Source organism: Planococcus chinensis, assembly GCF_020071995.1.
Lineage (GTDB): Bacteria > Bacillota > Bacilli > Bacillales_A > Planococcaceae > Planococcus > Planococcus chinensis_A.
This window is the reverse complement of record NZ_JABWTK010000014.1, coordinates 1-57,274: the sequence shown is the minus strand read 5'-3', so window position 1 is coordinate 57,274 and position 57,274 is coordinate 1. Positions and strand designations below refer to the sequence as shown.

At 45.7% G+C, this 57,274-nt stretch carries 69 protein-coding genes, 1 rRNA gene, 1 pseudogene and 2 other annotated features (1 of these 73 cut by a window edge); all 71 genes and pseudogenes read left to right on the top strand.

Annotated features, from left to right (window positions below; genetic code table 11):
• Positions 1-351, top strand: the 3' portion of a protein-coding gene (ispD, locus tag HU147_RS17345) for a 2-C-methyl-D-erythritol 4-phosphate cytidylyltransferase (RefSeq protein WP_224077364.1). The gene continues 345 nt to the left of window position 1, outside the view; 351 of the gene's 696 nt are visible here — the last part of the coding sequence; its start codon lies off the left edge, out of view; it ends in the stop codon at positions 349-351.
• Positions 348-848: a 2-C-methyl-D-erythritol 2,4-cyclodiphosphate synthase gene (ispF, locus tag HU147_RS17340; protein ID WP_224077372.1), complete on the top strand. Its 501-nt coding sequence runs from the start codon at positions 348-350 to the stop codon at positions 846-848. The genes ispD and ispF overlap by 4 nt, the downstream gene beginning before the upstream one ends.
• 40 nt (positions 849-888) lie before the next feature.
• The gene (gltX, locus tag HU147_RS17335) at positions 889-2,352 is read left to right on the top strand and encodes a glutamate--tRNA ligase (RefSeq protein WP_224077363.1); all 1,464 of its coding nucleotides are present in this window, start codon (positions 889-891) and stop codon (positions 2,350-2,352) included.
• 63 nt (positions 2,353-2,415) lie between these two features.
• Positions 2,416-2,633: a binding site (T-box leader), on the top strand.
• A gap of 52 nt (positions 2,634-2,685) precedes the next feature.
• Positions 2,686-3,348 carry a serine O-acetyltransferase gene (gene cysE, locus HU147_RS17330; protein WP_224077362.1) on the top strand — a complete coding sequence of 221 codons (663 nt, stop codon included), beginning with the start codon at positions 2,686-2,688 and terminating at the stop codon, positions 3,346-3,348.
• Positions 3,345-4,745 (top strand): cysteine--tRNA ligase, encoded by a 1,401-nt coding sequence (gene cysS, locus HU147_RS17325; protein WP_224077361.1) that lies wholly within the window; start codon positions 3,345-3,347, stop codon positions 4,743-4,745. The genes cysE and cysS overlap by 4 nt, the downstream gene beginning before the upstream one ends.
• Positions 4,746-4,749: 4 nt before the next feature.
• Positions 4,750-5,169, top strand: a complete 420-nt coding sequence (locus tag HU147_RS17320; RefSeq protein ID WP_317985525.1) for a Mini-ribonuclease 3 — start codon at positions 4,750-4,752, stop codon at positions 5,167-5,169.
• Positions 5,166-5,918, top strand: coding sequence for a 23S rRNA (guanosine(2251)-2'-O)-methyltransferase RlmB (gene rlmB / locus HU147_RS17315; RefSeq protein ID WP_036803845.1), 753 nt, complete (start codon positions 5,166-5,168; stop codon positions 5,916-5,918). Before HU147_RS17320 ends, rlmB begins: the two co-directional genes overlap by 4 nt.
• 4 nt (positions 5,919-5,922) lie before the next feature.
• A complete protein-coding gene (locus tag HU147_RS17310) occupies positions 5,923-6,432 on the top strand; it encodes an NYN domain-containing protein (protein ID WP_224077360.1) in 510 nt (169 codons plus the stop codon).
• Positions 6,433-6,436: 4 nt separating this feature from the next.
• Positions 6,437-7,153: an RNA polymerase sporulation sigma factor SigH gene (gene sigH, locus HU147_RS17305; RefSeq protein WP_412178101.1), complete on the top strand. Its 717-nt coding sequence runs from the start codon at positions 6,437-6,439 to the stop codon at positions 7,151-7,153.
• A 70-nt stretch (positions 7,154-7,223) separates the two neighbouring features.
• Positions 7,224-7,370: a 50S ribosomal protein L33 gene (gene rpmG, locus HU147_RS17300; RefSeq protein WP_224077359.1), complete on the top strand. Its 147-nt coding sequence runs from the start codon at positions 7,224-7,226 to the stop codon at positions 7,368-7,370.
• A 59-nt stretch (positions 7,371-7,429) separates the two neighbouring features.
• Positions 7,430-7,615 (top strand): preprotein translocase subunit SecE, encoded by a 186-nt coding sequence (gene secE, locus HU147_RS17295; RefSeq protein WP_036803851.1) that lies wholly within the window; start codon positions 7,430-7,432, stop codon positions 7,613-7,615.
• Positions 7,616-7,718: 103 nt separating this feature from the next.
• Positions 7,719-8,252: a transcription termination/antitermination protein NusG gene (gene nusG / locus HU147_RS17290; RefSeq protein ID WP_036803853.1), complete on the top strand. Its 534-nt coding sequence runs from the start codon at positions 7,719-7,721 to the stop codon at positions 8,250-8,252.
• Between the two features lie 162 nt (positions 8,253-8,414).
• Positions 8,415-8,840, top strand: a complete 426-nt coding sequence (rplK, locus tag HU147_RS17285; protein ID WP_033542812.1) for a 50S ribosomal protein L11 — start codon at positions 8,415-8,417, stop codon at positions 8,838-8,840.
• A 106-nt stretch (positions 8,841-8,946) separates the two neighbouring features.
• Positions 8,947-9,642, top strand: coding sequence for a 50S ribosomal protein L1 (gene rplA, locus HU147_RS17280; RefSeq protein ID WP_224077358.1), 696 nt, complete (start codon positions 8,947-8,949; stop codon positions 9,640-9,642).
• A 42-nt stretch (positions 9,643-9,684) separates the two neighbouring features.
• Positions 9,685-9,835, top strand: a sequence feature (ribosomal protein L10 leader region).
• Between the two features lie 36 nt (positions 9,836-9,871).
• A complete protein-coding gene (gene rplJ / locus HU147_RS17275; RefSeq protein WP_224077357.1) occupies positions 9,872-10,372 on the top strand; it encodes a 50S ribosomal protein L10 in 501 nt (166 codons plus the stop codon).
• A 56-nt stretch (positions 10,373-10,428) separates the two neighbouring features.
• Positions 10,429-10,788 carry a 50S ribosomal protein L7/L12 gene (gene rplL, locus HU147_RS17270; RefSeq protein WP_224077356.1) on the top strand — a complete coding sequence of 120 codons (360 nt, stop codon included), beginning with the start codon at positions 10,429-10,431 and terminating at the stop codon, positions 10,786-10,788.
• 114 nt (positions 10,789-10,902) lie between these two features.
• Positions 10,903-11,505 carry a class I SAM-dependent methyltransferase gene (locus tag HU147_RS17265; protein WP_224077355.1) on the top strand — a complete coding sequence of 201 codons (603 nt, stop codon included), beginning with the start codon at positions 10,903-10,905 and terminating at the stop codon, positions 11,503-11,505.
• Between the two features lie 215 nt (positions 11,506-11,720).
• Positions 11,721-15,275, top strand: a complete 3,555-nt coding sequence (gene rpoB / locus HU147_RS17260) for a DNA-directed RNA polymerase subunit beta (protein ID WP_224077354.1) — start codon at positions 11,721-11,723, stop codon at positions 15,273-15,275.
• Positions 15,276-15,383: 108 nt separating this feature from the next.
• Entirely contained in the window at positions 15,384-18,989 is a 3,606-nt protein-coding gene (gene rpoC, locus HU147_RS17255) for a DNA-directed RNA polymerase subunit beta' (protein ID WP_224077353.1), read from the top strand.
• 132 nt (positions 18,990-19,121) lie between these two features.
• Positions 19,122-19,370 carry a 50S ribosomal protein L7ae-like protein gene (locus HU147_RS17250; protein ID WP_036803868.1) on the top strand — a complete coding sequence of 83 codons (249 nt, stop codon included), beginning with the start codon at positions 19,122-19,124 and terminating at the stop codon, positions 19,368-19,370.
• Positions 19,371-19,470: 100 nt separating this feature from the next.
• Positions 19,471-19,890 (top strand): 30S ribosomal protein S12, encoded by a 420-nt coding sequence (rpsL, locus tag HU147_RS17245; RefSeq protein ID WP_036803870.1) that lies wholly within the window; start codon positions 19,471-19,473, stop codon positions 19,888-19,890.
• 44 nt (positions 19,891-19,934) lie between these two features.
• Entirely contained in the window at positions 19,935-20,405 is a 471-nt protein-coding gene (gene rpsG, locus HU147_RS17240; RefSeq protein ID WP_036803872.1) for a 30S ribosomal protein S7, read from the top strand.
• 51 nt (positions 20,406-20,456) lie between these two features.
• Positions 20,457-22,535 (top strand): elongation factor G, encoded by a 2,079-nt coding sequence (gene fusA / locus HU147_RS17235; protein WP_224077352.1) that lies wholly within the window; start codon positions 20,457-20,459, stop codon positions 22,533-22,535.
• A gap of 115 nt (positions 22,536-22,650) precedes the next feature.
• Positions 22,651-23,838, top strand: a complete 1,188-nt coding sequence (tuf, locus tag HU147_RS17230) for an elongation factor Tu (protein WP_036803876.1) — start codon at positions 22,651-22,653, stop codon at positions 23,836-23,838.
• 335 nt (positions 23,839-24,173) lie between these two features.
• Complete coding sequence (ilvE, locus tag HU147_RS17225; protein WP_224077351.1) at positions 24,174-25,073, top strand: branched-chain-amino-acid transaminase; 900 nt, start codon at positions 24,174-24,176, stop codon at positions 25,071-25,073.
• A gap of 352 nt (positions 25,074-25,425) precedes the next feature.
• Positions 25,426-27,156, top strand: a complete 1,731-nt coding sequence (ilvB, locus tag HU147_RS17220; RefSeq protein WP_224077350.1) for an acetolactate synthase large subunit — start codon at positions 25,426-25,428, stop codon at positions 27,154-27,156.
• Positions 27,153-27,665 (top strand): acetolactate synthase small subunit, encoded by a 513-nt coding sequence (ilvN, locus tag HU147_RS17215; protein WP_036803882.1) that lies wholly within the window; start codon positions 27,153-27,155, stop codon positions 27,663-27,665. Before ilvB ends, ilvN begins: the two co-directional genes overlap by 4 nt.
• Positions 27,666-27,687: 22 nt before the next feature.
• Positions 27,688-28,731 (top strand): annotated as a pseudogene (ilvC, locus tag HU147_RS17210) (ketol-acid reductoisomerase); the annotation flags it as partial.
• Positions 28,718-30,259, top strand: coding sequence for a 2-isopropylmalate synthase (locus HU147_RS17205; RefSeq protein ID WP_224077348.1), 1,542 nt, complete (start codon positions 28,718-28,720; stop codon positions 30,257-30,259). The pseudogene ilvC and the gene HU147_RS17205, both read left to right, overlap by 14 nt.
• Before the next feature lie 32 nt (positions 30,260-30,291).
• Complete coding sequence (gene leuB, locus HU147_RS17200) at positions 30,292-31,392, top strand: 3-isopropylmalate dehydrogenase (protein WP_224077347.1); 1,101 nt, start codon at positions 30,292-30,294, stop codon at positions 31,390-31,392.
• An 18-nt stretch (positions 31,393-31,410) separates the two neighbouring features.
• Positions 31,411-32,829, top strand: a complete 1,419-nt coding sequence (leuC, locus tag HU147_RS17195) for a 3-isopropylmalate dehydratase large subunit (protein ID WP_224077346.1) — start codon at positions 31,411-31,413, stop codon at positions 32,827-32,829.
• Positions 32,830-32,854: 25 nt separating this feature from the next.
• Positions 32,855-33,448: a 3-isopropylmalate dehydratase small subunit gene (gene leuD / locus HU147_RS17190; protein WP_224077345.1), complete on the top strand. Its 594-nt coding sequence runs from the start codon at positions 32,855-32,857 to the stop codon at positions 33,446-33,448.
• Between the two features lie 201 nt (positions 33,449-33,649).
• The gene (locus tag HU147_RS17185; protein WP_224077344.1) at positions 33,650-34,975 is read left to right on the top strand and encodes a Na+/H+ antiporter family protein; all 1,326 of its coding nucleotides are present in this window, start codon (positions 33,650-33,652) and stop codon (positions 34,973-34,975) included.
• 254 nt (positions 34,976-35,229) lie between these two features.
• Complete coding sequence (gene rpsJ / locus HU147_RS17180) at positions 35,230-35,538, top strand: 30S ribosomal protein S10 (protein WP_036803896.1); 309 nt, start codon at positions 35,230-35,232, stop codon at positions 35,536-35,538.
• A gap of 49 nt (positions 35,539-35,587) precedes the next feature.
• Entirely contained in the window at positions 35,588-36,217 is a 630-nt protein-coding gene (gene rplC / locus HU147_RS17175; RefSeq protein WP_036803897.1) for a 50S ribosomal protein L3, read from the top strand.
• Positions 36,218-36,246: 29 nt separating this feature from the next.
• The gene (gene rplD / locus HU147_RS17170; protein ID WP_036803899.1) at positions 36,247-36,870 is read left to right on the top strand and encodes a 50S ribosomal protein L4; all 624 of its coding nucleotides are present in this window, start codon (positions 36,247-36,249) and stop codon (positions 36,868-36,870) included.
• Entirely contained in the window at positions 36,870-37,154 is a 285-nt protein-coding gene (rplW, locus tag HU147_RS17165; RefSeq protein ID WP_036803901.1) for a 50S ribosomal protein L23, read from the top strand. The genes rplD and rplW overlap by 1 nt, the downstream gene beginning before the upstream one ends.
• A gap of 45 nt (positions 37,155-37,199) precedes the next feature.
• Positions 37,200-38,030, top strand: coding sequence for a 50S ribosomal protein L2 (rplB, locus tag HU147_RS17160; RefSeq protein ID WP_036803904.1), 831 nt, complete (start codon positions 37,200-37,202; stop codon positions 38,028-38,030).
• 60 nt (positions 38,031-38,090) lie between these two features.
• The gene (gene rpsS / locus HU147_RS17155) at positions 38,091-38,369 is read left to right on the top strand and encodes a 30S ribosomal protein S19 (protein ID WP_071152059.1); all 279 of its coding nucleotides are present in this window, start codon (positions 38,091-38,093) and stop codon (positions 38,367-38,369) included.
• Between the two features lie 19 nt (positions 38,370-38,388).
• A complete protein-coding gene (gene rplV / locus HU147_RS17150) occupies positions 38,389-38,730 on the top strand; it encodes a 50S ribosomal protein L22 (protein ID WP_036803906.1) in 342 nt (113 codons plus the stop codon).
• Positions 38,731-38,733: 3 nt separating this feature from the next.
• On the top strand, positions 38,734-39,390 hold the full coding sequence (gene rpsC, locus HU147_RS17145) for a 30S ribosomal protein S3 (RefSeq protein WP_036803908.1): 657 nt from the start codon (positions 38,734-38,736) through the stop codon (positions 39,388-39,390).
• A gap of 1 nt (position 39,391) precedes the next feature.
• Positions 39,392-39,826, top strand: coding sequence for a 50S ribosomal protein L16 (gene rplP, locus HU147_RS17140; protein ID WP_036803910.1), 435 nt, complete (start codon positions 39,392-39,394; stop codon positions 39,824-39,826).
• A complete protein-coding gene (rpmC, locus tag HU147_RS17135) occupies positions 39,816-40,016 on the top strand; it encodes a 50S ribosomal protein L29 (protein ID WP_036803912.1) in 201 nt (66 codons plus the stop codon). Before rplP ends, rpmC begins: the two co-directional genes overlap by 11 nt.
• Before the next feature lie 24 nt (positions 40,017-40,040).
• A complete protein-coding gene (gene rpsQ / locus HU147_RS17130; protein ID WP_036803914.1) occupies positions 40,041-40,304 on the top strand; it encodes a 30S ribosomal protein S17 in 264 nt (87 codons plus the stop codon).
• A gap of 47 nt (positions 40,305-40,351) precedes the next feature.
• Positions 40,352-40,720: a 50S ribosomal protein L14 gene (gene rplN / locus HU147_RS17125; RefSeq protein ID WP_036803916.1), complete on the top strand. Its 369-nt coding sequence runs from the start codon at positions 40,352-40,354 to the stop codon at positions 40,718-40,720.
• Between the two features lie 35 nt (positions 40,721-40,755).
• The gene (rplX, locus tag HU147_RS17120; RefSeq protein ID WP_036803921.1) at positions 40,756-41,067 is read left to right on the top strand and encodes a 50S ribosomal protein L24; all 312 of its coding nucleotides are present in this window, start codon (positions 40,756-40,758) and stop codon (positions 41,065-41,067) included.
• 27 nt (positions 41,068-41,094) lie between these two features.
• On the top strand, positions 41,095-41,634 hold the full coding sequence (gene rplE, locus HU147_RS17115) for a 50S ribosomal protein L5 (RefSeq protein ID WP_036803924.1): 540 nt from the start codon (positions 41,095-41,097) through the stop codon (positions 41,632-41,634).
• 19 nt (positions 41,635-41,653) lie between these two features.
• Positions 41,654-41,839, top strand: coding sequence for a 30S ribosomal protein S14 (gene rpsN, locus HU147_RS17110; protein WP_006828941.1), 186 nt, complete (start codon positions 41,654-41,656; stop codon positions 41,837-41,839).
• A gap of 29 nt (positions 41,840-41,868) precedes the next feature.
• Positions 41,869-42,267, top strand: a complete 399-nt coding sequence (gene rpsH / locus HU147_RS17105; RefSeq protein WP_006828942.1) for a 30S ribosomal protein S8 — start codon at positions 41,869-41,871, stop codon at positions 42,265-42,267.
• Positions 42,268-42,297: 30 nt separating this feature from the next.
• Positions 42,298-42,837 (top strand): 50S ribosomal protein L6, encoded by a 540-nt coding sequence (gene rplF / locus HU147_RS17100; RefSeq protein WP_224077343.1) that lies wholly within the window; start codon positions 42,298-42,300, stop codon positions 42,835-42,837.
• Positions 42,838-42,870: 33 nt separating this feature from the next.
• Positions 42,871-43,230: a 50S ribosomal protein L18 gene (gene rplR / locus HU147_RS17095; RefSeq protein ID WP_224077342.1), complete on the top strand. Its 360-nt coding sequence runs from the start codon at positions 42,871-42,873 to the stop codon at positions 43,228-43,230.
• Between the two features lie 20 nt (positions 43,231-43,250).
• Positions 43,251-43,751, top strand: a complete 501-nt coding sequence (gene rpsE, locus HU147_RS17090) for a 30S ribosomal protein S5 (protein ID WP_036803933.1) — start codon at positions 43,251-43,253, stop codon at positions 43,749-43,751.
• Positions 43,752-43,765: 14 nt separating this feature from the next.
• Complete coding sequence (gene rpmD / locus HU147_RS17085) at positions 43,766-43,948, top strand: 50S ribosomal protein L30 (RefSeq protein ID WP_036803937.1); 183 nt, start codon at positions 43,766-43,768, stop codon at positions 43,946-43,948.
• 33 nt (positions 43,949-43,981) lie between these two features.
• Complete coding sequence (gene rplO / locus HU147_RS17080) at positions 43,982-44,422, top strand: 50S ribosomal protein L15 (protein WP_036803939.1); 441 nt, start codon at positions 43,982-43,984, stop codon at positions 44,420-44,422.
• On the top strand, positions 44,422-45,717 hold the full coding sequence (gene secY, locus HU147_RS17075; RefSeq protein WP_224077341.1) for a preprotein translocase subunit SecY: 1,296 nt from the start codon (positions 44,422-44,424) through the stop codon (positions 45,715-45,717). The genes rplO and secY overlap by 1 nt, the downstream gene beginning before the upstream one ends.
• A gap of 59 nt (positions 45,718-45,776) precedes the next feature.
• Positions 45,777-46,430, top strand: a complete 654-nt coding sequence (locus HU147_RS17070) for an adenylate kinase (RefSeq protein ID WP_224077340.1) — start codon at positions 45,777-45,779, stop codon at positions 46,428-46,430.
• Between the two features lie 399 nt (positions 46,431-46,829).
• A complete protein-coding gene (infA, locus tag HU147_RS17065) occupies positions 46,830-47,048 on the top strand; it encodes a translation initiation factor IF-1 (protein ID WP_006828950.1) in 219 nt (72 codons plus the stop codon).
• A gap of 37 nt (positions 47,049-47,085) precedes the next feature.
• The gene (rpmJ, locus tag HU147_RS17060) at positions 47,086-47,199 is read left to right on the top strand and encodes a 50S ribosomal protein L36 (protein WP_006828951.1); all 114 of its coding nucleotides are present in this window, start codon (positions 47,086-47,088) and stop codon (positions 47,197-47,199) included.
• A gap of 23 nt (positions 47,200-47,222) precedes the next feature.
• A complete protein-coding gene (gene rpsM, locus HU147_RS17055) occupies positions 47,223-47,588 on the top strand; it encodes a 30S ribosomal protein S13 (RefSeq protein WP_036803947.1) in 366 nt (121 codons plus the stop codon).
• A gap of 25 nt (positions 47,589-47,613) precedes the next feature.
• The gene (gene rpsK, locus HU147_RS17050) at positions 47,614-48,003 is read left to right on the top strand and encodes a 30S ribosomal protein S11 (RefSeq protein ID WP_006828953.1); all 390 of its coding nucleotides are present in this window, start codon (positions 47,614-47,616) and stop codon (positions 48,001-48,003) included.
• 131 nt (positions 48,004-48,134) lie between these two features.
• Entirely contained in the window at positions 48,135-49,079 is a 945-nt protein-coding gene (locus HU147_RS17045; protein WP_036803951.1) for a DNA-directed RNA polymerase subunit alpha, read from the top strand.
• Between the two features lie 47 nt (positions 49,080-49,126).
• The gene (gene rplQ, locus HU147_RS17040) at positions 49,127-49,501 is read left to right on the top strand and encodes a 50S ribosomal protein L17 (RefSeq protein ID WP_036803955.1); all 375 of its coding nucleotides are present in this window, start codon (positions 49,127-49,129) and stop codon (positions 49,499-49,501) included.
• Positions 49,502-49,833: 332 nt separating this feature from the next.
• Positions 49,834-50,682: an energy-coupling factor ABC transporter ATP-binding protein gene (locus HU147_RS17035; RefSeq protein ID WP_224077339.1), complete on the top strand. Its 849-nt coding sequence runs from the start codon at positions 49,834-49,836 to the stop codon at positions 50,680-50,682.
• A complete protein-coding gene (locus HU147_RS17030) occupies positions 50,658-51,530 on the top strand; it encodes an energy-coupling factor ABC transporter ATP-binding protein (protein ID WP_224077338.1) in 873 nt (290 codons plus the stop codon). Before HU147_RS17035 ends, HU147_RS17030 begins: the two co-directional genes overlap by 25 nt.
• Positions 51,527-52,324, top strand: coding sequence for an energy-coupling factor transporter transmembrane component T family protein (locus HU147_RS17025; protein ID WP_224077337.1), 798 nt, complete (start codon positions 51,527-51,529; stop codon positions 52,322-52,324). Before HU147_RS17030 ends, HU147_RS17025 begins: the two co-directional genes overlap by 4 nt.
• 10 nt (positions 52,325-52,334) lie before the next feature.
• Positions 52,335-53,078 carry a tRNA pseudouridine(38-40) synthase TruA gene (gene truA / locus HU147_RS17020; RefSeq protein ID WP_224077336.1) on the top strand — a complete coding sequence of 248 codons (744 nt, stop codon included), beginning with the start codon at positions 52,335-52,337 and terminating at the stop codon, positions 53,076-53,078.
• A gap of 206 nt (positions 53,079-53,284) precedes the next feature.
• Positions 53,285-53,722, top strand: coding sequence for a 50S ribosomal protein L13 (gene rplM / locus HU147_RS17015; protein WP_224077335.1), 438 nt, complete (start codon positions 53,285-53,287; stop codon positions 53,720-53,722).
• Between the two features lie 29 nt (positions 53,723-53,751).
• On the top strand, positions 53,752-54,144 hold the full coding sequence (gene rpsI, locus HU147_RS17010) for a 30S ribosomal protein S9 (protein WP_036803984.1): 393 nt from the start codon (positions 53,752-53,754) through the stop codon (positions 54,142-54,144).
• Between the two features lie 564 nt (positions 54,145-54,708).
• Complete coding sequence (locus tag HU147_RS17005; RefSeq protein WP_224077334.1) at positions 54,709-55,770, top strand: Mrp/NBP35 family ATP-binding protein; 1,062 nt, start codon at positions 54,709-54,711, stop codon at positions 55,768-55,770.
• A 163-nt stretch (positions 55,771-55,933) separates the two neighbouring features.
• Complete coding sequence (locus HU147_RS17000; protein ID WP_224077333.1) at positions 55,934-56,617, top strand: KinB-signaling pathway activation protein; 684 nt, start codon at positions 55,934-55,936, stop codon at positions 56,615-56,617.
• Between the two features lie 569 nt (positions 56,618-57,186).
• Positions 57,187-57,274: ribosomal RNA gene (locus HU147_RS16995) — 16S ribosomal RNA — on the top strand; the annotation flags it as partial.

Sequence of the window (57,274 nt, the reverse complement as noted above, 5' to 3'; positions counted from 1 at the left end):
ACCCGCTTAGTGGAGACCGCCAATACTTGCGGCGCTGCCATTGCAGCGGTTCCGGTAAAAGACACCATCAAAAAAGCGGATAATGGAATTATTACAGAGACCGTTGACCGCAATGCGTTGTGGATGGTGCAAACCCCTCAGGCGTTTACGTACGAGCTGATTTTAAAAGCGGCCAAAGCGGCTGTAGAAGATGGGTTTCTCGGGACGGATGAAGCGATGCTCGTAGAGCGCTTGAACCATCCGGTGCAAATTGTGGAAAGTACGTATGAAAATGTGAAAATGACGACACCGGAAGATTTGATTTATGGCAAAGCCATTTTGGAAAGTCAGATACAGGAGGGACTAAGATAATGCGGATTGGACAAGGTTATGATGTACATCAATTAGCGGAAGGGCGACCTTTCATTTTAGGGGGCATTGAAATTCCCCACGACCGGGGTTTGCTCGGACATTCGGATGCAGATGTTTTGCTTCACACAATTACAGATGCAGCACTCGGCGCAATTGGCGGAGGGGATATCGGCAAGCATTTCCCGGACACGGATCCGGAATTTAAAGATGCCGATTCCAGAAAACTATTGACGCATATTTGGCAATACGTGAAAGAGCAGGGCTATGAACTTGGCAACGTGGATTGTACGGTTATCGCCCAAAAACCAAAACTGGCACCATACATTGAACAGATGCGCGAATCGATTGCGAGTTTGCTTGAAGCGGACATTTCCCAGGTCAATGTGAAGGCGACGACTTCTGAACACCTTGGATTTACCGGACGCGAAGAAGGGATTGCGGCTCTTGCTGTAATCTTATTGGTGGAACGCCCGCTTTCGCTGGACGCGCCAGAGTGATAGAATAGGAGATACTGTTATTCATTTAGGAGGAAAAAAGATGACACAAGAAGTACGCGTACGCTATGCGCCAAGCCCGACTGGCCACTTACATATCGGCGGTGCCCGCACAGCGCTTTTCAACTATTTATATGCACGCCACCACAACGGCAAATTTATCGTCCGCATTGAAGATACCGATATTGCCCGCAATATCGAAGCAGGCGAGTTGTCGCAGCTGGACAACCTGAAATGGCTCGGCATCGATTATGATGAGTCCGTGGATATTGGCGGAGAGTATGGCCCGTACCGCCAAATGGAACGTTTGGATATTTACAAAGGCTATGCTGCTGAAATGCTTGAAAACGGTACGGCTTATAAATGTTTCTGTACGCCGGAAAAACTGGAAGCAGAACGTGAAGCGCAAAAAGCATCAGGCATTGCTGCACCGCAATACGCAGGCACTTGCCGCAATCTGACTGCTGAAGAAGTAGCAGAAAAAGAAGCGGCTGGTTTGCCGTATACGCTGCGCATGAAAGTGCCGGCTGACGTAACGTATGAGTTCGAAGACTTGGTGCGCGGCACCGTTTCTTTCGAATCGAAAGACGTTGGCGACTGGGTGCTTGTGAAAACAAACGGCATTCCGACGTACAACTTTGCGGTGGTCATAGATGACCATTTGATGAAAATGACGCACATTTTCCGCGGTGAAGAGCATTTGTCGAACACACCGAAACAATTGATGGTTTTTGATGCCTTTGGCTGGGAATACCCATCATTTGGCCACATGACATTGATCATCAACGAAGACCGCAAAAAACTGTCGAAACGCGATGAGTCGATCTTGCAGTTTATTTCCCAATACAAAGAGCTGGGCTATATTCCGGAAGCGCTATTCAATTTCTTTGCGCTCTTAGGATGGTCTCCAGAAGGCGAAGAAGAGATCTTCTCAAAAGAAGAACTGATCCGCATTTTCGATGTGAAGCGTTTGTCGAAATCGCCATCTATGTTTGATAAGCAAAAATTGATGTGGATGAACAACCAATACATCAAGCAATTGCCGCTCGAAGAAGTGGTGAAGCTGTCGCTTCCTCATTTGCAAAAAGTCGGCAAATTGCCTGAAACGCTGACAGAAGAACAAGCAGTTTGGGCTGAAAAACTAATTGCTTTGTACCACGACCAAATGAGCTTTGGGGCGGAGATTGTGGAACTGTCCGATTTGTTCTTCTCAGATGAATTGTCTTACGGCGAAGCTGAGCAAGAAGTCTTGGCAGGGGAACAAGTTCCGGAAGTAATGGCGGCTTTCAAAGAGCAGCTGGAATCACTGGAAACCTTTGAGCCGGCAGAAATCAAAGCAGCCATCAAAGCGGTGCAAAAAGCGACCGGCCATAAAGGCAAAAACTTGTTTATGCCGATCCGTGTCGTTACAACCGGCCAATCACATGGCCCGGAATTGCCGGATTCGATCGCTTTATTGGGCAAGGAGAAATCAATTGCCCGCGTTTCCCAATTCGTTAAAGCGTAAGCTTAAAGCAAAAGCGGATAAAATTGACTTATCGGTCCAAACGTGTAAAATGGACTTACTATTAGGAAATCGTTGACGAGAAGAAGTACATGCAGCAAGCTCCAAAGAGAGGATCATCACCGGCTGAAAGTGATCCGGGCCACTGCTGCATCGAAATGCCTCTCCGAGTGCTGAGTCGAATCAAGTAGACCAGACGTACCGCCTGCGTTAAAGGTGTTCAAGAGAGAAAGGCATTTTGCCTTTCTAATCAGAGTGGAACCGCGCAACGATGCGTCTCTGTCATTCAATTGACAGAGGCGCTTTTTATTTTGCTCAAGAAAGGAGACGGGAATTGTGTGGAAATTACTAAAAGACGATGTTGACGTCATCTTCGAACAAGACCCGGCGGCCCGGAGTTATTTGGAAGTCATCCTGACGTATTCCGGCTTGCACGCTATTTGGGCGCACCGGCTGGCCCATTTCTTTTTCAAAAAGAAATTATTTTTTATCGCACGGGTCATTTCGCAAATCAGCCGCTTTTTTACCGGCATCGAAATCCATCCGGGCGCTGTGATCGGCCGCCGCTTTTTTATTGACCACGGCATGGGGGTTGTTATAGGAGAGACTTGTATCATCGGCGACAATGTCACGTTGTACCAGGGAGTGACTCTTGGGGGCACTGGGAAAGAACGCGGCAAGCGCCATCCGACCTTGGAAGACAATGTACTGGTGGCGACCGGTGCGAAAGTTCTCGGGTCGATTGTCATTGGAGCCAATTCCAAAGTGGGAGCGGGTTCAGTAGTATTGAAAAATGTGCCGGCAAACGCTACGGTTGTCGGCATACCAGGGAAAGTCGTCATTCAGGACGGCGTAAAAGTAAAGCCGGATTTGAATCACCAGAATATGCCCGATCCGATGATGGACAAATGCGAGTCGATGGAACTGAAAATCGCCGCTATGGAACGGGAAATTAACCAATTGAAAAATGTGCTGAAGAAAGAAGGTTGCTCCAAATGACGATTCAAATTTTTAATTCATTGACGCGCCAAAAAGAAGAGTTTATCCCGTTGGAAAAGGGAAAAGTAAAAATGTATGTATGTGGTCCGACGGTTTACAACTACATCCATATCGGCAATGCACGGCCGGTAATTGTATATGACACGGTTCGCCGCTATCTTGCTTACCGTGGATTTGATGTGACGTATGTTTCCAATTTCACAGATGTCGATGATAAATTGATCCGTGCAGCCAACGAGCTGGGCGAGGAAGTGCCGCAGATTGCCGAACGGTTTATCAAGGCCTATTTTGAAGACACAAAAGCGCTTGGCTGTGCAGAAGCGGATGTCCACCCACGTGTAATGGACCATATCCCGCAAATTATCGATTTTATCGAAGTGCTGGTTGAAAAAGGCTATGCTTATGAATCGCAAGGGGATATTTACTACCGCACCCGCAAATTCGAGGGCTACGGCAAATTGTCGCATCAGTCGGTAGATGAACTGAAGATCGGCGCCCGTATTGAAACCGGCGATAAAAAAGAAGACGCGCTGGATTTTGCGTTATGGAAATCGGCAAAACCCGGTGAGATCTCATGGGAAAGCCCGTGGGGAGCAGGACGCCCTGGCTGGCACATCGAATGTTCCGTTATGGCGCGTGAGCATTTAGGGGATACGATTGACATCCATGCAGGCGGACAGGATTTAACGTTCCCACATCATGAAAATGAAATTGCCCAGTCGGAAGCATTGACGGGCAAGACTTTTGCCCGCTACTGGATGCACAACGGCTACATCAATATCGATAACGAAAAAATGTCCAAGTCGCTGAACAACTTCGTATTGGTCAATGACATTCTAAAAGAGCTGGATCCACAAGTGCTTCGCATGTTCATGCTGTCGGTGCATTACCGCCATCCGATCAACTATTCCCAGAGCTTAGTGGAAGATGCGATTGCAGGCCTTGAACGTTTGCGCACCGCTTACGCGAATCTGAAGCATCGATTGGAGACGTCTGCTGACTTAGGCGACCATTCCGATATCTGGCTGGCTAAAATCAACGGCGTTCGGGAAGCCTTTATCGAAACAATGGACGATGATTTCAATACAGCAGCCGGCATTTCAAAGATCTTTGATTTATCCCGCTTGTCCAATACGTACTTATTGGAAAAACAGACAGCTTCCGAAGTGCTTGAAGCGTTCATCGCTATGTTTGACGAACTTATGGATGTCCTTGGATTGCCGTTTAAACAAGAAGAGGAATTACTGGACGCGGAAGTGGAAGCACTTATGGCGGAGCGGATTGAAGCCCGCAAAAACCGTGATTTTGCAAGAGCGGATGAAATCCGTGACTTGTTCAAGGAAAAGAACATCATCTTAGAAGATACAGCGCAAGGCACGCGTTGGAAAAGGGGGTAACGGCGTGAACGTATTACGAAACAGCGACGTTGACCAATTGAACGCGTTGGCTCTTGCCTATATGGGCGATGCGGTTTATGAGCAGGCGGTGCGTGAGCATCTTCTGCGTTCAGGCCGCGCTAAACCGAATATCCTTCACCGCCAGTCGACAACATTTGTTTCGGCCAAAGCACAAGCGATGGTGCTGAAGCGCTTGACGGAAGAAGAGTTTTTGACCGAAGCGGAACTGGCTGTTATGAGAAGAGGGCGCAACGCAAAATCGGGATCGGTGCCGAAAAACACCGATGTCCAAACCTACAATTTCAGTACTGCATTTGAAGCGGTGCTCGGTTGGCTGTATTTAAAAGAGCAGCAGGAGCGGGTCAATGAAATTATTGCGTATGCGATCGATATCGTAGAAGAGCTGAGAGGAGTGGTCAAATGAGCGAGGAACTAACACCCGAAATCATCGGCGGCAAAAACCCTGTATTGGAAGCATTGCGCGCCGACCGGGACGTCAATAAAATCTGGGTGGCTGAAGGCGTCCAGAAAAAAGGAATCACAGAATTGCTGCAGCTGGCAAAAGAGAAAGGCGTTTTGGTCCAGTTTGTTCCGAAGAAAAAGATCGATGGATTGACAGATTCCAATCACCAGGGCATTGCAGCAGCGGTGGCAGCTTACAATTATGCGGAATTGGAAGATTTGTTCAAAGCAGCCGAAGCGCGTTCAGAAGATCCATTCTTCTTGATACTGGATGAACTGGAAGATCCGCATAACTTGGGGTCGATCATGAGAACGGCCGATGCCATCGGAGTGCACGGCATCATCATTCCGAAACGCCGGGCCGTTGGCTTGACCGCAGTTGTAGCGAAGTCTTCAACGGGCGCCATTGAACACGTACCGGTCGTGCGGGTCAATAATCTGTCGCAAGTGGTGGATGAACTGAAAAAACGCGGTGTTTGGATTGCCGGGACCGATGCCAAGGAATCCACGGATTACCGCAATATGGATGCGGGCTTGCCGCTTGCGGTCATCATTGGCAGCGAAGGAAAAGGCATGAGCCGGATTCTCCGTGATAAATGCGATTTTTTGTATCAGCTGCCGATGGTTGGCCACGTGACATCGTTGAATGCTTCTGTTGCTGCCAGCCTTTTGATGTACGAAGTCTATAGGAAGCGCAATCCACTGGGTTGATGCCATGGACATTCTACTGGTTGATGGATATAACATCATTGGAGACTGGTCAGAACTGAAGGAATTGAAAAAAGAAAAGCTCGCCGATGCCAGGGACCGGCTCGTTGAGCAAATGGCTGAGTATCAAAGCTATAAAGGATGGCGTGTCATTATTGTATTTGACGCCCATCTGGTCCCTGGGATAGAAGCGAAAAACAAGCGGCACGATATTGAAGTGATTTACACGAAAGAAAGCGAAACGGCAGATGAGCGGATTGAAAAATTGGCCACAAGCTTGAGCAACCGCCGAGACCAGATTCATGTGGCTACATCCGATATGACGGAACAGCGTGTGATATTCGGCAAAGGGGCTTTGCGGATTTCTGCCCGGGAATTAAAAATTGAGATGGATGAAATACAACAGAATATTTCAAAAAAAGTGAAAGAAATCCAGGAACAGCGGGCTTTTTCCAAGATTTCACTTTCGGATGAAGTGACAGAAGTTTTTGAAAAATGGAGACGCGGGCAGAAATGATAGGTTGACGCTCAATTTTTGCTTCCTGTATACTGTTGGTATCGAGGCTCGCGCAACCGGAGGGATAGCCGTGGTAAATCATGAGCAAGTTCAAGCCCAGCGATTCACAGAAATGACAGATGAAGAACTTGTTAGTTTAGTCCACAGCGGAAACACTGAAGCCCTGGATTTTTTAATTACGAAGTTTCGGCATTTCGTCCGTATGAAGGCACGCTCTTATTTTCTGATCGGTGCTGACAAGGAAGACATCATCCAAGAAGGCATGATTGGCTTATATAAAGCCATTCGGGATTTCAGAAGCGACAAATTGTCTTCATTCCGGGCATTCGCTGAATTGTGCATCATTCGCCAGATCATCACTGCGATTAAAACCGCCACCCGGCAAAAGCATATTCCGTTAAATTCCTACGTTTCTCTCGACAAGCCGATTTACGACGAGGAATCGGACAGGACGCTGATGGACGTATTGACCGGGAACGGCGCTGACGATCCGGAAGAAATGATGATCAACAACGAGGAATTTCTTTATATGGAAGCCAAAATGGGAGAGGTGCTGAGCGATTTGGAACGCGAAGTACTGGCCCTTTACCTGGATGGCCAATCGTATCAGGAAATCTCTGAAAAGCTCGAACGCCATGTGAAATCAATCGACAATGCCCTGCAGCGGGTCAAACGGAAGCTGGAGCGGCACCTTCAATTTGATGAGACGCGCATGTCTTAAAGTGCAGTTGACAGTTGACTTTTAAGGTGATACCCTTGAAAAAGCTGGAAACTCGAATAGGGTGAGTAAAATGGCTAAAAAAATCGTCTTAAGCTGCTCGAAATGTGCATCCCGCAATTATACGGTTCCAGCAAAATCGGAACCTGGCACACGTTTGGAACTTAAAAAATTCTGTGCTCATTGCAATGGGCATACCGTGCATAAACAAACGTTATGAATTTTAAGTCAAGGCCGAACGATATAGAGTAATTTTGAATTTCGGAGGTTTTTTAAACAATGGGCAACATTGGCAGTTTCTTCAAGAATGTCGTTTCGGAAATGAGAAAAGTAAGCTGGCCTAAACGAAAAGAATTGACTCGTTATACAATCGTCGTTCTTTCAACTGTAATCTTTATGGCTCTTTTCTTTGCATTGGTTGATACAGTGATTTCAGAATTGTTCCGATGGTTCTTAGCACTTTAATGTGATCATCAAGAATAACAGGTAAAAAATAGCCCGTCAGTTTTTGAGAACGGGTTTTTTCATTTGGGAAAAAAGGAGGGATGGACGTACAGTCCGCACGAATATGGAGAAAAATTGGTATGTAGTCCATACGTATTCCGGTTACGAGAACAAGGTAAAAGCGAACTTGGAAAAACGTGTAGAAACAATGGGCATGGAAGATTTGATTTTCCGCGTCATCATTCCAGAGGAACAGGAAACAGATTTTAAAGACGGCAAAAAACGCACTGTTATGCGCAAAACTTTCCCTGGGTACGTTTTAGTGGAATTGATCATGACAGATGAATCTTGGTACGTGGTTAGAAACACTCCTGGTGTAACCGGCTTTATCGGTTCATCAGGCGGTGGAGCGAAACCGACGCCTCTATTAGATGAAGAAGTGGAGTTCATCTTGAAACAGATGGGCATGACTTCCCGCAAGGTGGAAATCAACTTTGCAGTCAGCGATACAGTAGAAGTGATGGAAGGGCCATTTGCGAACTTCCAAGGAAAAGTCGAAGAAATCGACGAGACCAAAGGCAAAGTTAAAGTCTCGATTGATATTTTCGGACGCGAGACAAAAATGGAACTTGATTTCGATCAAGTACAAAAAGTATAAAAGCCACTTGCTATTCCGCTTGGGAAGTGGTATTATTTCATAGGTCAGACTGTCATCAGACAATTTGTACAAGATAACTAATTCTATCAACATAGTTGACAGAGATATTGAGTGGGAGGGGAAACCCTATTACCACATCACGGACTTAAGGAGGTGTGTTTCGTGGCTAAAAAAGTGATTAAAGTTGTAAAATTGCAGATCCCTGCAGCAAAAGCTAATCCAGCGCCACCAGTTGGTCCAGCATTGGGTCAAGCAGGTGTTAACATCATGGGCTTCTGTAAAGAGTTCAACGCGCGTACGGCAGATCAAGCAGGACTGATCATTCCAGTTGAGATTTCGGTATTTGAAGACCGTTCATTTACTTTCATTACGAAAACTCCACCCGCAGCTGTACTACTTAAAGTAGCAGCCGGTATTGAATCAGGTTCAGGCGAACCGAACCGCAATAAAGTAGCGACTGTGAAACGCGACAAAGTTCGCGAAATCGCAGAGACTAAAATGCCAGATCTAAATGCTGCTTCAGTTGAAGCTGCAATGTTGATGGTTGAAGGTACTGCTCGCAGCATGGGCATTACAATCGAAGACTAATACAGTAGTTGTTTTTGGATGGGTTGCGTGAGTTCCAAGTGAACCACGCAGCCTTTAATCGTGGGAGGTTTAAAACCGTTAGACCACAACAAGGAGGACGTTTAAAATGGCTAAAACAGGCAAAAAGCTGCAAGAAGCAGCAAAATTGATCGACCGTTCAAAATTATACGAGGCTAAAGAAGCGATCGAACTTGCGAAAAAAGCAAGCACAGTGAACTTCGATGCAACAGTAGAGGTAGCTTTCCGTCTAGGAATCGACACGCGCAAGAACGACCAGCAAATCCGTGGAGCAGTAGTGCTTCCAAACGGTACTGGTAAAACTCAAAGCGTATTGGTTTTCGCAAAAGGCGACAAACTTAAAGAAGCTGAAGCTGCAGGCGCTGACTTTGTGGGCGATGCTGAATATATCCAAAAAATCCAACAAGGATGGTTTGACTTCGACGTGATCGTAGCAACTCCTGACATGATGGGTGAAGTTGGTAAACTTGGACGCGTTTTAGGACCAAAAGGCTTAATGCCAAACCCTAAAACAGGCACAGTTACATTTGATGTAACAAAAGCTGTTCAGGAAATCAAAGCTGGTAAAGTGGAATACCGTGCAGACAAAACCGGTATCATCCATGCGCCAATCGGAAAAGTTTCTTTCGATGACAGCAAACTTGCTGAAAACTTAGAAGCGATCTACGATGTAGTTGTTAAAGCGAAGCCATCTTCTGCTAAAGGAACTTACATCAAATCTCTTAACGTAACTACTACTATGGGGCCTGCTGTTAAAGTGGATTCTACTACTGTAGGAAAATAAGAGTTTGACAAACCGTTTCGCCTTTGCTACAATAGCGAAGTTGTGAAATGTATATTTGTACCGCAGACAGCAGGGGCGCCAGCCGCTTAATTTATCCCTGCCGAGGACATGATGAATTCAGATAACGTCTTTATTGATGCTGATCTTATGCCTCTGTGTCTGTAAAAAGACCAGAGGCTTTTCTTATGGACGTACCGGTACGAATGAAAAATCTATAGGAGGTGCCCAAATGACCAAAGCAGTTGAAACGAAAAAAGTAGTTGTGCAAACGATCGCTGACAAATTCGATGCTGCAGCTTCTGTTGTAGTTGTCGATTACCGTGGTTTGAACGTTGCGCAAGTAACAGAACTTCGTAAACAGCTTCGTGAAGCAGGCGTTGAGTTCAAAGTTTACAAAAACTCAATGACTCGCCGTGCTACAGAAATGCACGGACTAGAAGCGATCAACGAACACTTGACAGGACCAAACGCCATTGCATTTTCTAACGAAGATGTAGTAGCACCAGCGCGGATCATTAACGATTTCGCTAAAAAGAACGAAGCGCTTGAAATTAAAGCGGGTATCATCGAAGGTACTGTATCATCTGCTGAAGATGTGAAAGCATTGGCAGAACTTCCATCACGCGAAGGCTTACTTTCTATGCTACTCAGCGTACTACAAGCACCAGTCCGCAACTTCGCTGCGATTACAAAAGCAGTTGCAGACAGCAAAGAAGAACAAGGCGCTTAATAAGTTAGCCGGATAAGCAAGACAAAAAAATTACCTTTCCATAGGAGGAAACTATAATGACACAAGAACAAATCTTAGACGCAATCAAAGAAATGACAGTTCTTCAACTTAACGACCTAGTAAAAGCAATCGAAGACGAGTTCGGCGTAACTGCTGCTGCTCCTGTTGCTGCAGCTGCTGCTGGCGGTGCTGTTGAAGAAGAAAAAACTGAATTCGACGTAATCTTGACTTCAGCTGGAGACCAAAAAATCAAAGTTATCAAAGCAGTACGCGAAGTTACTGGCCTAGGCTTGAAAGAAGCTAAAGCACTAGTTGACGAAGCTCCTAAAGCACTTAAAGAAGGCGTTTCTAAAGACGAAGCAGAAGAAATCAAAGCTAAAGTTGAAGAAGTTGGCGCTTCAGTAGAAGTTAAATAATTTCATCAATTTATGAATAAGAAAGAAAGCTCGTCCGTATTTTCCGGCGGGCTTTTTTCTTCTTTCTAGATCAAACGGTCCGGGATGAGCGGATAAAGGTAAGGAGGGCTCCAAATGTCACAGCATTATTATTCCAAAAATCCTCAAACAAAAAGCAAACCTCAAGAATGGGCATACACATTGCGGGGCGAGAAATTCCACTTCCAGACAGACACGGGTGTATTCAGCAAAAGCGATGTTGATTTTGGATCGCGATTATTGATTGAGACTTTTGAAGATGCGGCACAAGACGGGCCGATTCTGGACGTCGGCTGTGGGTATGGACCGATCGGAATGGCCATCGCAAAATCATTTCCTCAAAAAGAAGTGCATATGGTAGATGTGAATACGCGAGCGGTCGAATTGGCAAAAAAAAATGCCGAAAAAAACGGCATTCAAAACGTTCGGATTTATGAAAGTGACGGCTTGGCTTCGGTCGAGGCGGACGGATTTTCTTCCATTTTAACCAATCCTCCAATCCGGGCAGGGAAGGAAACGATCTTCCGTTTCTATGAAGAAGCATATGGGAAACTGCAGAATGGCGGTTCGTTGTGGGTAGTCATACAGAAGAAGCAGGGAGCTCCGTCGACTCAGGAGAAATTAGAAGGGCTTTTCGGGAATTGTCGTACGGTTGACAAAAAGAAGGGTTACTTTATTTTTGAGGCAAGAAAAGTTTGACTTGACAAAACGGCTATGTTATTATAATGAAATGCAAAATTTATTATTTTGAGGTCGTTTGCCCTTTTTCGGGCATGGCATGGCGACAGTATTAATCACGGGTAAACCGAAAATGGGATGAATTTAGTCTCGTTTTCTTTTTGTCTTTTCGATATCATACACTATTTTGTAGGAATCGCAAAGACCTATAATCGTTTTATTGAGGGGTGAATAAGTTGGTAGGTCAACTAGTTCAGTACGGGCAACATCGTCAACGTAGAAGTTTTTCGAGAATTAAAGAAGTGCTCGAACTTCCTAACCTGATTGAGATCCAATCAGCGTCTTATGAGTGGTTCCTCGAAGAAGGATTGCGCGAAATGTTCCGAGATATCTCACCGATTGAAGATTTCACTGGAAATCTATCGCTTGAGTTTGTTGATTACAGTCTCGCAGAACCAAAGTATCCAGTCTCTGAATCGAAAGAACGGGACGTTACTTACGCAGCGCCACTTCGCGTGAAAGTGCGTCTACACAACAAAGAAACAGACGAAGTGAAGGAACAGGACGTCTTTATGGGTGATTTCCCATTAATGACTGAAACCGGAACTTTCGTGATCAATGGCGCTGAACGCGTTATCGTTTCTCAATTAGTACGTTCACCAAGTGTTTACTTCCACGACAAAACCGACAAGAATGGTAAAAAAGGCTTTGGAGCTACGGTTATTCCAAACCGTGGTGCTTGGCTTGAATATGAAACCGATGCAAAAGATGTCGTGTATGTCCGAATCGACCGCACACGCAAATTGCCGGTGACTGTTCTTTTGAGAGCGCTTGGTTTCGGCTCCGACCAAGAAATCATTGATTTGCTTGGCGACAACGAATACCTGCAAAATACGCTTGAAAAAGACAATACGGAAAGCACGGAAAAAGCGTTGCTTGAAATTTATGAGCGCTTGCGTCCGGGCGAACCGCCAACAGTAGAAAGCGCGAAAAGCTTGCTTTACTCACGCTTCTTCGACCCAAAACGCTATGACTTAGCAAATGTGGGCCGCTACAAAATGAACAAAAAGCTTCACATCAAAAACCGCCTTTTCAATCAGACGATTGCAGAAACATTAGTGGATCCGGAAACAGGCGAAATTTTGGTTGAAGCAGGTACAGTTATTGACCGTCGTGTCTTGGACCGTTTAATTCCGTATTTGGAAAGCGGCGTCAACTTCCATACCGTTTCTCAAACAGGCGGTGTTCTTGAAGGCGATGTTACATTGCAGTCAGTGAAGATCTATGCGCCAAACGATGAAAACCAAAAAGAAATCAATGTCATCAGCAATGCTTACATCGAAGACAAGATCAAACATGTAACGCAGGCTGATATCATTTCATCTATCAGTTACTTCTTTAACCTTCTTTACGGAGTTGGAAACACAGATGATATCGATCACCTGGGTAATCGTCGTCTTCGTTCAGTTGGGGAATTGCTGCAAAACCAATTCCGCATCGGCTTGTCCCGTATGGAACGTGTTGTGCGTGAGCGTATGTCAATCAATGACACACAAGCGATCGTGCCGCAGCAATTGATCAATATCCGTCCGGTTATTGCATCCATTAAAGAATTCTTCGGTAGTTCTCAGCTTTCCCAGTTTATGGACCAAACAAACCCGCTGGGCGAATTAACGCATAAACGCCGTCTATCAGCGCTTGGGCCTGGTGGTTTGACGCGTGAGCGTGCCGGCTTTGAAGTACGTGACGTTCACTACTCGCATTATGGCCGCATGTGCCCGATTGAAACACCTGAGGGTCCGAACATCGGGTTGATCAACACGCTTTCCACTTTCGCGAAAGTGAATAAATTCGGTTTTATTGAAACACCTTATCGCCGGGTCGACCCGGAAACGGGAATCGTGACACCGCAAATCGACTACTTGACTGCCGATGAAGAAGATAACTACGTAGTGGCTCAGGCCAACTCGAGATTATCAGATGACGGCTCTTTTGAAGAAGAAGAAGTAGTGGCGCGTTTCCGCGGGGAAAACACATTGATCAAACGCGACCGCATTGATTACATGGACGTTTCTCCAAAGCAAGTCGTTTCAGTGGCGACTGCTTGTATTCCGTTCCTTGAAAACGATGACTCCAACCGGGCATTGATGGGAGCGAACATGCAGCGCCAGGCGGTTCCATTGTTAAATCCGGAAGCACCTTTTGTAGGGACTGGGATGGAGCATTTGGCCGCACGTGATTCAGGAGCTGCAGTCATTGCGAAATATGACGGTATTGTAGAATCGGTTGAAGCGCGGGAAATTAAAGTACGCCGCATTGAAGAAGTGGATGGCCGTGAAGTAAAAGGCGATCTAACATCTTATAAATTACAAAAATTTGTCCGCTCCAACCAGGGAACGAGCTATAACCAGCGTCCGATTGTCAAAGTCGGCGACCGGGTATCACCGCGTGATATTTTAGCAGATGGACCTTCGATGGAACGTGGAGAAATGGCACTTGGCCGCAACGTATTAGTAGCATTCATGACTTGGGACGGCTTCAACTATGAAGATGCGATCATCATGAGTGAGCGTTTGGTGAAAGACGATGTTTATACATCTGTCCATATTGAAGAATATGAATCAGACTCACGCGATACGAAACTTGGGCCGGAAGAAATCACACGCGACATCCCGAATGTCGGTGAAGATGCTCTTCGCAACCTTGACGACCGCGGAATCATCCGTGTCGGCGCAGAAGTAAAAGATGGCGATATCCTTGTTGGGAAGGTCACTCCAAAAGGGGTTACTGAACTGACAGCTGAAGAACGCCTCTTGCACGCGATTTTCGGTGAAAAAGCACGTGAAGTGCGCGATACGTCTCTACGAGTGCCACACGGCGCCGGCGGAATCGTCCTTGATGTGAAAATTTTCAACCGGGAAGACGGCGATGAGCTGCCACCGGGTGTAAACCAGTTGGTGCGCGCATACATCGTTCAGAAACGTAAAATCCAAGTCGGCGATAAAATGGCCGGACGTCACGGGAACAAAGGTGTAATTTCACGCATTCTTCCTGAAGAAGATATGCCGTTTATGCCGGATGGAACTCCTGTCGACATCATGCTTAACCCGCTTGGTGTACCATCACGGATGAACATCGGACAAGTACTTGAGCTTCACTTAGGTATGGCATCCCGTTCACTTGGAATTCATATGGCCTCTTCCGTATTTGATGGAGCCAATGAAGAAGACGTGTGGGAAACAATGGAAGAAGCAGGCATGCCGCGCGACGGAAAAACCATTCTTTATGATGGCCGTTCAGGGGAAGCATTTGATAACCGCGTGTCTGTAGGGATCATGTACATGATCAAACTTGCGCACATGGTCGATGACAAATTGCACGCCCGTTCTACAGGACCTTACTCACTGGTTACGCAACAGCCTCTTGGCGGTAAAGCGCAATTCGGTGGACAGCGTTTTGGTGAGATGGAAGTTTGGGCACTTGAAGCATACGGGGCAGCCCATACGCTTCAGGAAATCCTGACAGTCAAGTCGGATGATGTTGTAGGGCGTGTGAAAACATATGAAGCGATTGTCAAAGGCGAGAGTGTTCCAGAACCAAGCGTTCCGGAATCATTCAAAGTTTTGATCAAGGAACTTCAAAGTTTAGGTATGGATGTTAAAATGTTGACGATTGACGACGAAGAAATTGAATTGCGCGATTTGGATGAAGAAGAAGACCTTCAGCCTGCGGATTCATTGAATATCCTGCCAATTGCAGATACAGAAGCACCTGTTGGAACAGTTGATTGATAAAAATTTGGAAGCGGACGGTCCAAGCCTACCGTCCGGCTTCTAATCACTTGGTCTTAAACGAGGACAAGCCGTACAGAAACTCGAGACAAAAGGGAGGTAGGCTCCTTGATAGATGTTAACAATTTTGAGTATATGAAAATCGGATTGGCGTCACCCGATAAAATCCGCTCATGGTCTTATGGAGAAGTCAAAAAGCCAGAAACAATTAACTACCGTACATTAAAACCAGAAAAAGACGGTTTGTTCTGTGAACGTATTTTCGGTCCTACAAAAGACTGGGAATGCCATTGCGGAAAATACAAACGCGTCCGTTATAAAGGTGTAGTCTGCGACCGTTGTGGCGTTGAAGTCACACGTTCAAAAGTACGCCGTGAGCGCATGGGCCACATTGAACTAGCAGCTCCTGTATCACATATTTGGTATTTCAAAGGAATTCCGAGCCGCATGGGCCTTATCTTGGATATGTCTCCGCGCTCACTCGAAGAAGTAATTTATTTCGCTTCTTACGTAGTAATCGATCCTGCGGATACACCGCTTGAAAAGAAACAGCTTCTTTCGGAAAAAGAATACCGCGCTTATCGCGATAAGTTCGGCAAAAAATTCCAAGCTGCAATGGGTGCTGAAGCGATCAAACGACTTCTGCAAGAAATCGATCTTGAACGCGAAACAGATTCGTTGAAAGAAGAATTGAAAACTGCTCAAGGACAACGCCGCACGCGTGCGATCAAACGCCTTGAAGTAGTAGAATCTTTCCGTAACTCCGGAAACAATCCGGATTGGATGATTCTTGACGTTCTTCCGGTTATTCCACCGGAATTGCGCCCGATGGTCCAATTGGACGGCGGACGTTTTGCGACTTCCGACTTGAACGATTTGTACCGTCGCGTAATCAACCGGAACAACCGCTTGAAACGCCTATTAGACCTTGGTGCACCTAGCATCATCGTTCAAAACGAAAAACGCATGCTCCAGGAAGCTGTTGATGCGTTGATCGATAACGGCCGCCGCGGCCGTCCTGTTACTGGACCGGGTAACCGTCCGTTAAAATCTCTTTCTCATATGCTGAAAGGGAAACAAGGGCGTTTCCGTCAAAACCTTCTTGGTAAACGTGTTGACTATTCAGGACGTTCGGTTATCGTTGTAGGACCGAACTTGAAAATGTACCAATGCGGATTGCCGAAAGGAATGGCGATTGAATTGTTCAAGCCTTTCGTCATGAAAGAACTTGTTGAACGAGGACTGGCCCATAACATCAAGAGCGCGAAACGCAAAATCGAGCGTTTGCATTCAGAAGTTTGGGATGTACTTGAAGATGTGATCAAGGAGCATCCGGTTCTATTGAACCGCGCACCTACTCTTCACAGACTCGGTATCCAGGCGTTTGAACCAACGCTTGTGGAAGGCAAAGCGATCCGTCTGCATCCACTTGTATGTACTGCATACAACGCCGATTTCGATGGTGACCAAATGGCCGTCCACGTACCGCTTTCTTCTGAAGCACAAGCGGAAGCACGCCTTCTTATGCTTGCTGCCCAGAACATCTTGAACCCGAAAGACGGAAAACCGGTTGTAACTCCATCTCAGGATATGGTTCTAGGAAACTATTACTTAACACTTGAGCGCAAAGGAGCTACAGGAGAAGGTGCTACGTTCTCTGGACCTGAAGAAGTATTTGTTGCTTATCAGACAGGCCATGTTCACCTTCATACAAGAATTGCGATTCTTGCCGGTTCTTTGAAGAATCCGACGTTTACAGAAGAGCAGAACAAAATGCTTCTATTGACATCTGTTGGTAAAATCATTTTCAATGAAATTCTGCCGGAATCGTTCCCGTATATTAACGAACCGACTGATTACAACTTGCAGGTGGAAACGCCAGCGAAATATTTTGTGCCAACTACCACAGATATCCGCACATATATCGCGGAAGCTGATTTGGTAACACCGTTCAAAAAGAAAATTCTTGGTGAAATCATCGCAGAAGTGTTCAAACGTTTCCACATCACGGAAACTTCAAGAATGCTTGACCGTATGAAGAGCCTTGGGTTCAAATACTCAACACAAGCGGGTATTACAGTTGGGGTTGCCGATATCGTCGTACTTCCTGATAAAGGTGAAATCCTGGTTGAGGCCCAAACAAATGTTGATAAAGTAATGAAACAATTCCGCCGTGGATTGATTACTGAAGAAGAACGTTATGCACGTGTCATCTCTCATTGGAGCAATGCAAAAGATATCATTCAGGAAAAGCTGATGGCATCTCTTGATAAATTGAATCCGATTTACATGATGAGTGATTCCGGAGCCCGGGGTAACGCATCCAACTTTACTCAGCTTGCTGGTATGCGCGGACTTATGGCCAACCCGGCTGGACGCATTATCGAACTTCCGATCAAATCTTCATTCCGTGAAGGTTTGACAGTACTCGAATACTTCATCTCTACTCACGGTGCACGTAAAGGTCTTGCCGATACAGCACTGAAAACAGCTGACTCAGGGTACTTGACACGCCGTCTAGTAGACGTAGCACAAGATGCTATTGTCCGCGAAAACGATTGTGGTACAGACCGCGGTTTGCTTGTTGGAGCATTGATGGAAGGCACTGAAGTGATTGAAGAGCTGGATGAGCGTATTTTAGGCCGCCATGCGAAGAAAACAATCCGCCACCCTGAAACAAAAGAAGTGATTGTAGCGAAAGACGAATTGATTACACAAGACCTGACTCGCTTGATTATGGAAGCAGGAATTAAAGAAGTGACAATCCGTTCTGCGTTTACATGTAATACAAAGCACGGCGTTTGTAAGAAATGTTACGGCACGAACTTGGCGACTGGCGACGAAGTTGAAGTAGGCGAAGCAGTAGGTATTATTGCAGCTCAATCAATCGGTGAGCCGGGAACTCAGCTTACAATGCGTACATTCCACACAGGCGGGGTTGCGGGAGACGATATTACACAAGGTCTTCCACGTATCCAGGAAATTTTTGAATCACGAAATCCAAAAGGGCAAGCGGTTATTTCAGAAATCAACGGTACGATTACCGAAGTGGATGAAATCCGTGAAGGCCAAAAAGAAATCACGATTCAAGGGGACGTCGAAACACGCAAATACTTGGCGCCATATAATGCGCGTCTAAAAGTCCAAGTGGATGATGTCATCCGCCGCGGCGAAGTATTGACGGACGGTTCGATTGATCCGAAACAATTGCTACAAGTAAAAGATGTTCAATCTGTTCAAGTGTACTTGCTGAAAGAAGTTCAAAAAGTATACCGTATGCAAGGGGTAGAAATCGGCGATAAGCACGTTGAAGTTATGGTTCGACAAATGTTCCGTAAAGTCCGCGTCATTGAAGCTGGAGATACTGACTTGCTGCCAGGTTCACTATTGGATATTCACCAGTTTACAGAAGCGAATGAAAAGGCCGTTTTAGAAGGCAACTTGCCAGCGACAAGCCGCCCAGTCATTCTTGGTATCACCAAAGCTTCTCTTGAAACAGAATCATTCCTATCAGCCGCATCGTTCCAGGAAACGACTCGTGTCCTTACGGATGCAGCGATCAAAGGAAAACGCGATGAGCTGTTAGGCTTGAAAGAGAATGTCATCATCGGTAAACTTGTTCCAGCTGGAACAGGAATGCAGCGTTACCGCCAGATTAAAATTGCGCGCAGCGAAAAAGAAGCGCAGCAGGAAATCGTCGGCACAGAATCATAAGTTAATCTGTTCCGGGGAGTCTTTTCCAAACTCCCCGGGATTTTTTAAGAATACTGTTGACATCAAATTCATACAGTGATAATATGTTGAGGGTTGATGGTTTAACCGTCTGACACTTTGGAGGATATGCAAATGTCTTATGAAAAAGTAAACCAGGCAAACAAAACAATCATAGGTACAAAGCAAACAGTAAAAGCCTTAAAAAGCGGCATTGTCCAAGAAGTAATAGTGGCAAAGGACGCGGACGATCGAATGACTGAACAGATTATTCAGCTAGCTAGAGAAAAAGGTATTCCGATCGAATTTGCAGAATCACGCTTAAAGCTTGGCAAAGCATACGGCATTCATGTCGGAGCAGCTGCTGTAGCGATTACTGGATGACAGTTTTTGTGTGAAAAACACAAAGACTTTGTTTTTACCCAAAAAATGATCCACCTGGATATGTGGAATTAGAACACCTTTTGAGAGGAGGAAAAAATCGATGCCTACAATTAACCAATTAGTTAACAAGCCTCGTAAACCAAAAAGCACTAAATCAGACTCACCAGCGTTAAACAAAGGATATAACAGCTTTACAAAGTCTCAGACTAACGTAAGCTCTCCTCAGAAACGCGGAGTTTGCACACGTGTTGGTACAATGACACCGAAAAAACCTAACTCTGCATTGCGTAAATACGCACGTGTACGGTTAACAAACCAAATTGAGGTTAATGCTTACATCCCTGGAGAAGGCCACAACCTTCAAGAGCACAGTGTAGTTCTTCTTCGCGGCGGACGCGTAAAAGATTTACCGGGTGTGCGTTACCACATCGTACGTGGAGCACTTGATACAGCTGGAGTAAACGGCCGTATGCAAAGCCGTTCCCTATACGGAACAAAACGTCCAAAAGTCAAAAAATAATAAGTTAAAATAACGAAGTGATTTCGTTGAAAGGAGGAACACACATGCCTCGTAAAGGTCCTGTATCGAAACGTGACGTGTTGCCAGATCCAATTTATAACTCCAAATTGGTGACACGCTTAATTAATAAAATGATGGTTGACGGAAAAAGAGGTACTTCACAAAAGATCCTATACGGAGCGTTCGAACTAGTTAAAGAACGCAGCGGAAAAGATCCAATTGAAGTATACGAACAAGCGTTGACAAACGTAATGCCAGTTCTTGAAGTGCGTGCTCGCCGTGTTGGTGGAGCTAACTACCAAGTACCGGTTGAAGTTCGCCCTGAACGCCGTACAACTTTAGGTCTTCGCTACCTTGTAAACTACTCACGCCTACGCGGAGAAAAAACAATGGAAGAGCGTTTGGCTAACGAAATTCTGGATGCTGCAAACAACACTGGAGCTTCAGTTAAAAAACGTGAAGATATTCACAAAATGGCAGAAGCGAACAAAGCGTTTGCTCACTACCGCTGGTAATTTCTTTCAAGATGTAAAAATCTTAATCCGAGATGGAAGGAGAAAAACAACATGGCTAGAGAGTTCTCCTTAGACAAAACACGTAATATCGGAATCATGGCACACATTGATGCCGGTAAAACGACTACTACGGAGCGTATTTTATATTACACAGGCCGTATCCATAAAATCGGCGAAACGCATGAAGGTGCTTCTCAAATGGACTGGATGGAGCAAGAGCAGGAGCGTGGAATCACGATCACTTCTGCTGCGACAACAGCTGCTTGGAAAGGCCACCGCGTCAACATTATCGATACTCCTGGACACGTAGACTTCACTGTTGAAGTTGAACGTTCATTGCGTGTACTTGATGGTGCTGTAACAGTTCTTGATGCTCAATCAGGTGTTGAGCCGCAAACTGAAACAGTATGGCGTCAAGCTACAACATACGGTGTACCGCGTGTTGTTTTCGTCAACAAAATGGATAAAATCGGAGCAGATTTCCTTTACTCTGTAAAGACTTTGCACGATCGTCTGCAAGCAAATGCTCACCCAATCCAATTGCCAATCGGCGCAGAAGACGAGTTCTCAGGGATTATTGACCTGGTTGAAATGAACGCACGTTTCTATGCGAACGATTTGGGAACTGATATTACTGAAGGTGACATTCCTGAAGAATACAAAGAGCTGGCTGAAGAATGGCACACTAAACTAGTGGAAGCTGTTGCTGAGCTTGATGAAGATTTGATGGAAAAATACCTTGGCGGCGAAGATATCACAAAAGAAGAACTTAAAGCAGCAATCCGTAAAGGAACGTTGGATGTTGAGTTCTACCCAGTGGTATGCGGAACTGCATTCAAAAACAAAGGTGTTCAATTAATGCTTGATGCAGTAATTGATTACCTGCCATCACCACTTGATGTACCACCGATGACTGGTGTTCTTCCAGATTCAGACGAAGAAGTATTGCGTCGTCCTGATGAGGATGAGCCATTCTCTGCACTAGCGTTTAAAGTAATGACAGATCCATATGTAGGGAAACTAACGTTCTTCCGCGTATATTCTGGTACTCTTAAATCTGGTTCATACGTTCAGAACTCATCAAAAGGCAAGCGTGAGCGCGTAGGTCGTATCCTGCAAATGCACGCAAACTCCCGTGAAGAGATCTCTGAAGTATATTGCGGAGATATCGCTGCTGCAATCGGCTTAAAAGATACTTCTACTGGAGATACTTTAAGTGACGAGAAACACCAAGTAATCCTAGAGCGCATGGTGTTCCCGGAACCAGTTATCTCATTGTCAGTAGAGCCGAAATCAAAAGCGGACCAAGACAAAATGGGTCAAGCCCTTGCGAAATTGCAAGAAGAAGATCCAACTTTCCGTGCACATACAGATCAGGAAACTGGTCAAACAATCATCGCAGGTATGGGTGAACTTCACCTTGATATCCTCGTTGACCGTATGCGCCGTGAGTTCAACGTAGAAGCTAACGTGGGTGCACCTCAGGTATCTTACCGTGAGACATTCCGTCAGTCTGCACAAGTTGAAGGTAAATTCGTACGCCAATCTGGTGGACGCGGACAATTCGGACACGTTTGGATCGAGTTCTCTCCAAACGAAGAAGGAGCAGGTTTTGAATTTGAAAATGCTATCGTTGGTGGTGTTGTTCCACGTGAATACATCCCAGCTGTTGAAGCGGGTCTTCGCGACTCTCTAGATAACGGTGTTATCGCCGGATACCCATTGATCGACATCAAAGCTAAATTGTTCGATGGTTCTTACCATGATGTTGACTCCAACGAAATGGCATTTAAAGTAGCTGCTTCAATGGCTCTTAAAAACGCTATTTCTAAAGTTAACCCGGTTATTCTTGAACCAATTATGCGCGTTGAGGTTGTTATCCCTGAGGAATACCTTGGAGATATCATGGGTGACATCACGTCACGCCGCGGCCGTGTAGAAGGTATGGATGCTCGCGGAAACGCGCAAGTTGTCCGTGCTATGGTTCCTCTTGCAGAAATGTTTGGCTATGCAACTTCATTGCGTTCTAATACGCAAGGCCGTGGTGTGTTCTCAATGCACTTCGATCACTATGAAGAAGTACCAAAATCAATTTCTGAAGAAATTATCAAGAAAAATAAAGGTCAATAATTGAATTTTGACCTTTAATAAAGTATAAATAGTTTGTATGCCTGGAATAATAGGGCCCTATTATTCCGGCACTTCAAACGACTAATTAACTTACATTTTGAGGAGGATTTTTCTAATGGGAAAAGCTAAATTTGATCGCTCTAAAACACATGCGAATATTGGTACAATCGGTCACGTTGACCATGGTAAAACAACTTTAACTGCTGCAATCGCTACAGTTCTTGCTAAAGCATCAGGCGGGGAAGCTCGTTCTTACGACCAAATCGATAACGCACCTGAAGAAAAAGAACGCGGTATCACTATCAATACTTCACACGTTGAGTATGAAACTGCTACTCGCCACTACGCACACGTTGACTGCCCAGGACACGCTGACTATGTTAAAAACATGATCACTGGTGCTGCACAAATGGACGGCGGGATCCTAGTAGTATCTGCTGCTGACGGCCCAATGCCACAAACTCGTGAGCACATCCTATTGTCTAAACAAGTAGGTGTTCCTTACCTAGTTGTATTCATGAACAAATGTGACATGGTAGACGACGAAGAACTTCTTGAACTTGTTGAAATGGAAGTTCGCGATCTTCTTTCTGAATATGACTTCCCTGGCGATGACATTCCTGTTATCAAAGGTTCTGCTCTTAAAGCTCTTGAAGGAGAAGCAGAATGGGAAGAAAAAATCATGGAATTGATGAACGCTGTTGATGAGTACATTCCAACTCCAACACGTGACACTGACAAGCCATTCATGATGCCTGTTGAGGATGTATTCTCAATCACTGGCCGTGGTACGGTTGCTACTGGACGCGTTGAACGCGGACAAGTTAAAATCGGTGACACTGTTGACATCATCGGTCTTACTGAAGAACCAAAAGCTACAACTGTAACAGGTGTAGAAATGTTCCGTAAATTGTTAGACTATGCTGAAGCTGGCGACAACATTGGTGCACTTCTTCGCGGGGTTTCTCGTGACGACGTACAACGTGGACAAGTATTGGCTAAACCAGGCACAATTACTCCACACACTGAGTTCACTGCTGAAGTTTACGTTCTTTCAAAAGAAGAGGGTGGACGTCACACTCCATTCTTCTCAAACTACCGTCCACAGTTCTACTTCCGTACAACTGATGTAACTGGTGTTTGTAACCTTCCTGAAGGCGTAGAAATGGTTATGCCTGGAGACAACATCGAAATGACTGTTGCTTTGATCTCTCCAATCGCTATCGAAGAAGGTACTAAATTCTCTATCCGTGAGGGTGGACGTACTGTAGGCGCTGGCGTCGTAGCTAAAATCACTAAATAATTTTATTAAGTGTTTGATAACCCCCGGTTTATCTTTTGATAAGCCGGGGGTTTTTTGCGTTCAAGAGCAGACATTGGTCTGCTCTTTTTTTGAATATAGGGTATATAATATATTGCATTCACAAATTTTTCACATAATTTTTTGTCTCTTTAAAAGCTTGGTGTTAAAGCATTGGAAACGCATACATAAAAAATCAATATTCAAAATAGACTAAAAACTTAGAAAAAGTCGATTGACACGCTTTAAAATAGGCGATATGATAACAACAATTTACAAGAGCACATAAGAATCTGATACACAGATCAATAAATCTTTTGGAGAAAGAAGTGGAAAGCATGGGAGAACAACTAATCTACATGAATGGTGAATTTGTTAGAAAAGAAGATGCTAAAGTTTCAGTCTATGATCACGGCTTCTTATACGGAGACGGAGTGTTCGAAGGAATTCGTTCTTATAACGGAAACGTCTTTCGATTAGAAGAACATTTAGAACGTCTTTACGATTCAGCAAAATCAGTCATGCTTGAAATTCCGCATACTTTCGAAGAAATGACTAAGTTAGTAGTTGAAACACTTCGGCGCAACGAATTGAAAGATGCTTATATCCGATTGATTGTTTCAAGAGGAGTCGGCAATCTGGGAATTGACCCGTTAACTTGTGCAAAGCCAAGTGTCATTGTCATTGCAGAAGCATTGTCATTATTTCCAAAAGCGCTATACGACAATGGCATTGAAATCGTTTCGGTGGCAACCCGCAGAAATCGTTCGGATGTGTTAAGCCCAAAAGTGAAATCATTGAATTACATGAACAATATTTTAGTGAAAATTGAAGCCAATCTGGCCGGTGTATCGGAAGCGCTTATGCTGAACGATCAAGGGTATGTCGCTGAAGGTTCGGCCGATAATATATTCATTGTCCGCAAGAACAAATTATTAACGCCTCCTGGTTATGTCGGAGCGCTTGAAGGAATTACCCGAAACGCCATTATGGAAGTTGCTGCACAAAAAGGCTATGAAGTTCAAGAAGGCGTCTTTACTAGACATGATGTGTATGTCGCTGATGAAGTGTTCTTAACAGGAACAGCTGCAGAAGTGATTGCGGTCATTAAAGTGGATGGACGAGTAATTGGAGACGGCAAACCGGGTCCGGTTACTAATGATTTACTTGTTTCATTCCGGGAACTGGTTCAGCAAGATGGAGTGAAAGTATACGCCGAACATTTAAACGCAGTTTAAGCAAATAAATAAAATTGCATAACGCCAACTCAATGACGAGGTTAAAGTTAATGGAAATTGTATTCACAGAGAGCCGGTACTGGTGGAAGCCGGCAATACTCCCATTCGCGACATCCCCTCTGAGTGGAGTGCTAAAAGGTTGATACTGATTAGGCATTCCCGGTAGCCGGTTCCATAAGGCTATCGTTAACAAAAGATAAGCCTAGCTTATCTGTGAGGCTGCGGTTGCGCGGCGAAATAGGGTGGTACCATGAAGCTTTTTCATCCCTATACAAAGAACAAGTTTCTTTGTGTAGGATGAAAAAGCTTTTTTTATTCTACTGAAGACATAATCCAAAAGGAGGCGGACAGAATGGGTGTAAATCTTAAAGTAAGAGAAGAAACAGAACAGAAGCTAAAAGGCAGCGGGGCGGATGTCCTGATTCAATCGTTGAAAGAACAAGGTGTTGAAGTCATTTTCGGTTATCCAGGAGGGGCTGTACTTCCCATTTACGATGCCTTGCATCGAAACCCCATCCGGCATGTGCTAGCGCGGCATGAACAAGGCGCCATCCACGCAGCTGAAGGATATGCCAGGGTATCAGGGAAAGCCGGAGTGGTAATTGCCACTTCAGGCCCTGGAGCGACCAATCTCGTAACAGGAATTGCAGATGCGATGCTCGACTCGTTGCCGCTGGTCGTCTTCACCGGACAAGTTGCCAGTACGGTCATCGGAACGGATGCTTTCCAGGAAGCGGACATTATCGGGATCACGCAGCCGATCACCAAGCACAATTACCAAGTGAAGAGCGTAGCGGATTTTCCGAGAATCATTAAAGAAGCCTTTTACATCGCTTCAACAGGGCGTCCGGGACCCGTCGTTGTAGACATTCCCAAAAACATCTCAACGGAAATGTTTTTAACAGACTATCCGCAGAATGAACAAGTGAATCTGCCGGGATACCAGCCGACAACCAAGCCGAATTACCTGCAGATCCAAAAAGCCTGCCAAGCGCTCTCGGAAGCGGAAAAACCATTAATCCTGGCAGGTGCGGGAATTCTAGCCGCTCAAGCAGCAGAAGAATTGCAGGCTTTTGCGGAACGCCACAAAGTTCCTGTCACAAACACCTTATTGGGCCTGGGATCTATCGGAGGCGACCACCCATTGTTTTTGGGAATGGCCGGGATGCACGGAACGTATACGGCCAACACGGCTATTTGCGAATGCGACGTACTCATTAATATCGGTGCCCGATTTGATGACAGGCTAACCGGAAACTTGGCGCATTTTGCACCGAATGCGAAAGTGATCCACATCGACATCGATCCAGCGGAAATTGGAAAAAATGTTCCCACCGCAATTCCCATTGTGGCTGATGCAAAAGAAGCATTGCAGGCATTATTAAAGCAAAGTTTTGAGTCTCCCGATACGGAAAGTTGGCTGCAGCGTTTATCAGCGAACCAAGAAGAATATCCGCTTCACTACAAAGCGGACAAAGAACGCGGAATTCTTCCTCAACAAGCAGTCGAATTGCTTCACCGCTTAACCGGAGGAGATGCGGTCGTTACGACGGATGTTGGGCAACATCAGATGTGGACAGCGCAGTATTACCGATTTAACCATCCGCATAATTGGGTGACGTCAGGCGGCTTGGGGACTATGGGATTCGGTTTCCCGGCAGCCATTGGAGCCCAATTGGCCAGACCGAATGAAACGGTCGTTGCGGTAGTCGGAGACGCCGGATTCCAGATGACGCTGCAAGAGCTGTCGCTGCTGCAGGAATTGCGCCTACCGGTAAAAGTGGTGATCTTAAACAATCAAAGCCTTGGCATGGTAAGGCAATGGCAGGAAACGTTTTACGAAGAGCGCTATTCCCAATCGTTGATTCATGTACAGCCGGATTTTGTGAAATTGGCACAAGCTTACGATATCGAAGGATACAAAGTGGAAACGATGGAACAAGCGGAGAAGGTATTTGCAGAAGCGTTTGCTTCAACCGGACCGGTGCTGATCGATTGCCGGGTGGTGCAAATGGAAAATGTTTATCCGATGGTTGCGCCAGGCAAGGGGCTGAATGAAATGATCGGAGTGAAAGGCGAATGAAGCGAGTGATAACAACAACGGTAATCAATCAAAGCGGCGTGTTGAACCGGGTGACCGGCTTGCTGATGAAACGGCAATTCAATATCGAAAGCATATCAGTCGGCCATACGGAACAGCCGGGAATGTCGAAGATGACCTTTGTCGTCAATGTAGAAGACAAAGGAAAGCTGGAGCAGCTATTGAAACAGCTTCAAAAACAGATTGACGTCATCAAAGTTCATGACATTACGGATAAGGCCATGGTGATGAGAGAACTGGCGATGGTGAAAGTGGTGTCGCCGCCTTCGGTCCGAAATGAGATTTACGCCATTGTCGAACCGTTCCGGGCAACAGTGGTCGATATGAGCAAGAATGTCACAACCTATCAAGTGGCAGGCGATCCGGAGAAAATTGAAGCATTCATTGATTTAATGAGGCCTTACGGCATTAAAGAAATCACCCGGACAGGCGTATCAGCGTTTGTACGGGAAACGCAAAAAGCGCAAACCGAACAAGTATCCATTCTTTAAAAAACCCAAACACTCGAGGAGGAAATTAAAAATGGCGAAAATGTATTATAACCAAGACGTAAACGAACAGGTATTAGAAGGAAAGACAATCGCAATCATCGGCTACGGTTCACAGGGCCATGCACATGCTCAGAACTTGAAGGAATCTGGATTTGATGTCGTAGTCGGTGTAAGACCCGGCAAATCATTCAAACAGGCGCAAGAAGACGGCATGAACGTAACGACGGTAAAAGAAGCGGCACAGGCAGCTGACGTGATCATGATCTTGGTGCCGGACGAGAAGCAGACGAAAATCTACAACGAAGAAATCAAACCGGCATTGACGGCTGGCAAATCACTCGTTTTCGCACACGGCTTTAACGTTCACTTCAATCAAATCGTCGCACCGGAAGATGTGGATGTCTTCTTGGTAGCTCCAAAAGGTCCAGGGCATTTGGTTCGCCGTACATACGAAGCGGGGGCAGGTGTACCAGCGTTGATCGCCATTCATCAAGACGTTTCAGGTCGAGCGCAGGAAGTGGCGCTGGCTTACGCCAAAGGCATCGGCGCAGCACGTGCAGGTGTATTGGAAACCACGTTTAAAGAAGAAACAGAGACGGATCTATTCGGAGAACAAGCCGTACTGTGCGGCGGAGTCACTTCACTTGTGAAAGCCGGATTTGAGACCTTAGTGGAAGCGGGCTATCAGCCGGAAGTTGCGTACTTCGAATGTATGCACGAATTGAAATTGATCGTCGATTTGATGTACGAAGGCGGACTATCCGGAATGCGCTACTCGATTTCAGACACTGCCCAGTGGGGAGATTTCGTATCAGGGCCTCGTGTAGTTGATGCAGCGACAAAAGGACGCATGAAAGATGTCTTAACGGATATCCAGACAGGAAAATTCGCCAAAGGCTGGTTGCTTGAAAATCAATTGAACCGCCCGGAATTCACGGCTATCGAAAAAGCGGAAGAAAATCATCAAATCGAACAGGTTGGCCGAGTGCTTCGCGAAATGATGCCATTCGTCAACGAAGGCAAAAAGACAAAAACAAAAGAGGTGGTCGCCAGTGCGCAGAATTGACATCTTTGATACAACGCTACGGGACGGAGAACAGTCGGCTGGGATCAACTTGAATACTGCTGAGAAAATCGAAATCGCCCGCCAACTCGAACGTTTTGGCGCAACGATCATTGAGTCAGGATTTCCAGCAGCTTCACCAGGAGATTTCGATGCAGTCCAGCGCATCGCAGGAACAGTAAAAAATTCAATCGTGACGGGCTTGGCCCGTTCGGTTGAAAGTGATATTTCCACTGCATGGGAAGCGTTGAGAGGCGGCGAACAGCCGCATGTCCATATCTTCCTGGCAACGTCACCGATCCATATGGAACATAAATTGATGAAAGCGCCGGAACAAGTCATTGAGACGGCCGTAGCTTCTGTGAAGTACGCCAAGCAGTTCTTCCCGCTGGTGCAATGGTCGGCAGAAGATGCTTCCCGTTCCGAACCTGAATTTTTGGCCCGCATTATCCGGGAAGTCATTAAAGCAGGTGCCACAACAATCAACATTCCGGATACAGTGGGGTATGCGACGCCGCAAGAGTACGGCGCATTGTTCCGCTATATTACGGAAAACGTGGTCGGCATTGAAAACGTCAAGCTGTCGGCTCACTGCCATAATGATCTTGGGATGGCGACGGCGAACACGCTGGCCGCTATTGAAAACGGCGCGACTCAAATCGAAGGAACAATCAATGGCATCGGTGAACGGGCAGGAAACGTGGCACTCGAAGAAATTGCCGTAGCTCTTCATATCCGCAAACAAGTGTATGGTGTCGAAACGGATATTAACTTAAAAGAAATCAAGCGCACCAGCCAATTGGTCAGCCAATTGACCGGCAGCATTATTCAGCCGAACAAAGCGGTGGTCGGCAAAAATGCTTTTGCCCATGAATCGGGCATCCACCAGGACGGCATGCTGAAAAACCCGTTGACTTATGAAATTATTACGCCGGAATTGATTGGCGATGCGAAAACCGAATTAGTGCTCGGCAAGCATTCCGGCAGACACGCATTCAAAGACCGTGCACTTAAAATGGGCTTTGAATTGAGTGAAGAAAAGTTGAAAAAAGCCTTTGTGGAATTCAAGAAACTGGCGGATCGCAAAAAAGTCATCGTGGAAGATGATTTGCTTGTTTTGCTGACTGACCAGCAAATCAATGACAGCGAAATTCCGGTCTACAAATTGGAAAATGTCCAAGTGCATTACGGAACAGCGAATATCCCGACAGCAACCGTTTCTGCTTATCAGCCGAACGGAGAGCTGGTGACAGAAGCCGCCACAGGCGCCGGTTCAGTTGAGGCGATATTCAACACCTTAGAGCGTATCGTTGCCGGTGAAGTCCACATTCTGGATTACCGGGTCACATCGATCGGCAAAGGCCGCGACGCACTGGGTGAAGCAGTGATCAATATGACGTATGACGGCGAAACCGTCACGGGACGCGACGTCGCACAAGATGTATTGGAAGCAACAGCAAAAGCTTACTTGAATACAGTGAATCGCCAATTGGTGAAGACAGGGCAGAAAGTAAAAGTGGCAGTGGTCTAAAAACGGATGAATCGAAAGAGGAGGAATTTAAAATGAAAAAAACAATAGCGGTATTGCCAGGAGACGGAATCGGACCAGAAGTAACAGATGCGGCGGTACAAGTGCTGCAATCCATCGCAATGCGTTATGGACATACTTTTCATTTGAAACACGCGTTGATCGGAGGCAGTGCAGTCGATGCACATAATAACCCGCTGCCTGACGAAACCATTGCCGCATGCGAGGCAAGCGACGCAATTCTCCTCGGTGCAGTCGGAGGTTCGAAATGGGACCAGAACCCAGGGCATCTTCGCCCGGAGAAAGGTTTGTTGAACATCCGCAAGCATTTCGATTTGTTTGCGAATATCCGGCCAGTCAAAGCGATTCCCGCCTTGCTTGGTTCATCGCCATTAAAAGAAGAAGTGGCGAAAGAAGTGGATATGGTCATTGTGCGTGAGCAGACAAGCGGGTTGTACTTCGGAGAGCCGAAGCGCCGGACGGAAAAAGCGGGTGTCGATACACTCGTCTATACACGGGATGAAATCGAGCGGATTGTCGATCAGGCATTTGAAATCGCGCGTGGGCGCAGAGGCAAAGTAACGTCGGTCGATAAAGCGAATGTATTGGAAACAAGCAAGCTATGGCGTGAAGTGGTAGAAGAGCGAAAAGCGTTTTATCCCGATGTCGAAGTCGAACACATGCTGGTTGATTCTGCTGCGATGAAATTGATCACTGATCCGCGGGCATTCGATGTTATGGTGACGGAGAATATGTTCGGTGATATTTTGAGTGATGAAGCGTCCGTTATCACCGGGTCGCTTGGCATGCTGCCATCAGCCAGTGTCCGGTCAGACGGTTTCGGCCTTTACGAACCGGTACATGGTTCGGCGCCGGATATCGCCGGCCAGAACAAAGCCAACCCTTCAGCAGCTATTCTTTCGGCAGCGATGATGCTGCGCTATTCATTCGGTATGCATACCGAGGCGGCAGCGATCGAAGAAGCGGTGATGAGCGTATTGGAAGATGGTTATTGCACAGGCGATTTGTCCAGCGCGGGCAAACAAGTGGTATCCACTGAGCGATTTGTTACAAAAGTGGTTGAAGAATTGGAAAGAGAATTGGTGTCAGAGCACATCATGTATTCTTACGTGTGATCGGGAGGAGCGGTTCGGATGGCAAAAACGATTATTGAAAAAATTTGGGAACAGCATATTGTATACGAAGAGCAGGGAAAACCGGACCTGCTTTACATCGATCTTCATTTATTGCATGAAGTAACGTCTCCACAAGCATTTGAAGGGCTAAGATTGAATGGCCGGAAGGTGCGGCGTCCGGATTTATGCTTTGCGACAATGGACCATAACGTCCCGACGCGCAACCGCGACAAGATTACGGATCCGATTTCCCGCAAGCAAATTAAAACACTGCAGGAAAACTGCGAAGAGTTCGGCGTTCCGCTTGCGGGCATCAATCATCCGGATCAAGGGATTGTCCATGTCATCGGACCGGAACTTGGGCTGACACAACCTGGCAAGACGATAGTTTGCGGAGACAGCCATACCTCTACACATGGAGCATTTGGCGCTTTGGCATTTGGAATCGGGACGAGTGAAGTGGAACATGTGTTATCGACACAGACGCTTTGGCAATCCAAACCGAAAACGATGCAAATCCGGATTGACGGTGAACTGGGCTTCGGGGTTGCTGCGAAAGATGTCATCCTGGCCATCATTGCGAAATTCGGCGTTGATATGGGCACCGGCCATATTGTTGAATATACGGGAGATGCGATCCGTGCACTATCGATGGAAGAACGCATGACCATCTGCAACATGTCGATTGAAGCAGGTGCACGTGCAGGCTTGATCAGCCCGGATGACACGACGATTGAATATATGAGGGGCCGCCGGTATGTACCGCAAGGAGAAGCGTTTGAGGAAGCGGCAGCTGGTTGGCTGGCACTGGCAACGGATGAAGGTGCTGCTTATGATGTCACGCATACCATCCATGCAGACGAGATTTCTCCTTTTGTCACATGGGGGACCAATCCGTCAATGGGTTCCGGCATTGCCGAACACGTGCCTTATGCATCGGACTACGAAGATCTGGCTGACCGGGAAGCGTTAAAGCAGGCGTTGAACTATATGCAGTTAGAAGAAGGGGCTCCGTTGTCTTCGATTGAAATCCAGCATGTCTTTATCGGATCGTGCACCAACGCCCGCATCGGCGACTTGCGCGCAGCGAGTGCCATTGTGGAAGGGAAAAAAGTGCATCCTTCGGTAACAGCCATTGTGGTGCCGGGATCGGAAACGGTAAAACGTGCAGCAGAAGCGGAAGGCTTGGATAAAATCTTCCTGGCAGCAGGGTTTGAATGGCGCGAAACGGGATGCAGCATGTGCTTGGCGATGAATGAAGACTCCGTGCCGGCAGGAGAGCGCTGTGCCTCTACTTCGAACCGGAACTTCGAAGGGCGACAAGGAGCGGGATCGATGACGCATTTGGTCAGCCCGGTCATGGCAGCCGCAGCAGCCATTGAAGGCCGCTTGACGGATGTCCGCAATTATATGAAAGAACCTGTGCCGTCAGCATGAGGGGAATGGACAAGGAGGCAATGCGATGAAGCCCATCAATAAAATTAAAAGCGTCTTAACGCCGCTTGACCGAAAAAATGTAGATACCGACCAAATCATTTCCAAAGAGTTCTTGAAGCGGATTGAACGCACGGGATTCGGCCAATACTTGTTTTATCATTGGCGTTTCCATCCGGACGGTTCACCAAGAGAAGACTTCGTTCTGAATGACCCTCGCTTCAGCGGCTCCGAAATTTTAGTTGCACAGGAGAACTTCGGCTGCGGCTCTTCACGCGAACATGCCCCGTGGGCCATCCAAGATTATGGTTTTAATGTAGTTATTGCACCGAGCTATGCAGATATCTTCTATAATAACTGCGTCAAAAATGGCATCCTGCCAATCCGCTTAACAGAGGATCAAGTAGATGAGCTGATTCAAAAAGGGCAAAAAGCGCCTTTTGGACTGCAAGTCAATTTGGAAGAGCAAACGGTGACTGCGGAAGACGGCAGCCGCTATGAGTTTGCAATCGACCCTTACTGGAAAGAAATGCTGCTGAAAGGCTGGGATGAGATTGCCTTGACGTTCCAGTACGATGATTACATCACCGCTTATGAGCAGCAACAGCAACAGCAACAATAATCATATAATAGAAAGTGAAATCCTTCGCTCGCATGCGGAGGATTTTTTTTATTGCCCCGAGCGGCAACTGAACTTCTCTTTTGTTTTCTGACTTTTTCTAATTCCGGCAAACTCAGGGTTTGGTATTGACATCCTTTTGGCATTTTGTTAATTTTAACAGTGTACTTTAACGCTTTAGCACACTAAAGGAGATAATTAATTATGAATGCAGTAATAATTGCCGTCCTGGTCATGCTTGTTTTGAGCTTGCTCCGCGTCAATGTGGTGTTTGCCTTGTTGATTGGAGCACTGGCGGGCGGACTGAGCGGCGGCTTGTCACTTATGGATACAGTAACAGCTTATACAGAAGGTTTAGGGGCAGGGGCGACGATTGCGCTCAGCTACGCAATGCTCGGCGGATTTGCCGTTGCCATTTCACGGACGGGCATACCTGAACTGCTCGTTGCAAAAGTTTTGAAGCTCGTAAACAAAGAAGGGAAAGCGACAAGAGAAAACCTGGCGAAAGCTTTGGTGATTTTCGCCTTGCTTTTCATGGCAATTTTATCGCAGAATGCCATTCCGATTCACATTGCCTTTATTCCGTTATTGGTGCCGCCGATTTTGCACATCTTGAATGAGCTGCGGATTGACCGACGCCTGATCGCTTCGGTGCTGACGTTCGGATTGACCGCACCTTATATTTTATTGCCATACGGCTTTGGGTTGATCTTCCATGAAATCGTTGCTACGCAGATGGAGCTCGCCGGATTGCCGATCGATATGGCGGACATTCCAAGAGCTATGGCCATTCCGGTTGCGGGCATGGCTGTAGGATTAGCAGTGGCTGTGTTTATCTCTTACCGGAAGCCGCGTGACTATCACACGAAAGCAACTACTACTATAGAAGAAACTCAAACAAGAACGGCTTCAACAAAAGACGTCCTCGTGACGCTCGTTGCGCTGGCTGCCGCGTTGTATGGCCAGATCCAGACAGATTCGATGATTATCGGAGCGCTTGCGGGCATCCTGGTGCTGTATGTCTTTGGTGCAATGAAATGGCGTGAGGCTGACGATGTGCTGACTGCCGGTATGCGCATGATGGCCTTCATCGGATTTGTCATGATTTCAGCGAACGGTTTTGCGTCCGTTATCCAGGCGACAGGAGCGGTCGAGCCGCTTGTTGAGAGTGTCGCCGATCTATTTGCAGGCAACAAAGGCGTTGCTGCACTCGTCATGCTAATTGTAGGCCTGCTCGTAACGATGGGCATCGGGTCATCGTTTGCAACCATCCCAATCATCGCTGCAATCTTTGTGCCGCTGAGCATGGAGTTCGGATTCTCGACTCTTGCCATCATTTCATTGATTGGAACAGCAGGTGCGCTAGGGGACGCCGGGTCGCCGGCATCCGACTCGACACTCGGGCCGACAGCGGGGCTGAATGTCGATGGCCAGCACAATCACATCTGGGATACATGCGTGCCGACCTTCCTGCACTACAATATTCCGTTGATTGTTTTCGGCTGGATTGCTGTCATGTTATTGGGATAAGAAAAAAATGTTCGGACTATTTGCTTGAGAGTTGAATATCTAAAATATCCTGTTATACTAATAAAAGCGAATCAGAAAGAATTTCGTGGAAAGCCTTGCGGAATTCTTTTTTCTTATGTATAATGGTGAATGTTGGTCTTTGACTGCGATGAAGCGAGAGGTTACCGATACACCCGGCCGCTTTGCCATGGCGAGTGATTGGAAAATTTTCGTGGAGAATGTCTATCCAAAATAGGCGAAAAGGAGGGAAAGTAATGGCAAAACAGAAAATTCGTATCCGTTTGAAAGCATATGATCACAGAGTACTTGATCAGTCTGCTGAGAAAATTGTAGAAACTGCAAAACGTTCAGGTGCAAGTGTATCGGGTCCAATCCCGTTGCCAACTGAAAAGTCGGTCTACACAATCTTGCGTTCAGTGCACATTTACAAAGACTCACGCGAGCAATTTGAAATGCGCACACACAAACGCTTAATCGATATCGTTAACCCTACTCCACAAACAGTGGACGCGTTAATGAAATTAGATTTACCATCAGGCGTCGACATTGAAATCAAACTTTAATCGGCAAACGAAATAGAAAAACACAAATAATCACAGGAGGTGTGACAACATGACCAAAGGAATCTTAGGTAGAAAAATCGGTATGACGCAAGTTTTTGCTGAGAACGGTGATTTAATCCCTGTAACTGTAGTTGAAGCTGCTCCAAACGTAGTGCTTCAAAAGAAAACAGTTGAGGTTGACGGCTACGAAGCAATCCAGTTAGGTTTTGAAGACAAGCGCGAAAAGCTTTCTAACAAACCTGCTAAAGGACACGTAGCAAAAGCGAACACTGCTCCTAAGCGCTTCATTCGCGAACTTCGCAATGTAAACTTAGCTGATTACGAGATTGGTCAGGAAGTCAAAGTAGATGTATTCGCAGAAGGCGATGTAGTAGATGTTACAGGAACAACAAAAGGTAAAGGTTTCCAAGGTGTTATTAAACGCCACGGACAATCACGCGGGCCAATGGCTCACGGTTCACGTTACCACCGTCGTCCTGGTTCAATGGGTCCGGTTGCTCCTAACCGCGTATTCAAACAGAAGAAATTGCCTGGTCAAATGGGTGGAACGACAATTACGATTCAAAACCTTCAAATCGTTAAGGTTGATACTGAACGTAACTTGCTTCTAATCAAAGGTAATGTTCCTGGTTCACGCAAAGCATTGCTACGCGTTAAATCAGCTATCAAATCGAAATAATATTTTTTTAGAGGAAGGAGGAAACACGAATGCCTAAAGTAGCTTTATTAAATCAAACTGGTTCTCAAGTTGGCGACATCGAATTGAACGACTATGTATTCGGTATCGAGCCAAATGAAGCCGTGTTATTCGACGCAGTAGTGATGCAACGCGCTTCACTTCGCCAAGGTAACCATAAAGTAAAAAACCGTTCTGAAGTAGCTGGTGGTGGTAAAAAGCCATGGCGCCAAAAAGGAACTGGACGTGCCCGTCAAGGTTCGATCCGTTCACCACAATGGCGTGGAGGCGGTATCGTATTCGGTCCGACACCACGTAGCTATAGCTATAAATTGCCTAAGAAAGTCCGTCGCTTGGCTCTACGCTCTGCGCTTTCATCTGCAGTAGTTGGAGAAAAATTGATGGTACTTGAAGGATTGACTTTTGATGCGCCAAAAACAAAAGCATTTACTAAATTGATGCAAGATCTTTCAATTGGTAAAAAAGCTTTGTTCGTAACTGCTGACCCGGATGAAAACGTAGCATTGTCTGCTCGCAACATCCAAGGTATGACAGTGGTAGCAGCAACTGGCATCAACGTTTTAGACTTGCTTGGACATGACAAAGTTGTTATGACTAAAGCAGCGATTGAGAAAATTGAGGAGGTGCTTAGTTAATGGAAGCACGTGATATTCTAAAGCGTCCGGTCATTACTGAGCGTTCTTCTGAAGTAATGGCAGATAAGAAGTACACTTTTGAAGTGGACACTCGCGCTAACAAAACACAAGTTAAACATGCGGTTCAAGAAATCTTTGGCGTGAAAGTTGAGAAAGTCAACATCATGAACTACAAAGGCAAATTCAAGCGCATGGGCAAACACGCAGGCTATACGAACAAACGCCGCAAAGCAATTGTTAAATTGACTGCTGACTCTAAAGACATCGAATTGTTCGAAATTTAATTTCTATAAGTTCTTAAAGAACTACTAACGAAGGAGGGAAACAACGTGGGGATTAGAAAATACAAACCTACCACTAACGGTCGTCGTAACATGACTACTTCGGATTTCGCTGAAATCACAACGAACAAGCCGGAAAAATCGCTTCTACAACCAACTAGACGCAAAGGCGGCCGTAATAACCAAGGTAAAATAACTGTACGCCATCACGGTGGTGGACATAAACGCCAATACCGCGTCATCGATTTCAAACGTAACAAAGATGGCATTCCAGGACGCGTTGCTACAATCGAGTACGATCCTAACCGTTCTGCAAACATCGCATTAATTCACTACGCTGACGGAGAAAAACGTTACATCTTGGCTCCTAAAGGAATCGAAGTTGGAACGCAAATCATGTCAGGCGTTGAAGCTGATATCAAACCAGGTAACGCACTTCCGTTGTCTAACATCCCAATGGGTTCTACAATCCATAACATTGAATTGAAGCCAGGCGGCGGCGGACAGCTAGTTCGTTCTGCAGGAACTTCAGCTCAGGTTCTTGGTAAAGAAGGCAAATACGTAACTGTTCGTTTGCAATCAGGCGAAGTTCGCATGATCCTTGCTACTTGCCGCGCTACAATCGGTGCTGTAGGCAACGAACAACACGAATTGATTAACATTGGTAAAGCAGGCCGTAGCCGCTGGTTAGGCAAACGCCCAACAGTCCGCGGATCTGTAATGAACCCGAACGATCACCCACACGGTGGTGGTGAAGGACGTTCGCCAATCGGACGTAAATCACCAATGTCTCCATGGGGCAAACCGACTCTTGGATACAAAACACGCAAGAAAACGAACAAGTCAGACAAGTTCATCGTGCGTCGTCGTAAAAAATAATTTGATTCCGCTACGGTTCAGCATAAGAACCGTGGTGCAATCACGAAGGGAGGATCCCAAATGGGCCGCAGCTTGAAAAAAGGACCTTTTGCTGATGATCATCTTATGAAAAAAGTTGAAGCGCAAAAGGACTCTGAGAAAAAACAAGTGATTAAAACTTGGTCTCGCCGTTCTACAATTTTCCCGACATTCATCGGACAAACAATTGCAGTATACGATGGCCGTAAGCACATCCCTGTATACGTAACTGAAGATATGGTAGGCCATAAACTAGGTGAATTTGCTCCAACACGCAAATACGCTAGTCATGGTGCAGACGATAAGAAAACAAGACGTTAATTGAGAGGAGGATTTCCCCATGCAAGCAAAAGCTGTTGCTAGAACAGTACGTATTGCTCCTCGTAAAGTCCGTTTAGTAGTAGATTTGATCCGAGGCAAGCAAATCGGCGAAGCCGTTGCAATTTTAAAACACACTCCAAAATCGTCATCGATTGTAATTGAGAAGTTATTAAAATCTGCAGCTGCTAATGCTGAACACAACTACGAAATGAACTTGGACAACCTGATTGTTAGCGAAGTATTCGTTGACGAAGGCCCAACATTGAAACGTTTCCGTCCACGTGCAATGGGACGCGCGAGCGCAATCAACAAACGTACAAGCCACATCACACTAGTGGTATCTGAGAAGAAGGAGGGATAATTCGTGGGACAAAAAATACATCCAATCGGGATGCGTATCGGAATCATTCGTGACTGGGAGTCAAAATGGTACGCTGAAAAAGACTATGCGACACTTCTTCACGAAGATATTAAAATCCGTGAATACATCGAAGCACGTTTGAAAGAAGCTTCAGTTTCTAAAATCGAAATTGAGCGCGCTGCAAACCGTGTAAACGTAACAATTCACACTGCGAAACCAGGTATGGTAATTGGTAAAGGTGGTTCTGAAGTAGAAGTACTTCGCAAACAGCTTAACTCTATGACTGGCAAGCGTGTACACATCAACATTATTGAAATCAAAAGAGCTGACCTTGATGCGAGACTAGTTGCTGAAAGTGTTGCACGTCAATTGGAAAACCGCGTGTCTTTCCGCCGTGCACAAAAACAAGCAATCCAGCGCACTATGCGTTCTGGCGCTAAAGGAATCAAAACTCAAGTATCTGGACGTCTAGGCGGCGCTGACATTGCGCGTGCTGAACACTACAGTGAAGGTACTGTTCCGCTCCATACGCTTCGTGCTGATATCGACTATGCACACGCTGAAGCAGACACTACTTACGGCAAACTTGGCGTAAAAGTATGGATCTACCGCGGTGAAGTCCTTCCAACTAAGAAGAAATCTGAGGAAGGAGGCAAATAATATGTTAATGCCTAAACGCGTTAAATATCGTCGTGAGCACCGCGGAAAAATGCGCGGAGAAGCTAAAGGCGGCAAAGAAATCGCATTCGGTGAATTTGGTCTCCAAGCTTTGGAATCATCTTGGATCACTAACCGCCAAATCGAAGCAGCTCGTATCTCCATGACTCGTTACATGAAACGTGGCGGTAAAGTCTGGATTAAAATTTTCCCGCATAAACCTTATACGAAAAAGCCTCTTGAGGTACGTATGGGATCCGGTAAAGGTTCGCCTGAAGGCTGGGTAGCGGTTGTTAAAACAGGTAAAGTAATGTTCGAACTAGCTGGAGTATCTGAAGAAGTGGCACGCGAAGCATTGCGCCTTGCATCTCACAAACTTCCGATCAAAACAAAGTTCGTAAAACGTGAAGAAATTGGTGGTGAATCGAATGAAAGCTAATGAAATCCGTGACTTAACCACTGCTGAAATCGAACAAAAAGTGAAATCACTGAAAGAAGAGCTTTTCAACCTTCGCTTCCAATTGGCTACTGGTCAATTAGAAAATACTGCTCGCATCCGCGAAGTACGTAAAGCGATCGCGCGTATGAAAACTGTGATTCATGAAAGAGAAATCAGTGGCAATAACTGATAATTCGAGAGGAGGTTTGCAAGTATGACTGAGCGTAACCAACGCAAAGTATACACAGGCCGTGTTGTGTCTGACAAAATGGACAAAACCGTTACAGTAATGGTTGAAACTCAAAAGAAGCACGCACTTTATGGCAAACGTGTAAAATACTCTAAGAAATTCAAGGCTCATGACGAGCTAAACGAAGCAAAAATGGGCGACATCGTTCGCATCATGGAAACTCGTCCGCTATCAGCTACTAAACGTTTCCGCGTATTGGAAATTGTAGAAAAAGCGGTTATTATCTAATTTAAATAATTTCGGAACCTAAGAAATTCCGAAGGGAGGTAACCTAAGTGATCCAACAGGAAAGTCGTTTAAAAGTTGCAGACAACTCGGGTGCTCGTGAAGTACTAGCGATTAAAGTACTTGGTGGTTCTGGTCGTAAGACTGCAAACATCGGTGACGTAATCGTTTGTACCGTGAAAAAAGCAACACCAGGTGGCGTTGTTAAGAAAGGTGAAGTCGTTAAGGCTGTCATCGTTCGCACGAAAAGCGGAGCTCGCCGTAAAGACGGTACTTACATTAAATTTGATGAAAATGCATGTGTTATTATCCGTGACGATAAAGGTCCACGTGGAACACGTATTTTCGGACCTGTTGCCCGCGAACTTCGCGACAACAACTTCATGAAAATCGTTTCACTTGCTCCTGAAGTTCTTTAATAAATCAATGTGCCATACCAAGGAGGTGCGACAGAATGCATGTTAAAAAAGGCGATACAGTTAAGGTAATCTCCGGTAAAGATAAAGGCAAAACAGGTGTTGTTTTGGCTGCTCTACCTAAGAAAGACCGTGTGCTTGTTGAAGGTATCAACATCATCAAAAAGCATACAAAACCGAACCAGGCAAACCCACAAGGTGGAATTGTCAGCCAAGAAGCAGCAATTCACGTTTCTAACGTTATGTTACTTGACCCTAAATCCGGCGAGCCGACTCGTGTAGGATACAAGGTTGAAGATGGTAAAAAAGTTCGTGTTGCAAAAAAATCCGGTGAAAAATTAGATAAATAAAATTCCTGAATGAAGGGAGGTACACACATGAACCGCCTAAAAGAAAAATATGTGAATGAAATCACTCCTGCTCTAGTGAGCAAGTTTGAATATAAATCAGTAATGCAAACACCTAAAGTCGATAAAATCGTTATCAACATGGGTGTGGGTGAAGCTGTTCAAAACACTAAGTCTCTAGACTCGGCTGTTGAAGAATTACAAACGATCACTGGTCAAAAACCAGTTATTACTAAAGCTAAGAAATCTATCGCTGGCTTCCGTCTTCGTGAAGGTATGCCTATCGGATGTAAAGTTACACTACGCGGAGAGCGTATGTATGACTTCCTGGATAAATTGATTGCTATCTCTCTTCCACGTGTACGTGACTTCCGTGGCGTTTCGAAAAAATCTTTCGACGGACGCGGTAACTACACACTTGGTGTGAAAGAACAATTGATCTTCCCTGAAATCGATTATGATAAAGTTTCTAAAGTACGCGGTATGGACATCGTAATTGTAACAACTGCGAACTCTGATGAAGAAGCTCGTGAGTTATTAACACAATTCGGAATGCCGTTCCAAAAGTAAACGTGAGGGAGGCGTAAACGTGGCTAAAAAATCTATGATCGCAAAACAAAAACGCACGCCAAAGTTTAAAGTACAAGAGTACACACGCTGTGAACGATGCGGACGTCCGCATTCAGTATTACGCAAATTTAAACTTTGCCGTATTTGTTTCCGTGAACTTGCATATGTGGGACAAATTCCTGGCGTCAAAAAAGCCAGCTGGTAATCCCCTAATTTGGGAAGGAGGTAAAAGTAATGACAATGACAGATCCGATTGCAGATATGCTGACACGCATTCGTAATGCGAACATGGTTCGTCACGAGAAATTAGAGCTTCCAGCTTCTAATGTGAAAAAAGACATCGCTGAAATTTTGAAGCGTGAAGGTTTCGTCCGTGACGTTGAATACGTTGAAGATGACAAACAAGGCATGATCCGTATCTTCTTGAAATACGGAGCTAACAACGAACGCGTTATTACTGGATTGAAACGTATTTCAAAACCAGGACTACGTGTTTATGCAAAAACTAATGAGGTGCCTCGTGTACTAAACGGTCTAGGAATCGCTTTGGTATCGACATCACAAGGTTTGGTAACTGATAAAGAAGCCCGCGCGAAACAAATCGGCGGAGAAATTATAGCATACGTTTGGTAATCAGAAACAAACGAATGGAGGTGCAATAGAATGTCACGTGTAGGTAAAAAACCAATCGAGGTACCTGCTGACGTTACTGTAACTGTCGCTGACGGCAACGTAGTAACTGTTAAAGGACCTAAAGGCGAGATGACTCGCGCATTTAACCAAGATATTACAATTTCTCAAGAAGAAAACGTGCTAACACTAACACGTCCTTCTGACTCGAAACAACACCGCACAATTCACGGAACTACTCGTGCTTTGCTTGCTAACATGATCCAAGGAACTTCACAAGGATTCGAGCGTGTGCTTGAATTGGTTGGGGTTGGATACCGTGCTCAGCTGCAAGGCCAGAAATTGGTTCTTAACGTAGGTTACTCTCACCCGGTAGAATTCACTCCGGAAGAAGGAATCTCTGTTGAAGTTCCATCGAACACACGAGTAGTCGTTAAAGGGATCGACAAAGAACGCGTTGGAGCTCTAGCTTCTAACATTCGCCAAGTACGTCCTCCAGAGCCATATAAAGGCAAAGGGATTCGTTACGAAGGGGAAAAAGTTCGCCGCAAAGAAGGTAAAACAGGTAAATAATGCTGCTTAGGCAGGCTGAAAGGAGTGACCTCAGTGATTACGAAACTCGATAAAAACGCATCTCGTAAAAAGCGTCATGCTCGCGTACGTTCAAAAATCACGGGTACAGCATCACGCCCGCGTTTAAACGTATTCCGTTCAAATAAATATATCTACGCTCAATTGATCGATGACGTAAACGGTGTAACACTAGTTAGCGCATCATCAATGGAAAAAGACTTCGAAGGTTCAAAAGGCAATATCGAAGCTGCAGCTAAAGTTGGCGAAACTATCGCAAAACGTGCTGTAGAACAAGGCTTGTCATCGATTGTTTTTGACCGCGGTGGTTATTTGTATCACGGGCGTATTAAAGCACTTGCAGAAGCTGCACGTGAAAATGGTTTACAATTTTAAAAGAAGGAGGGACACATTTCATGCGTCGTATTGATCCAAACAAACTTGAACTTGAAGAACGCGTAGTTACGATTAACCGCGTAGCGAAAGTTGTAAAAGGTGGACGTCGTTTCCGTTTCTCCGCATTAGTTGTTGTAGGCGACAAAAATGGTAATGTCGGTTTCGGTACTGGTAAAGCACAAGAAGTTCCAGATGCGATCCGTAAAGCTATTGAAGATGCGAAGAAAAACCTAATCGAAGTACCTATGGTTAAAGGTACAACTCCACATCTAGTAATCGGCCGCTTTGGTGCAGGCCAAATTCTTATCAAACCTGCTTCACCGGGTACTGGAGTAATTGCAGGCGGACCTGTCCGTGCGGTACTTGAACTTGCTGGAGTACAAGACATCTTGTCTAAATCTCTTGGTTCAAACACACCAATCAACATGGTACGTGCAACTATCAACGGTTTAACTCAACTGAAAAGTGCTGATGAAGTTGCAAAACTTCGCGGCAAAACTACAGAAGAGCTATTAGGATAAGGAGGGAAAATTACATGGCTACTAAACTAGAAATTACCCTCACAAAAAGCGTAATCGGTGCTAAACCGAACCAACGCAAAGTCGTTCAATCACTTGGACTTCGCAAAATGCATCAAACAGTTGAGCAGCAAGACAATGCAGCCGTTCGCGGAATGCTTGATAAAGTCGCTCACTTAGTAACTATCAAAGAAGTTTAATCCCTGATTTCTATAGAAGGAGGTGCCAACCAAATGAAACTTCATGAATTAAAACCAGCAGAAGGTTCACGCAGTTCTAGAAAGCGTATCGGACGCGGTATCGGTTCAGGTACTGGTAAAACAGCAGGTAAAGGTCATAAAGGTCAAAACGCACGTTCAGGCGGCGGAGTTCGTCCTGGATTCGAGGGTGGACAAAACCCATTGTTCCGTCGTTTGCCTAAACGCGGATTTACGAACATCAACCGCAAAGACTATGCTGTCGTAAACCTTGACGTATTGAACCGTTTCGACGAAGGCACAGAAATTACACCTGCATTGCTTATCGAATCAGGTGTTGTGAGCAACGAACGTTCTGGAATCAAGATTCTGGGCAACGGTAGCTTGGAGAAGAAACTGACTGTCAAAGCTCACAAATTCTCTGGATCAGCTAAAGAAGCTATTGAAGCTGCCGGTGGACAAACCGAGGTGCTTTAATGTTTCAGACAATCTCTAATTTTATGCGCGTGACTGATATTCGAAATAAAATTTTCTTTACATTACTGATGCTCGTCATTTTCCGGCTCGGAACTTTCATTCCGGTGCCTAATGTCGATGCAGCAGTTCTGCAAGCTACCGATCAAGCTGGCTTGATTGGATTCTTAAATACTTTCGGTGGAGGCGCCCTTGCTAACTTTTCGATTTTAGCGATGGGAATCATGCCATACATTACAGCGTCAATCATCGTGCAATTATTGCAGATGGACGTTGTACCGAAATTTGCTGAGTGGGCGAAACAAGGGGAAGTCGGAAGACGGAAACTTGCTCAATTCACTCGCTACTTCACAATTGTGCTAGCCTTTATTCAAGCGATCGGCATGTCTTACGGATTCAACCAGATTTATGGCGGATCTTTAATTCAGAACGATACGATTGCAACTTATGCAGTCATCGCGATTGTTTTGACCGGCGGTACAGCTTTTCTACTGTGGCTTGGTGAGCAGATTACGGCAAAAGGTGTGGGGAACGGTATTTCGATTATCATCTTCGCTGGGATTGTCGCTGCAATACCTGGAGCTATCAACCAATTATATGCTCAGCAGATCGAAGGAGCTGGAGATCAACTCCCGATCAACCTTGCTATCATGGCATTGCTGGCATTAGCAGTTGTTGCTGTTACTGTATTGGTCATTTATGTTCAGCAAGCGCTGCGCAAAATTCCGATCCAGTATGCAAAACGAGTTGCTGGCCGCGGCCAGACAGCGAATGCACAACAAACGCATCTACCTTTGAAAGTAAACTCGGCTGGGGTTATTCCGGTAATCTTCGCAGTGGCGTTTATCATCACGCCGCAAACCATTGCTTCATTCTTTGGTGCCAACGCGTTTACGGATGCGGTCCAGAATACGTTTGATTACACGCGTCCAGTCGGCATGATCATTTATGTCGCTTTGATTATTGCATTCACGTACTTCTACGCATTCATTCAGGTGAACCCTGAAAACATGTCGGATAACCTGAAAAAGCAAGGTGCTTATATTCCAGGAATCCGTCCGGGTAAAAATACGCAAGATTATTTAACAAGTGTGTTGTACCGTTTAACATTCGTCGGCGCTATTTTCCTTGCAGTCATTGCGGTTATGCCGATCCTTTTCATCAACCTTGCGGGCTTGCCCCAATCGGCTCAAATCGGCGGTACTAGCCTTTTGATTATTGTAGGGGTAGCACTTGAGACAATGAAACAACTGGAATCGCAACTTGTTAAACGTCATTATAAAGGCTTTATGAAATAATCAAGGGTCTTGGGGACGGTAAGACGTTCCTTGCTACTTGTCTGAGGGGGCAAAACCGTATGAATATCGTATTAATGGGTCTGCCAGGTGCCGGCAAAGGTACGCAGGCAGACAAAATTGTTGAGAAGTACGACATCCCTCATATTTCTACAGGTGATATGTTCCGGGCCGCTATCAAAGGCGGAACGAAACTAGGCTTGGAAGCAAAATCGTTCATGGATCAAGGGGCATTAGTGCCTGATGAAGTGACTATCGGTATCGTCCGTGAGCGTCTAAGTGCAGTGGATTGTGCAGAAGGCTTTCTATTAGATGGCTTTCCGCGTACAGTCCCACAAGCTGAAGCGCTGGAATCTCTTCTTGCCGATCTCGGCAAAAGAATCGAGCATGTCGTAAACATCCAAGTTGAACAAGATGAACTAATTGCACGTTTAACAGGCCGATGGATCTGTAAAGTTTGTGGAACTGCTTACCATACTGTGTTCAATCCTCCTCAAGTTGAGGGAGTTTGTGACAAAGATGGCGGAGAACTCTACCAGCGTGAAGATGATAAGCCTGAAACCGTCACGAAACGTTTAGAAGTCAACATTAACCAAACACAGCCGCTTCTTGATTTCTACGGAGACAAAGGCGTGCTGAAAAATATAAATGGACAGCAGGATATCCAAAAAGTATTTGCTGACATTGATGCTCTTCTAAAGGGCGACCGAGGTTAAGTCCCGGCGCCGGGCGCAGTTAGTTGCCTCCATGTGGCTTTAAGGAGCACCGGAGATATGAATTTTCGAGAGCTGCAAAAGCAAACAATGCCTAATTATATGAAGTCCGGTGCAGGGTTCACGATGTGCAATTGTGCACTGGAAATAGTATAATGGGTTTCGTGGAAGCATCTGTGTAACGGGTTTGGAACTCATCCAAGGCAGTCCGGACGGTCGAGGAAACATGAGTCAGACTGGCTAAACCGGATTACCCCCTCTCCGCATCTGCGGGCAGTGGAACTCGGAGACTGTCTTTCGAATGTCACTCATGCATTCCTGGTGAATGAATAAAACAATTCAATCAGCAAATACTGTTTGAAGATGAGAACCTGATTTGTATACAGAAGGGAGACTGGGTCGATGGCGAAAGACGATGTAATCGAAATTGAAGGAACAGTCGTTGAGACTTTGCCTAACGCGATGTTTAAAGTGGAACTGGAGAACGGCCATACGATTCTTGCGCATGTATCTGGCAAGATCCGCATGCACTTCATCCGCATTCTGCCAGGGGATAAAGTTACAGTAGAATTATCTCCTTACGATTTAACACGCGGTCGTATCACATACCGTTTTAAATAATCTTTTGCACTCCGGACTACTAAGGAGGTTGGGTTAGATGAAAGTGAGACCATCTGTAAAACCGATCTGTGAAAAATGTAAAGTTATTCGCAGAAACGGTAAAGTAATGGTAATCTGTGAAAATCCGAAACATAAACAAAGACAAGGCTAATATGAAGGAGGTGCATCATACACATGGCACGTATTGCTGGTGTTGACATTCCGCGCGACAAACGCGTTGTTATTTCATTAACATACATTTTCGGTATTGGTAAAACTACGGCTCAGAAAGTACTTGCTTCTGCTGGTATTTCTGAAGATACACGCGTTCGTGATCTTACTGAAGACGAGTTGAACAATATCCGTGAACAATTGGATCAATACAAAATTGAAGGTGACCTTCGCCGTGAAGTATCAATGAACATCAAACGCTTGATGGAAATTGCAAGCTTCCGTGGCATCCGCCACCGCCGTGGACTACCTGTACGCGGTCAAAATACGAAGAACAATGCGCGTACGCGTAAAGGTCCTCGTAAAACTGTAGCGAACAAGAAAAAATAATCAGTAAAGGAGGTTTCTTCTTAACATGGCACGTAAACAACAAACTCGTAAGCGTCGTGTGAAAAAGAATATCGAATCAGGTATTGCTCACATCCGCTCAACATTTAACAACACAATTGTTACAATTACAGATATGCAAGGGAACGCAGTATCATGGTCAAGCGCTGGTGCTTTAGGATTTAGAGGTTCTCGTAAATCTACACCTTTCGCTGCTCAAATGGCTGCTGAAACCGCTGCTAAAACTTCAATTGAACACGGTCTTAAAACTCTAGAAGTTACAGTTAAAGGTCCTGGTTCAGGTCGTGAGGCTGCAATCCGTGCGCTTCAAGCTGCTGGACTAGAAGTTACAGCTATCAAAGATGTAACTCCAGTTCCTCATAACGGTTGCCGTCCACCGAAACGCCGCCGCGTGTAATCGTTAATCTGAATAGGATTTTTGAACATCACGACTTACTGAATGTGTACCAACTTGTAGCGAAAGTCTGTGACTATCGAATTCTTGATTAAACGAAAAAAACACCGACGTTTTGAAGGAGGGTAAAATGAATGCTCGAAATAGAAAAACCAAAAATTGAAACGGTCGAGATCGACAGCAGTTCCAAATATGGAAAATTTGTTGTTGAACCGCTTGAGCGTGGATATGGTACAACTTTAGGTAACTCCTTACGTCGAATCTTACTTTCATCTTTACCAGGCGCTGCTGTTACTTCGATTCAAATTGACGGTGTATTACACGAATTCTCCACTGTTGAAGGTGTAGAAGAAGATGTAGCCTCTATCATTTTGAACATTAAGAAGCTGGCTTTGAAAATTTACTCTGACGAAGAAAAAGTCATTGAAATTGACGTCAAAGGTGATGGAACGGTTACGGCTGCAGATATCACGCACGACAGTGACGTGGAAATTTTGAATCCGGATTTATATATTGCAACGATCGCTAAAGGCGGCCACCTACGTATGCGCATGTATGCGAACCGAGGCCGTGGATATGCACGTGCAGATCAGAACAAACGTGACGATTTGCCGATTGGCGTTATCCCGGTTGATTCAATCTATACTCCTGTTTCACGTGTTAACTTCCAAGTAGAAAATACACGAGTGGGTCAACTCGCTAATTTCGATAAATTATCTCTTGATGTTTGGACAGATGGCAGCATTGGTCCAAAAGAGGCAATCGCACTTGGGGCTAAAATCTTTACTGAGCATTTAAATATCTTCGTTGGATTGACTGACGAGGCACAAACGGCTGAAATCATGGTTGAAAAAGAAGAAGACCAAAAAGAAAAAGTGCTTGAGATGACTATCGAAGAACTTGATCTTTCGGTTCGCTCTTACAACTGCTTAAAACGTGCGGGTATCAACACGGTACACGAACTGGCAAGCAAGTCGGAAGACGACATGATGAAAGTCCGCAACCTTGGACGCAAATCACTAGAAGAAGTTAAAGTGAAGTTGGAAGATTTGGGTCTAGGGCTTCGTAAAGAAGACTGAATACCAGGAATCTGATCCGAACTATTTAACAAAGGAGGGAAACTTCAATGAGAAAGCTTCAACGTACAAGTTCTCAACGTAAAGCACTATTACGTGACCTTACAACAGACTTAATCGTACATGAGCGCATTCAAACGACTGAAGCTCGTGCGAAAGAAGTGCGTTCGACTGTAGAAAAAATGATTACGCTTGGCAAACGTGGGGATCTTCACGCACGCCGTAAAGCTGCAGCATATATCCGCCGTGAGCTAGTAACATCTACTGACGCAGAAGGTAACGAAAACACAATCTTTGCTTTGCAAAAATTGTTTGATGACGTTGCTCCACGCTACGCAGAACGCCAAGGCGGCTACACGCGTATCATGAAAATGGGTCCTCGTCGCGGAGACGGTGCACCAATCGTTATCATCGAATTAGTTTAATTTAAATCATCTGATTCGGATTTAAGCCTTCGGATGAAATAGGCCGAAGCACTATTGAATTATTTGAAGAGGGTTCGCGCCCTCTTCTTTTAGCATCATGATTTATACGACAAATATGAAAAGCTGAGCGTTACGATGAGCGAGCCGAAAGGCGGCGACTTGTCTAGCTCTACGCACCTCATTCAACTCCGGCTTAAGCACCCGGAGAGCCATAGACAGATAAGCGCATTTCTCTGAATGAGGTGCGCGCTTTTTTTATTTATTTACCATTTTACATATGCTTACTGGACCGAGTAGAGTAGAGATAGGCAGTACAGAGGAGGTTAGCTGAGATGAATTCGATTATTATGTCATTCACAGATGTGACATTTACATATACGCCGGATGATCAGTCGGCAAGGCCTGCAGTAGCGGACCTGTCCTTTTCAATCGAAGAAGGGGAATGGATCGCTTTAGTCGGCCATAACGGATCGGGCAAATCGACCATCGCCAAATTGATGAATGGTTTGCTGTTTCCGCAAGCTGGAGAAGTGGTGGCGATGAACCTCACGATGTCAGAAGAAAGTTTATGGGATATCCGTTCCCAAATGGGGATGGTCTTTCAAAACCCCGACAACCAGTTTGTAGGGGCTACCGTCCAGGACGATGTAGCTTTTGCTTTGGAAAACAACGGAGTGCCTCATGAAGAGATGGTGGTGCGCGTGAAAGAATCTCTTCGCCAAGTAAAAATGGAAGATTATCTGGACCATGAACCGCATCATCTTTCAGGGGGTCAAAAGCAGCGGGTGGCGATAGCAGGAGCTCTCGCTTTGCGGCCGCGGCTATTGATTTTGGATGAGGCCACTTCTATGCTCGACCCACAAGGGCGGATGGAAGTGATTGAGACGATCCGTGAATTGCGGGAAGAAACCGGACTGACGGTTATTTCAATTACCCATGACTTGGAAGAGGCATCACTTGCTGACCGCATCATTGTGATGAACGCGGGGCACAAGCACAAAGAAGGAACACCGGAAGAAGTATTTCTGACCGGCAATGAACTGACAACGCTCGGCCTGGATCTGCCTTTTTCGATGCGCATGACGCATTTGCTGAGAGAAGCAGGGATACAGGTTCAAGGAGAACATATGACAGAAGACGAGCTGGTGGAGGAATTATGGACATTTTACTCCAAGAAGTAGGATACAGTTACGCCGTAAATACGCCGTTTGAAAAAAGGGCGCTGCACAACGTCAATATCCATATTCCATCCGGGTCGTATACGGCAATCATTGGCCATACCGGGTCCGGGAAATCGACTGTTTTGCAGCATTTGAACGCTTTGCTAAAGCCGACCGAAGGGTCTGTGGTAATTGGCGAGCAGCAAGTGGATGCCAAGACGAAAGGCAAGCATTTGCGGGACATCCGCCGTCAAGTCGGCATTGTCTTCCAATTTCCGGAACAGCAGCTGTTTGATGAAACGGTGTTGAAAGACATCATGTTCGGGCCGATGAATTATGGCGTTTCTGAAGAAGAAGCAAGCCGGCGAGCACACGAACTAGTGGAACAGCTGGGATTGCCGGCAGACGTATTAGAAAAATCGCCGTTTGATTTATCCGGCGGGCAAATGCGCCGTGTGGCTATTGCCGGTGTACTGGCGATGGAACCGGATGTACTGGTATTGGATGAACCAACAGCCGGACTGGATCCGAAAGGCCGCCGTGAGATTATGGATCTGTTTCATCGGCTCCACATTTCGAAAGGCTTAACTACCGTGCTTGTGACGCATAGCATGGAAGACGCTGCCCGCTATGCCGACCAAGTCGCCATCATGCATCAAGGCAAATGCGTGGCGACAGGGGAGCCGAAAGATATCTTTTCAAATGAAGAGCAATTGCTCGATTACCGCCTGGAGCCGCCGCGGACGATCCGTCTGCAACGGAAGCTTGAAGAAAAATTGGGAATAAAACTGGATAGCATTTCACTGACCGAAGAAGCCTTGGCTAAAAACCTGGCCCTTGCTCTTTTGGAAGGGCGTGAAGCTGAATGATGGAGAAAATGATATTTGGCCGTTTTATTCCAGGAGATTCGTTTGTCCATCGAATGGATCCTCGGGCAAAAATTCTATTTGTCTTTTTGTTTATTGCCATTGTTTTTGTAGCCAATAATACGCTGACCTATTTGCTCCTGCTGGCATTTACCTTCTTTGTGGTGTTTTTATCAAAGATTCGCCTTTATTTCTTAGTGAATGGCTTGAAGCCGGTCTTTATTCTATTGATTTTTACCTTTTTGCTGCATATCTTCTTTACGAAGGGAGGCGACCTTCTTTTTAGCTTCGGTTTTGTTGAGGTTTACGAAGAGGGGCTTCGGCAAGGGATTTTCATCTCAATCCGCTTCCTGGTGCTGGTGTTTATCACGAGCATATTAACACTGACGACTTCACCGATTTCGATTACGGATGGCATTGAAGTGCTTCTGGGGCCTTTTAAACGCATCAAATTGCCGGTGCATGAATTGGCGCTGATGATGTCAATCTCACTGCGCTTCATTCCGACTTTGATGGACGAGACGGGCAAGATTCTGAAAGCACAGATGGCAAGAGGCTCGGATATCGGATCGGGTCCGTTGAAGAAGCGGATCAAAGCCGTCGTGCCGCTCCTGATTCCTTTGTTTGTCAGTGCCTTTAAACGGGCCGAGGACTTGGCAACCGCTATGGAAGTGCGCGGTTACCGTGGAGGGGAAGGCAGAACACGCTACCGCCAGCTGGATTGGCGGATGAGAGATACGCTGAGCTTGTTGATGTTAGTTGGATTTACAGCAGTGCTCTGGTATTTCCGGACGTAAGGAGAGAACTATGAAACGATACAAAGCAACTATTGCTTACGACGGTTCGGGGTTTGCGGGCTATCAGGTCCAGCCGGATTCGCGTACCGTCCAGCAAGAATTGATGGCTATTTTAAAAACGATTCACAAGGGAGAAGTGGTCCAGGTCGTGGCAAGCGGACGCACGGATGCCAAAGTGCACGCCACAGGCCAAGTCATCCATTTCGACAGCCCATTCAATATTCCTTTGAGCGGCTGGCTAAAAGCGCTGAATGTGCTGCTGCCGGAAGACATCCGGGTACATGCGATTGAGGAAGTGGATCTTTCTTTCCATGCGCGTTACCATACGAGCGGAAAAACTTACCGCTATAAATGGGACCGCAGCAAAATCATCAGCCCGTTTACACGCAATTACATGGTACATGTCAAACAGCGCCCGGATGTGGAACAAATGAGGATAGCCGCAGAAGCAATTCTCGGCACCCATGATTTTTCAAGTTTTTGTGCGGCGAATACCGGAGTGGTGGATAAAGTCCGCACTGTCCGGCGCCTGGAGCTGGAAGAACACGGGGAAGAATTGCATATGGTGATTGAAGGATCCGGTTTTCTGTACAATATGGTGCGCATCATTGCAGGCACCTTGATGGAAGTGGGCACCGGCCGAAGAGCTGCTTCCGACCTTGCTGGAATCGTTGCAGCGGCTGACCGGAGCAAAGCGGGAAAAACCGCGGCAGCCCACGGTTTGTACTTGGAAAAAGTGGAGTACGAAAGCTGAAGCAACTTTTCCAGGTGTTTTTGGAAAAACCCTTGACTTTCGAGTCTATCCGTTATATGATGATGTATGGTATTTTCATTACCCCCACGATATGCCCCGGAAGGTTATTTGTGTTATGGGATAACGAAAAAACGGAACAACGGAACGAACATGTAACAACGGAACATGATTATAAAAAGAGATGATATTTTAGGAGGACAATATACATGCGTACAACATTCATGGCTAAAGGTCACGAAGTCGAGCGTAAATGGTTGGTTGTCGATGCAGAAGGGCAAACTCTTGGACGTTTAGCTTCTGAAGTCGCTTCAATCCTACGCGGTAAATACAAACCAACATTCACACCACACGTTGACACAGGTGATCACGTAATCATCATCAACGCTGAAAAGATTCACCTTACAGGCAAAAAACTTACGGACAAAATCTACTACCGCCACACGCAATACTCAGGTGGTTTGAAACAGCGTACTGCTCTTGAAATGCGCACAAACTACCCAACTAAAATGCTTGAATTGGCTATCAAAGGAATGCTTCCTAAAAACACTTTGGGCCGTCAGCAGTTCAAAAAATTACACGTTTATGCTGGACCAGAGCATAACCACCAAGCACAACAACCAGAAGCTTACACACTTCGCGGATAAACATTAGTAAATAAGAGGAGGATACACCCTTGGCACAAGTTCAATATATTGGTACAGGTCGCCGTAAAAACTCTACAGCTCGCGTACGTTTAGTACCAGGAGACGGCACAATTACAATCAACAACCGTGACGTATCGGATTACGTTCCATACGAAACACTTGAACAAATCATCAAACAACCACTAGTAGCTACTGAAACTCTAGGAAGCTATGATGTGCTTGTAAACGTAAGAGGCGGAGGCTTCACAGGTCAAGCTGGAGCAGTACGCCACGGAATCGCACGCGCTCTACTTACTGTAGACCCTGCTTTCCGTCCAGCTTTGAAATCTGCTGGATTGCTAACTCGTGACCCACGTATGAAAGAACGTAAGAAACCAGGTTTGCGTTCAGCTCGTCGTGCACCACAGTTCTCAAAACGTTAATATTACAGAAACCCCTTTTTCTCTCCGGAGAAGAGGGGTTTTGTTTTTGTCCGGGAAGTTTTGCAAGCAGCGATACTTCCGCTTTTCTTGTCTAGCTGCAGCGCCTAGCTCCTCGGGGTAAAAGCTATCTCGCTTAAAGTCATGCTCCTTCAGCACTGCGTGCTTCGTCGCAAAGTTATGGCGCAAATTTCATTTGACCATAACTTGCCTGTCGGAGCTGAACAGGCGCTTCCGCTTTTCTTGTTGTCCAGCTGCAGCGCCTAGCTCCTCGGGGTCTTAAGTCAGCCCACTACGGAAATCAGGATTTCCTGCGTGTTCTGCCTTAAGCCTGTCGGAGCTGACCAGGCGCTTCCGCTTTTCTTGTTGTCCAGCTGCGGCGCCTAATCCCTCGAGACGCTTCAGTTTCGCTGCGAATGGCAAAGAACGCCATTCACTACGAACCCTCCAGCGCTTGTCGGGATTAACCAGGCGCTTCCGCTTTTCTTTTAGAAGACAGAATACATTTAAAATGAAAGGGTCTATGATATAATTTACGGTGAGCAAAAGTGATAGGGAGTGTAGGATATGTTAACTGAAGTACAAGTTCGCGAGTTACTCGGAGAGTTACAAGATCCGTTTTTACATAGATCGCTGACGGAAACAAACGGCATCACGTCTGTGAAAATAAAAGAAGAAAAAAACCACGTAAGCGTTAAACTGGCGATTGCCAAAACGAATACGCCTGAACAGATGCAAATGCAAATGAAAGTGGTAGAAATTTTAAAAGGAGCGGGAGCCGGATCTGTCGGTATCCGGTTTGAAGAGTTGGCGCCGGAGACTTTGGCGCAGTTCCGCGGGACGGCAAGTGAATCGGAAGCACAGGATTTACTTTCTCCATTAAACAAAGTTGAATTCATTTCGATTGCGAGCGGAAAAGGCGGCGTCGGCAAATCAACGGTTTCTGTCAACCTGGCTGTTGCTCTTGCACGCCTTGGCAAAAAAGTCGGTTTAATTGATGCGGATATTTACGGCTTTAGTGTTCCGGATATGATGGGAATCGATAAAGTGCCCGTAGTTCGCGGAAATACCATTATTCCGGTGGAACGCTTTGGCGTAAAAGTAATTTCAATGGGCTTCTTTGTAGAAGACAATATGCCGGTTGTATGGCGCGGCCCGATGCTTGGGAAAGTGCTGGATCAATTCTTCCGCGATGTTGAATGGGGAGACCTGGACTACCTGTTGCTTGACTTGCCGCCAGGAACAGGCGACGTTGCCTTGGACATCCACCAGATGCTGCCGGCTTCAAAAGAAATTGTTGTGACGACTCCGCATCCGACTGCTGCGTTCGTAGCAGCTCGCGCTGGTGCGATGGCTATCCAAACCGATCATGAAGTTCTTGGGGTTATTGAAAACATGTCTTGGTTTGAAAGCAAGGAAACAGGCAAGAAAGAATACTTATTCGGCCAAGGCGGAGGTCCGAAACTTGCTGAAGAATTGCAAGTGCCATTGCTGGGGCAGATTCCTTTAGGCCAGCCGGATTGGAACGAAGCAGACTTTGCGCCGTCGGTATATTTGGAAGATCACCCAACTGGTAAAATTTACGGCGAAATTGCTGAACAGATTTTGGTTCAGTTTGCCAAAAAATAAAAAAAGCGATCCTGAAAGCCGATTTTGGCTTTCGGGATTTTTTATTTTTGACAAATTGTCACGACTGTCAAGCATTGTTCACATCAAACCTGTGCGGCCGATGGATTTTTTTGTTGGGGGTTGATACAATCTTAAGAGGATTTCAAACAATGGAGGCATTTACGTGACTATACGAAATTGGGTTAAGTTTTTCTTTAAAGCGCTTTTAATCGGTGGAGCAGTAACCGGTATTCTCGGCATCTTCATCCGCTGGAATGATATATTTTCAAAACCTGTAGCAAACGGCGAATGGGGAGAAGTCCTTGCAGCATTTGTTTGGCTGGTCATTATCGGATTGACGATGAGCATTATTAGCCAGTTATGCTTCTTTGCTTATTTGACGGTACATCAGATCGGTATGAATATTTTCCGCACTTTGCGCCTCTGGAATTGGGTCCAAGTGCTGATTATTGTGGTGGTAATATTGGATTTGATTGTGTTCCGATTCGGTCCGAATGCTGAAACATCCGGGCAGGTTTGGCTGTATGGCATCCTGTTGGCGGTTCTGCTGGTTACAGCATTTACCACCGCGTACTTTAAAGCGAAGTGGACAAACAAAGAAACGTTCATTTCCGCTTTGTTCTTCATGATTGTTATTACGACCGTAGAATGGCTGCCGGCCTTGATGGTAGACGCAGGAAACATCGATAGCTGGGTTACCTTGTTGCTGTTCCCGTTTTTGGCTGTGAATGCTTATCAGCTATTGGTGTTGCCAAAATATAATGAGCAGTCTGATGTTGACCGCCAGAAGCTGGAAGAGCGGCGCGCGGCACGCAAAGCTGCTGCGCAAGCAAGTCCTAAAAAATAATATTCATTTAAAATCACCTTGGGTTCTTTCTTAATAGAAGGAAGCTAAGGTGATTTTTTAGTAGATAGAGAATGAAAGAACTTGAATAAATACACCAATGATTAAAATTTCAGAAAAACAATTTAGAGTTAAAATAGGGGAATGAAATGAAAAAATACGAAGGGTGAGCTGCCGGCGAAAACGCATAACAGCAAGCTTTTAGAAGCGTTGCGATAAAGAAAGCAAAAAAGAAAAAAGAACTTTAGAAAAAACTTTTCCAAATGTGTTGACAGGAATATAAACATGCTTTAATATAATAAAAGTCGCCAAGCAACAACGAACAACATAAACGATAACGGCGACACAATATGAACCTTGAAAACTGAACAGCAAAACGTCAACGAAAGACGTCACGAGCGCCTTGGCGCGAGAACGGCTTTTGCGAAGGTTGCCTTAGGCAATCGGAGCAAGGGGTCGTGAGCAACACGGTGTTCGTGGCTTAACTTACTGATCAGGCAATGCCAGATCAAGCGACTCGCGCGTTCTTCGGAACGGCGAGACGCCAGCAGAATTTGAGCAATCGGTTCTCTATAATGGAGAGTTTGATCCTGGCTCAGGACGAACGCTGGCGGCGTGCCTAATACATGCAAGTCGAGCGGAAGTTGAAGAGCTTGCTCT

Coding starts and splice junctions, on each gene's coding strand:
- gltX (WP_224077363.1), top strand. CDS start 889: ATGACACAAGAAGTACGCGTACGCTATGCGCCAAGCCCGACTGGCCAC.
- cysS (WP_224077361.1), top strand. CDS start 3,345: ATGACGATTCAAATTTTTAATTCATTGACGCGCCAAAAAGAAGAGTTT.
- rlmB (WP_036803845.1), top strand. CDS start 5,166: ATGAGCGAGGAACTAACACCCGAAATCATCGGCGGCAAAAACCCTGTA.
- HU147_RS17310 (WP_224077360.1), top strand. CDS start 5,923: ATGGACATTCTACTGGTTGATGGATATAACATCATTGGAGACTGGTCA.
- rpmG (WP_224077359.1), top strand. CDS start 7,224: ATGGCTAAAAAAATCGTCTTAAGCTGCTCGAAATGTGCATCCCGCAAT.
- secE (WP_036803851.1), top strand. CDS start 7,430: ATGGGCAACATTGGCAGTTTCTTCAAGAATGTCGTTTCGGAAATGAGA.
- nusG (WP_036803853.1), top strand. CDS start 7,719: ATGGAGAAAAATTGGTATGTAGTCCATACGTATTCCGGTTACGAGAAC.
- rplA (WP_224077358.1), top strand. CDS start 8,947: ATGGCTAAAACAGGCAAAAAGCTGCAAGAAGCAGCAAAATTGATCGAC.
- rplJ (WP_224077357.1), top strand. CDS start 9,872: ATGACCAAAGCAGTTGAAACGAAAAAAGTAGTTGTGCAAACGATCGCT.
- rplL (WP_224077356.1), top strand. CDS start 10,429: ATGACACAAGAACAAATCTTAGACGCAATCAAAGAAATGACAGTTCTT.
- HU147_RS17265 (WP_224077355.1), top strand. CDS start 10,903: ATGTCACAGCATTATTATTCCAAAAATCCTCAAACAAAAAGCAAACCT.
- HU147_RS17250 (WP_036803868.1), top strand. CDS start 19,122: ATGTCTTATGAAAAAGTAAACCAGGCAAACAAAACAATCATAGGTACA.
- rpsL (WP_036803870.1), top strand. CDS start 19,471: ATGCCTACAATTAACCAATTAGTTAACAAGCCTCGTAAACCAAAAAGC.
- rpsG (WP_036803872.1), top strand. CDS start 19,935: ATGCCTCGTAAAGGTCCTGTATCGAAACGTGACGTGTTGCCAGATCCA.
- fusA (WP_224077352.1), top strand. CDS start 20,457: ATGGCTAGAGAGTTCTCCTTAGACAAAACACGTAATATCGGAATCATG.
- tuf (WP_036803876.1), top strand. CDS start 22,651: ATGGGAAAAGCTAAATTTGATCGCTCTAAAACACATGCGAATATTGGT.
- ilvE (WP_224077351.1), top strand. CDS start 24,174: ATGGGAGAACAACTAATCTACATGAATGGTGAATTTGTTAGAAAAGAA.
- ilvB (WP_224077350.1), top strand. CDS start 25,426: ATGGGTGTAAATCTTAAAGTAAGAGAAGAAACAGAACAGAAGCTAAAA.
- ilvN (WP_036803882.1), top strand. CDS start 27,153: ATGAAGCGAGTGATAACAACAACGGTAATCAATCAAAGCGGCGTGTTG.
- leuB (WP_224077347.1), top strand. CDS start 30,292: ATGAAAAAAACAATAGCGGTATTGCCAGGAGACGGAATCGGACCAGAA.
- leuC (WP_224077346.1), top strand. CDS start 31,411: ATGGCAAAAACGATTATTGAAAAAATTTGGGAACAGCATATTGTATAC.
- leuD (WP_224077345.1), top strand. CDS start 32,855: ATGAAGCCCATCAATAAAATTAAAAGCGTCTTAACGCCGCTTGACCGA.
- HU147_RS17185 (WP_224077344.1), top strand. CDS start 33,650: ATGAATGCAGTAATAATTGCCGTCCTGGTCATGCTTGTTTTGAGCTTG.
- rpsJ (WP_036803896.1), top strand. CDS start 35,230: ATGGCAAAACAGAAAATTCGTATCCGTTTGAAAGCATATGATCACAGA.
- rplC (WP_036803897.1), top strand. CDS start 35,588: ATGACCAAAGGAATCTTAGGTAGAAAAATCGGTATGACGCAAGTTTTT.
- rplD (WP_036803899.1), top strand. CDS start 36,247: ATGCCTAAAGTAGCTTTATTAAATCAAACTGGTTCTCAAGTTGGCGAC.
- rplW (WP_036803901.1), top strand. CDS start 36,870: ATGGAAGCACGTGATATTCTAAAGCGTCCGGTCATTACTGAGCGTTCT.
- rpsS (WP_071152059.1), top strand. CDS start 38,091: ATGGGCCGCAGCTTGAAAAAAGGACCTTTTGCTGATGATCATCTTATG.
- rplV (WP_036803906.1), top strand. CDS start 38,389: ATGCAAGCAAAAGCTGTTGCTAGAACAGTACGTATTGCTCCTCGTAAA.
- rplP (WP_036803910.1), top strand. CDS start 39,392: ATGTTAATGCCTAAACGCGTTAAATATCGTCGTGAGCACCGCGGAAAA.
- rpmC (WP_036803912.1), top strand. CDS start 39,816: ATGAAAGCTAATGAAATCCGTGACTTAACCACTGCTGAAATCGAACAA.
- rpsQ (WP_036803914.1), top strand. CDS start 40,041: ATGACTGAGCGTAACCAACGCAAAGTATACACAGGCCGTGTTGTGTCT.
- rplX (WP_036803921.1), top strand. CDS start 40,756: ATGCATGTTAAAAAAGGCGATACAGTTAAGGTAATCTCCGGTAAAGAT.
- rplE (WP_036803924.1), top strand. CDS start 41,095: ATGAACCGCCTAAAAGAAAAATATGTGAATGAAATCACTCCTGCTCTA.
- rpsH (WP_006828942.1), top strand. CDS start 41,869: ATGACAATGACAGATCCGATTGCAGATATGCTGACACGCATTCGTAAT.
- rplF (WP_224077343.1), top strand. CDS start 42,298: ATGTCACGTGTAGGTAAAAAACCAATCGAGGTACCTGCTGACGTTACT.
- rpsE (WP_036803933.1), top strand. CDS start 43,251: ATGCGTCGTATTGATCCAAACAAACTTGAACTTGAAGAACGCGTAGTT.
- rpmD (WP_036803937.1), top strand. CDS start 43,766: ATGGCTACTAAACTAGAAATTACCCTCACAAAAAGCGTAATCGGTGCT.
- rplO (WP_036803939.1), top strand. CDS start 43,982: ATGAAACTTCATGAATTAAAACCAGCAGAAGGTTCACGCAGTTCTAGA.
- secY (WP_224077341.1), top strand. CDS start 44,422: ATGTTTCAGACAATCTCTAATTTTATGCGCGTGACTGATATTCGAAAT.
- HU147_RS17070 (WP_224077340.1), top strand. CDS start 45,777: ATGAATATCGTATTAATGGGTCTGCCAGGTGCCGGCAAAGGTACGCAG.
- infA (WP_006828950.1), top strand. CDS start 46,830: ATGGCGAAAGACGATGTAATCGAAATTGAAGGAACAGTCGTTGAGACT.
- rpmJ (WP_006828951.1), top strand. CDS start 47,086: ATGAAAGTGAGACCATCTGTAAAACCGATCTGTGAAAAATGTAAAGTT.
- rpsM (WP_036803947.1), top strand. CDS start 47,223: ATGGCACGTATTGCTGGTGTTGACATTCCGCGCGACAAACGCGTTGTT.
- rpsK (WP_006828953.1), top strand. CDS start 47,614: ATGGCACGTAAACAACAAACTCGTAAGCGTCGTGTGAAAAAGAATATC.
- HU147_RS17045 (WP_036803951.1), top strand. CDS start 48,135: ATGCTCGAAATAGAAAAACCAAAAATTGAAACGGTCGAGATCGACAGC.
- rplQ (WP_036803955.1), top strand. CDS start 49,127: ATGAGAAAGCTTCAACGTACAAGTTCTCAACGTAAAGCACTATTACGT.
- HU147_RS17035 (WP_224077339.1), top strand. CDS start 49,834: ATGAATTCGATTATTATGTCATTCACAGATGTGACATTTACATATACG.
- HU147_RS17030 (WP_224077338.1), top strand. CDS start 50,658: ATGGACATTTTACTCCAAGAAGTAGGATACAGTTACGCCGTAAATACG.
- HU147_RS17025 (WP_224077337.1), top strand. CDS start 51,527: ATGATGGAGAAAATGATATTTGGCCGTTTTATTCCAGGAGATTCGTTT.
- truA (WP_224077336.1), top strand. CDS start 52,335: ATGAAACGATACAAAGCAACTATTGCTTACGACGGTTCGGGGTTTGCG.
- rplM (WP_224077335.1), top strand. CDS start 53,285: ATGCGTACAACATTCATGGCTAAAGGTCACGAAGTCGAGCGTAAATGG.
- HU147_RS17005 (WP_224077334.1), top strand. CDS start 54,709: ATGTTAACTGAAGTACAAGTTCGCGAGTTACTCGGAGAGTTACAAGAT.